Annotated in this window: 49 protein-coding genes, 1 rRNA gene and 1 riboswitch (1 of these 51 running past the window's edge); of the genes, 23 read left to right on the plus strand and 27 right to left on the minus strand. The window is 50.5% G+C overall.

Annotated features, from left to right (window positions below):
• From AB7038_RS14840 to btuB, 3 genes are all read right to left on the minus strand, one after another.
• A 16S ribosomal RNA gene (locus AB7038_RS14840) occupies positions 1-346 on the minus strand; the annotation flags it as partial.
• 377 nt (positions 347-723) lie between these two features.
• On the minus strand, positions 724-1,590 hold the full coding sequence (gene murI / locus AB7038_RS14845) for a glutamate racemase (RefSeq protein WP_368890237.1): 867 nt from the start codon (positions 1,588-1,590) through the stop codon (positions 724-726).
• The gene (btuB, locus tag AB7038_RS14850; protein WP_369453579.1) at positions 1,535-3,445 is read right to left on the minus strand and encodes a TonB-dependent vitamin B12 receptor BtuB; all 1,911 of its coding nucleotides are present in this window, start codon (positions 3,443-3,445) and stop codon (positions 1,535-1,537) included. The genes murI and btuB overlap by 56 nt, the downstream gene beginning before the upstream one ends.
• 65 nt (positions 3,446-3,510) lie before the next feature.
• Positions 3,511-3,696: riboswitch (cobalamin riboswitch) on the minus strand.
• Positions 3,697-3,803: 107 nt separating this feature from the next.
• Between btuB and trmA the strand changes: the two genes are divergently transcribed.
• The 6 genes from trmA to AB7038_RS14880 all read left to right on the plus strand — a co-directional run bounded on the left by trmA (position 3,804) and on the right by AB7038_RS14880 (position 8,461).
• Entirely contained in the window at positions 3,804-4,904 is a 1,101-nt protein-coding gene (gene trmA, locus AB7038_RS14855) for a tRNA (uridine(54)-C5)-methyltransferase TrmA (protein ID WP_369453580.1), read from the plus strand.
• Positions 4,905-5,338: 434 nt separating this feature from the next.
• Positions 5,339-6,028: a DUF4198 domain-containing protein gene (locus AB7038_RS14860; RefSeq protein ID WP_368890234.1), complete on the plus strand. Its 690-nt coding sequence runs from the start codon at positions 5,339-5,341 to the stop codon at positions 6,026-6,028.
• A 51-nt stretch (positions 6,029-6,079) separates the two neighbouring features.
• Entirely contained in the window at positions 6,080-6,550 is a 471-nt protein-coding gene (locus AB7038_RS14865) for an Additional component NikL of nickel ECF transporter (protein ID WP_369453609.1), read from the plus strand.
• A 13-nt stretch (positions 6,551-6,563) separates the two neighbouring features.
• Entirely contained in the window at positions 6,564-7,193 is a 630-nt protein-coding gene (gene cbiM / locus AB7038_RS14870; protein WP_274369890.1) for a cobalt transporter CbiM, read from the plus strand.
• Positions 7,186-7,902 carry an energy-coupling factor transporter transmembrane protein EcfT gene (locus tag AB7038_RS14875; RefSeq protein ID WP_368890232.1) on the plus strand — a complete coding sequence of 239 codons (717 nt, stop codon included), beginning with the start codon at positions 7,186-7,188 and terminating at the stop codon, positions 7,900-7,902. The genes cbiM and AB7038_RS14875 overlap by 8 nt, the downstream gene beginning before the upstream one ends.
• Positions 7,817-8,461, plus strand: coding sequence for an energy-coupling factor ABC transporter ATP-binding protein (locus AB7038_RS14880; RefSeq protein WP_368890231.1), 645 nt, complete (start codon positions 7,817-7,819; stop codon positions 8,459-8,461). The genes AB7038_RS14875 and AB7038_RS14880 overlap by 86 nt, the downstream gene beginning before the upstream one ends.
• A 66-nt stretch (positions 8,462-8,527) precedes the next feature.
• Here the strand turns inward: AB7038_RS14880 and AB7038_RS14885 are convergent, their stop codons facing one another.
• The 13 genes from AB7038_RS14885 to greB form a co-directional block, all read right to left on the minus strand.
• On the minus strand, positions 8,528-9,862 hold the full coding sequence (locus AB7038_RS14885; protein ID WP_368890230.1) for an NCS2 family permease: 1,335 nt from the start codon (positions 9,860-9,862) through the stop codon (positions 8,528-8,530).
• A gap of 129 nt (positions 9,863-9,991) precedes the next feature.
• A complete protein-coding gene (locus AB7038_RS14890; protein ID WP_349419300.1) occupies positions 9,992-10,765 on the minus strand; it encodes an amino acid ABC transporter permease in 774 nt (257 codons plus the stop codon).
• 1 nt (position 10,766) lies between these two features.
• On the minus strand, positions 10,767-11,504 hold the full coding sequence (locus AB7038_RS14895) for an amino acid ABC transporter permease (protein ID WP_072872422.1): 738 nt from the start codon (positions 11,502-11,504) through the stop codon (positions 10,767-10,769).
• 77 nt (positions 11,505-11,581) lie between these two features.
• On the minus strand, positions 11,582-12,415 hold the full coding sequence (locus AB7038_RS14900) for an ABC transporter substrate-binding protein (protein WP_368890229.1): 834 nt from the start codon (positions 12,413-12,415) through the stop codon (positions 11,582-11,584).
• 292 nt (positions 12,416-12,707) lie between these two features.
• Positions 12,708-12,953, minus strand: coding sequence for a zinc-ribbon domain-containing protein (locus AB7038_RS14905; RefSeq protein WP_368890228.1), 246 nt, complete (start codon positions 12,951-12,953; stop codon positions 12,708-12,710).
• 124 nt (positions 12,954-13,077) lie between these two features.
• Positions 13,078-13,848 (minus strand): phosphate signaling complex protein PhoU, encoded by a 771-nt coding sequence (gene phoU, locus AB7038_RS14910; RefSeq protein ID WP_004904690.1) that lies wholly within the window; start codon positions 13,846-13,848, stop codon positions 13,078-13,080.
• A gap of 13 nt (positions 13,849-13,861) precedes the next feature.
• Entirely contained in the window at positions 13,862-14,638 is a 777-nt protein-coding gene (pstB, locus tag AB7038_RS14915; protein ID WP_004237979.1) for a phosphate ABC transporter ATP-binding protein PstB, read from the minus strand.
• 31 nt (positions 14,639-14,669) lie between these two features.
• Entirely contained in the window at positions 14,670-15,557 is an 888-nt protein-coding gene (gene pstA / locus AB7038_RS14920; RefSeq protein WP_004237977.1) for a phosphate ABC transporter permease PstA, read from the minus strand.
• Between the two features lies 1 nt (position 15,558).
• Positions 15,559-16,515: a phosphate ABC transporter permease PstC gene (gene pstC / locus AB7038_RS14925; RefSeq protein WP_025151545.1), complete on the minus strand. Its 957-nt coding sequence runs from the start codon at positions 16,513-16,515 to the stop codon at positions 15,559-15,561.
• 80 nt (positions 16,516-16,595) lie between these two features.
• Positions 16,596-17,636, minus strand: a complete 1,041-nt coding sequence (pstS, locus tag AB7038_RS14930) for a phosphate ABC transporter substrate-binding protein PstS (protein ID WP_369453581.1) — start codon at positions 17,634-17,636, stop codon at positions 16,596-16,598.
• Between the two features lie 295 nt (positions 17,637-17,931).
• Positions 17,932-19,266, minus strand: coding sequence for a two-component system sensor histidine kinase EnvZ (gene envZ / locus AB7038_RS14935; protein WP_369453582.1), 1,335 nt, complete (start codon positions 19,264-19,266; stop codon positions 17,932-17,934).
• Positions 19,263-19,982, minus strand: a complete 720-nt coding sequence (ompR, locus tag AB7038_RS14940; protein WP_004237971.1) for an osmolarity response regulator transcription factor OmpR — start codon at positions 19,980-19,982, stop codon at positions 19,263-19,265. Before ompR ends, envZ begins: the two co-directional genes overlap by 4 nt.
• Positions 19,983-20,032: 50 nt before the next feature.
• Positions 20,033-20,518, minus strand: a complete 486-nt coding sequence (gene greB, locus AB7038_RS14945) for a transcription elongation factor GreB (RefSeq protein ID WP_004237970.1) — start codon at positions 20,516-20,518, stop codon at positions 20,033-20,035.
• A gap of 185 nt (positions 20,519-20,703) precedes the next feature.
• Between greB and AB7038_RS14950 the strand changes: the two genes are divergently transcribed.
• From AB7038_RS14950 to AB7038_RS14965, 4 genes are all read left to right on the plus strand, one after another.
• Positions 20,704-23,034: a Tex family protein gene (locus AB7038_RS14950; RefSeq protein WP_369453583.1), complete on the plus strand. Its 2,331-nt coding sequence runs from the start codon at positions 20,704-20,706 to the stop codon at positions 23,032-23,034.
• A gap of 326 nt (positions 23,035-23,360) precedes the next feature.
• Positions 23,361-23,588 (plus strand): ferrous iron transporter A, encoded by a 228-nt coding sequence (gene feoA, locus AB7038_RS14955; protein WP_025151551.1) that lies wholly within the window; start codon positions 23,361-23,363, stop codon positions 23,586-23,588.
• A gap of 84 nt (positions 23,589-23,672) precedes the next feature.
• Positions 23,673-25,991 carry a Fe(2+) transporter permease subunit FeoB gene (gene feoB / locus AB7038_RS14960; RefSeq protein WP_024474733.1) on the plus strand — a complete coding sequence of 773 codons (2,319 nt, stop codon included), beginning with the start codon at positions 23,673-23,675 and terminating at the stop codon, positions 25,989-25,991.
• A 15-nt stretch (positions 25,992-26,006) separates the two neighbouring features.
• Positions 26,007-26,240 (plus strand): FeoC-like transcriptional regulator, encoded by a 234-nt coding sequence (locus tag AB7038_RS14965; protein WP_108655872.1) that lies wholly within the window; start codon positions 26,007-26,009, stop codon positions 26,238-26,240.
• A gap of 29 nt (positions 26,241-26,269) precedes the next feature.
• Here the strand turns inward: AB7038_RS14965 and bioH are convergent, their stop codons facing one another.
• Entirely contained in the window at positions 26,270-27,040 is a 771-nt protein-coding gene (bioH, locus tag AB7038_RS14970) for a pimeloyl-ACP methyl ester esterase BioH (protein ID WP_072872411.1), read from the minus strand.
• A 36-nt stretch (positions 27,041-27,076) separates the two neighbouring features.
• Between bioH and AB7038_RS14975 the strand changes: the two genes are divergently transcribed.
• The 6 genes from AB7038_RS14975 (at position 27,077) to glpD (ending at position 32,237) form a co-directional block, all read left to right on the plus strand.
• Complete coding sequence (locus AB7038_RS14975) at positions 27,077-27,760, plus strand: double zinc ribbon domain-containing protein (RefSeq protein WP_369453584.1); 684 nt, start codon at positions 27,077-27,079, stop codon at positions 27,758-27,760.
• 61 nt (positions 27,761-27,821) lie between these two features.
• Positions 27,822-28,400 carry a Fe-S biogenesis protein NfuA gene (nfuA, locus tag AB7038_RS14980; protein WP_004237958.1) on the plus strand — a complete coding sequence of 193 codons (579 nt, stop codon included), beginning with the start codon at positions 27,822-27,824 and terminating at the stop codon, positions 28,398-28,400.
• Between the two features lie 119 nt (positions 28,401-28,519).
• Positions 28,520-28,846 carry a thiosulfate sulfurtransferase GlpE gene (gene glpE / locus AB7038_RS14985; RefSeq protein WP_368890222.1) on the plus strand — a complete coding sequence of 109 codons (327 nt, stop codon included), beginning with the start codon at positions 28,520-28,522 and terminating at the stop codon, positions 28,844-28,846.
• 14 nt (positions 28,847-28,860) lie between these two features.
• A complete protein-coding gene (gene glpG, locus AB7038_RS14990) occupies positions 28,861-29,694 on the plus strand; it encodes a rhomboid family intramembrane serine protease GlpG (protein ID WP_369453585.1) in 834 nt (277 codons plus the stop codon).
• Positions 29,695-29,777: 83 nt separating this feature from the next.
• On the plus strand, positions 29,778-30,536 hold the full coding sequence (locus AB7038_RS14995; RefSeq protein WP_004904672.1) for a DeoR/GlpR family transcriptional regulator: 759 nt from the start codon (positions 29,778-29,780) through the stop codon (positions 30,534-30,536).
• A 213-nt stretch (positions 30,537-30,749) separates the two neighbouring features.
• Positions 30,750-32,237 (plus strand): glycerol-3-phosphate dehydrogenase, encoded by a 1,488-nt coding sequence (gene glpD / locus AB7038_RS15000; protein WP_072872409.1) that lies wholly within the window; start codon positions 30,750-30,752, stop codon positions 32,235-32,237.
• A gap of 49 nt (positions 32,238-32,286) precedes the next feature.
• Here glpD and AB7038_RS15005 read toward each other — a convergent pair whose 3' ends face one another.
• Complete coding sequence (locus AB7038_RS15005) at positions 32,287-32,919, minus strand: LysE family translocator (RefSeq protein WP_368890219.1); 633 nt, start codon at positions 32,917-32,919, stop codon at positions 32,287-32,289.
• Between the two features lie 222 nt (positions 32,920-33,141).
• Positions 33,142-34,572 (minus strand): DUF4026 domain-containing protein, encoded by a 1,431-nt coding sequence (locus tag AB7038_RS15010; protein ID WP_368890218.1) that lies wholly within the window; start codon positions 34,570-34,572, stop codon positions 33,142-33,144.
• Positions 34,573-34,919: 347 nt separating this feature from the next.
• Between AB7038_RS15010 and AB7038_RS15015 the strand changes: the two genes are divergently transcribed.
• On the plus strand, positions 34,920-35,831 hold the full coding sequence (locus tag AB7038_RS15015) for a DNA-3-methyladenine glycosylase family protein (RefSeq protein WP_369453586.1): 912 nt from the start codon (positions 34,920-34,922) through the stop codon (positions 35,829-35,831).
• 41 nt (positions 35,832-35,872) lie between these two features.
• Here the strand turns inward: AB7038_RS15015 and poxB are convergent, their stop codons facing one another.
• Entirely contained in the window at positions 35,873-37,594 is a 1,722-nt protein-coding gene (gene poxB / locus AB7038_RS15020; protein WP_369453587.1) for a ubiquinone-dependent pyruvate dehydrogenase, read from the minus strand.
• 677 nt (positions 37,595-38,271) lie between these two features.
• On the opposite strand from poxB, the gene AB7038_RS15025 reads away from it, so the two are divergent.
• Positions 38,272-39,450, plus strand: a complete 1,179-nt coding sequence (locus tag AB7038_RS15025) for a M20 metallopeptidase family protein (RefSeq protein WP_024474722.1) — start codon at positions 38,272-38,274, stop codon at positions 39,448-39,450.
• A gap of 76 nt (positions 39,451-39,526) precedes the next feature.
• Here the strand turns inward: AB7038_RS15025 and AB7038_RS15030 are convergent, their stop codons facing one another.
• Both AB7038_RS15030 and AB7038_RS15035 read right to left on the minus strand, forming a co-directional pair.
• Positions 39,527-40,504, minus strand: coding sequence for a LysR substrate-binding domain-containing protein (locus tag AB7038_RS15030; RefSeq protein ID WP_025151566.1), 978 nt, complete (start codon positions 40,502-40,504; stop codon positions 39,527-39,529).
• Between the two features lie 210 nt (positions 40,505-40,714).
• Positions 40,715-41,026 carry a helix-turn-helix domain-containing protein gene (locus AB7038_RS15035; RefSeq protein ID WP_024474721.1) on the minus strand — a complete coding sequence of 104 codons (312 nt, stop codon included), beginning with the start codon at positions 41,024-41,026 and terminating at the stop codon, positions 40,715-40,717.
• A gap of 1,232 nt (positions 41,027-42,258) precedes the next feature.
• Here AB7038_RS15035 and proP point away from each other — a divergent pair.
• Together proP and phrB are read left to right on the plus strand one after the other, a co-directional pair.
• Positions 42,259-43,761, plus strand: a complete 1,503-nt coding sequence (gene proP / locus AB7038_RS15040; RefSeq protein ID WP_369453588.1) for a glycine betaine/L-proline transporter ProP — start codon at positions 42,259-42,261, stop codon at positions 43,759-43,761.
• Positions 43,762-43,825: 64 nt separating this feature from the next.
• Complete coding sequence (gene phrB, locus AB7038_RS15045; RefSeq protein WP_368890214.1) at positions 43,826-45,265, plus strand: deoxyribodipyrimidine photo-lyase; 1,440 nt, start codon at positions 43,826-43,828, stop codon at positions 45,263-45,265.
• On the opposite strand, the gene AB7038_RS15050 is transcribed toward phrB, so the two are convergent.
• Complete coding sequence (locus AB7038_RS15050) at positions 45,262-46,908, minus strand: sigma-54 interaction domain-containing protein (RefSeq protein ID WP_368890213.1); 1,647 nt, start codon at positions 46,906-46,908, stop codon at positions 45,262-45,264. The two genes, phrB and AB7038_RS15050, sit on opposite strands and share 4 nt — an antisense overlap.
• A 703-nt stretch (positions 46,909-47,611) precedes the next feature.
• Here AB7038_RS15050 and megL point away from each other — a divergent pair.
• The 3 genes from megL (at position 47,612) to AB7038_RS15065 (ending at position 53,890) form a co-directional block, all read left to right on the plus strand.
• Complete coding sequence (megL, locus tag AB7038_RS15055) at positions 47,612-48,808, plus strand: methionine gamma-lyase (RefSeq protein WP_004904656.1); 1,197 nt, start codon at positions 47,612-47,614, stop codon at positions 48,806-48,808.
• A gap of 243 nt (positions 48,809-49,051) precedes the next feature.
• Positions 49,052-50,335 carry a transporter gene (locus tag AB7038_RS15060; protein ID WP_369453589.1) on the plus strand — a complete coding sequence of 428 codons (1,284 nt, stop codon included), beginning with the start codon at positions 49,052-49,054 and terminating at the stop codon, positions 50,333-50,335.
• A 507-nt stretch (positions 50,336-50,842) separates the two neighbouring features.
• On the plus strand, positions 50,843-53,890 hold the full coding sequence (locus AB7038_RS15065) for an autotransporter outer membrane beta-barrel domain-containing protein (RefSeq protein WP_369453590.1): 3,048 nt from the start codon (positions 50,843-50,845) through the stop codon (positions 53,888-53,890).
• Positions 53,891-54,048: 158 nt separating this feature from the next.
• On the opposite strand, the gene AB7038_RS15070 is transcribed toward AB7038_RS15065, so the two are convergent.
• From AB7038_RS15070 to AB7038_RS15085, 4 genes are all read right to left on the minus strand, one after another.
• Positions 54,049-54,384 carry a helix-turn-helix domain-containing protein gene (locus AB7038_RS15070; RefSeq protein WP_108655858.1) on the minus strand — a complete coding sequence of 112 codons (336 nt, stop codon included), beginning with the start codon at positions 54,382-54,384 and terminating at the stop codon, positions 54,049-54,051.
• Between the two features lie 556 nt (positions 54,385-54,940).
• On the minus strand, positions 54,941-56,122 hold the full coding sequence (locus AB7038_RS15075) for an acetyl-CoA C-acetyltransferase (RefSeq protein WP_368890210.1): 1,182 nt from the start codon (positions 56,120-56,122) through the stop codon (positions 54,941-54,943).
• 23 nt (positions 56,123-56,145) lie between these two features.
• Entirely contained in the window at positions 56,146-57,468 is a 1,323-nt protein-coding gene (locus AB7038_RS15080; RefSeq protein ID WP_214271796.1) for a TIGR00366 family protein, read from the minus strand.
• Positions 57,465-57,671: the end of a 3-oxoacid CoA-transferase subunit B gene (locus AB7038_RS15085; RefSeq protein ID WP_214271795.1), read on the minus strand. The gene runs 459 nt beyond the window's last position; only the last 207 of its 666 coding nucleotides appear in the window; its start codon lies off the right edge, out of view; it ends in the stop codon at positions 57,465-57,467. Before AB7038_RS15085 ends, AB7038_RS15080 begins: the two co-directional genes overlap by 4 nt.

Genomic DNA, 57,671 nt, shown 5'->3' on the forward strand with positions numbered 1-57,671 from the left:
CGTAGGAGTCTGGGCCGTGTCTCAGTCCCAGTGTGGCTGATCATCCTCTCAGACCAGCTAGGGATCGTCGCCTAGGTGAGCCGTTACCTCACCTACAAGCTAATCCCATATGGGTTCATCTGATGGCGCGAGGCCCGGAGGTCCCCCGCTTTGGTCCGCAGACATTATGCGGTATTAGCTACCGTTTCCAGTAGTTATCCCCCTCCATCAGGCAGATCCCCATACATTACTCACCCGTCCGCCGCTCGTCAGCGGAGAAGCAAGCTTCTCCCTGTTACCGCCCGACTTGCATGTGTTAGGCCTGCCGCCAGCGTTCAATCTGAGCCATGATCAAACTCTTCAATTAAAAGTGTTTGATGCTCAAAGAATTAAACTGTTTACTGCTGCTTATTTCTAAGCTGCTGTATTGGTCACTCTTCAAGACTTCTCAAAAATATATTTTTTGTGATATGTCCTGCGAGTGCCCACACAGATTGTCTGATAAATTGTTAAAGAGCAGTTGCAACATTCGCTGCCGTTGCCGGTCTTCTGCGTTGTTGCGAGGCTGCGTATATTACGCTTTCCTCATTTGGTGTCAAGTATTTATTTTCAGACTTTTCACCTTGTTATCTCAGCGGACTTCGCGTCCTGTGCTGTGACAACGGATGCGCATTATAGGGAGTTTTCATCTGACCGCAAGGGGTAATTTATAAAAATGTGCTGACTGCTGATTAATGCAGCAAATCATCCTGTAATCGTCAGTTTTTTCAGCGATTCGAGTCCCAATTGCTGCAAAACAGGCTGTAATTTCTGTGTCGTTTCATCATCCCGCATGCAATACGCCACGTTTTTTTCAGCGGTTAAGTGATGAGGTTTCTCGCTGTTATTGATTAACCACTGCACGCGGCGGGCAATCGCCGCACCGGAATCCACCAGCCGGGTGCCGTCCGGTAATGCCGATTTCAGTTCTTCGGCAATCAGGGGGAAGTGTGTGCATCCCAGAACGACTGTGTCAGGCGGCTCTTTCATATTCCGCCATGGTGCAAGGATAGTTTCCAGGGCACCCGCCGGAATCGCCTCACCGTACAGCTTGCGCTCCGCAAGTTCGACCAGCTCCGCCGATCCCAGTAGTGATACCTGACACTCAGAAGCAAACCGGTCAATCAGCTCCCTGGTGTATGCCCGTTTTACCGTCGCCCGTGTTGCCAGCAGCCCGACCAGGCCGTTGCGCGTCAGTTTTGCCGCCGGTTTGATCGCCGGAACCACGCCAACCACCGGGATATCAGACATTGCACGCAGCGCAGGCAATGTAATGGTGCTTGCGGTATTACAGGCAATCACAATCACTGCCAGCGGATACTGCTGAGCAATCTGACGGACAATTTTAGTCACACGTTCGACAATAAAGGCTTCGGTTTTTTCACCGTAAGGAAACGCCTCATTATCGAATGCATATATATAGTGGAGATCAGGAAGTAATTGTCTTACTTCCTGATAAACAGATAAACCGCCCATGCCGGAGTCAAACAGCAGCACTGTCGGGCGGGTTTTCGGATCAGAAGTTGTAGCTTCCTGTGAGGAAGTATTCGCGGCCAGCGGTTCGATAGCCATACGCAGTCTCGTAGTCTTTATCAAACAGGTTAGCTACTTTACCACGAATTGTCAGATGGTCAGTGATCGGATATGCAGCTGTGATATCAAAAATACTTGTTCCACCCAACGATACACTTTCAGTTTTATAGGTTTTGTCGTTATAAAACTTATCTGTCCGCTGACTGATATACTGATATGTCACGCCCATATCAACATCTGCAATCACCCAGTCCAACTGGTATTTTACCTGCTGTCTTGCCCTGCGATCTAATCGTTCATTAGTATCTTTATTTCTTGCATCCAGATACTGATAAGTCAGCTGATGGTGAAAAATACCGGTATCCATCTCACCGACCCATTCCAAACCTTTGAACTCAGCCTTGCTGCGGTTACTGTATGTACTGACCATACCGATATCATATTCGATGAGATTCTTTATCTCATTACGATAACCGGACAATTTCCATGATAATGGTCCGGTATCGCCTTCCAGACCGAGTTCCCACTGTTCACTTTCTTCAGGCTTCAGCTTTGAATTTCCTTTCAATACTCCTCCGCCATCAAATACTGTATCCGCATAAAGCTGACCTAATGTCGGAGCTTTGAAACCTGTTGCATAAGAACCAATAACACGATATCCATCAATAAATTCCCAGCCTGCACTTGTCTGCCAGGTTGTATGCCATCCGAATTGAGAATGATGGTCAGAGCGTACTGCCCCTTCCAAAATAACATCATCAATCTGCTGTTGTGCTGTCAGATATAACCCAGTATCAGAGACTGATTTACTTTCTGCGGTAAGCGCCGTACCCGGTTCTGTTTCTTGTTTTTGATAATCAACTCCAGCGTTGATACTGCCATAACCCACACGGTAATTGTTACCCCACTGGACTGAGTATTGTTTTGAGTTGTCTAATGTTGCACTTTTTTCATAACGCCCGTAACGGTTATCATAGTTGTAATCTTTGACCCTACTGTAGCTCATGAGCAATTGGGAGGAGTAATCATCCTGATTAAAAGTTACACCTGCATCATACGTGCGATTTTCAAGCTCGCGGCGGTCATTCGCAGGATCTTCCGGTTGTGACCACTCTGCTGATTTCAATGCAAAATATTTGCTGCGATTATCATATCCATAAGCTCTGCCATATACTGAAAGCTGCTCATTCAGCTTATGATTGACGTCCAGCCAATAGGTTTTATTCATGAAACCATAATCACGACCACTAGGTGTGGAATAGCCATCATAGTCATTACGGATTTCAAAACCTTTGGAGTAGGTATATGCACCCGCAGCAGTGATTCGCGTATTTTCACCAATCTGCTGCTGAGTGGTTCCGGTATAATTCTGATAGCCGTGTGAACCAATACCCGCTGTGATATTTGAGCCGATATCATCGCGGATAGTAATTATATTCAGCACACCACCGATAGCATCAGAGCCATAAACGGCAGAACGCGGACCACGGATAAATTCCACCCGCTGAACCAGCGCCACCGGGAACTGATTTAAATCCGGCTCACCTGTAATACCAGCGTTATTCAACCGGACACCATCAATCAGGACAAGCAAATGCTTTGCCTCCGTACCACGGACGCGAACAGTACTCGCCTGCCCCAATCCGCCACTCTGAGTCACATCCACCCCCGGTAACCGGCGCAGAATATCGACGACAGAATTCGACTGCCACTTATCTATCTCTTCACGGGTCACAACGGTTACCGGCGCCAGCACGGACGAAACCGGCTGCTGGAAGCGGTTAGCAGAAACAATTATCTGATCATCATTAGTATTAGCAGAAGCGCTAAACGATAACGCGGAAAACACGGCCAGTCCGACAGCGGACAGCGCATAAGGCGAGGTCATTTTCATTTTTTCCTGAGCACCCACATATATATAAAGAGGATGCCACCCGTCTGCTTTGTAGCGTCAGCAGGACGGACGACAAATCTTCGGCAGGTCTTCGGACTCAGGAGGGTACTACATTATTCCCCGCAACGACTTCCCGTCATTTATAACAGTGTCATCGTGTTGCTTTTACCATTACCGCTGCGCGCCAGTTCCGGAATTTCACCGGATTCCCTTTTCATTCTTATGAAGAAACCGAATTATCATGCTACGATCCGGTTTTAAAACCTGTCCAGAATAAGATGTCTGAATTGTCGGGCGGAACACTTTAATCACCAGGACACGAACATTTTTTGTGATCAGCAAAACGGATCGACGCGCCATGCATAACACGTTACCTATTGAAAATTATGAAGAACAACTTGCAGAAAAGGTAAGAAGCCTGCAAATAATGATGCAGCCTTTTCAGCCGCCGGATGCTCACGTATTTGCGTCACCTGTTTCACACTACCGGATGCGGGCCGAATTCCGTATCTGGCATGAAGGGGATGACCTCTGGCATATCATGTTTGATCAGCAGACCAAACAGCGTATCCGGATTGATACCTTCCCGGCCGCGAGTCAGCTGATTAATGACATGATGCAGGCCATTTTGCCGTTGCTGAAACAGACTCATCTTCTGCGTCACAAACTTTTTCAGATTGATTATCTGTCGACACGCAGCAACAAAATTATTGTCTCCCTGCTCTATCATAAAAAACTCGATGATAACTGGACAGAAGCCGCCAGGACATTACGGGCACAATTACAGTCACAGGGTTTTGATTTACAGCTGATTGGCCGCGCCTCTAAAACAAAAATCATGCTGGATAATGATTATGTTGATGAAGTTTTGCCGGTCGCAGGTAAAGAGATGATCTACCGCCAGGTGGAAAACAGCTTCACGCAGCCGAATGCGGCGGTCAATATTCATATGCTGGAGTGGGCACTTGCCGCGACACAAGGATCACAGGGCGATTTGCTGGAGCTGTATTGCGGCAACGGCAATTTCTCACTGGCACTGGCGCGTAATTTCCGCCGTGTTCTGGCAACCGAAATCGCCAAACCGTCAGTGGCTGCCGCGCAATATAATATTGATGCTAACCATATCGATAATGTGCAGATTATCCGTATGTCCGCGGAAGATTTCACACAGGCAATGCAGGGCGCACGTGAATTTAACCGCCTGGCGGGGATTGATCTGTCCTCTTATGAATGCAATACCATATTTGTCGATCCGCCGCGCAGCGGGCTGGATGCAGAAACCGTCAAACTGGTTCAGGGCTACGAGCGGATTCTGTATATTTCCTGTAATCCGGAAACATTATGTGAAAATCTGGAAACACTGAATCAGACACATGATGTCGTGCGGCTGGCGCTGTTTGATCAGTTTCCGTACACGCCACACATGGAAAGCGGTGTTTTGTTGATCCGGCGCGGATAAGTTGTTACGTGTTTCCCCGGAAAGTTCTTGATCCCTGATCAAGAACTTTTTTACTTTATGAGTTTATATCAATTATTTCTTTATGATCTCCGGCTGACTTCCCGGTTTTCTTTATTCATCAGAATGATCCACTGAGGCCGCTGGCAAACGATGAAAAATACGTCATAAAGTGACATTTAAATCCTGTAAATATTCATTCAACGAATATTCATTACACTCATAACATTTCAGAGACAAAAAATAACCCTCACGCAATAGATTAACAACCAGCCCAAGGCCATTAAAAAAAACGTTTTCGGTAAATAAATATTTAACAATTTACTGTGAGCAGCTCCTGATATTAATTATTCTTCTGAATTTAAGGTCTTATTTTTATTTTTACTCCTCTATACTCGGCCATAAATAATCCCGCAACTTAATTGAAAGGTATTTTTATGTCTCTGAAGAAAATGACGTTAATTTCAGCCACCCTGTTATTTGGTAGTTTTCAGGCAAATGCACACAATGTTTGGATTGAACAAACTGACGGCTCAGATTATGTTGTCCGTTTTGGTCATAATCCGACAGAAAAATATCCGGAAAATAAATTAAAACCGGTTCAGGCTGTAATGCATGACGGTAAAGTGGAAACTGTCAGCACCACCTTTAAAGATGGTGAAGCTTACTTTGTTATGCCTGAGAATGCGTCAATTATATTATTAGGTTACGACAACGGCGTCTGGAGTAAATTAAAGAATGGCCGTACCGTTGAGAAAAATAAAATTGAAGTGCCGGATGCTGAGTTCAGCAAGAACCCGATTAAATTCAGCAAAAATATCGTTAAGTGGGATGACAACGCCACAAAAGTCTTTAACACCCCTTATGAACTGGTCCCGATGACCAAACCGGTGGCCGGTCAGGAGTTTGAGATCAAAGCCCTGAAAGATGGTCAGCCGCTGGAAGGCATGAAAATCGCCAAGAGCGAAGAAGATCCGGGTGTGTTAACCAACAAAGACGGCCTGGCAAAATTCAAAGCTGAAAAAGGCGCCAATAAAGTTTACGCCGAATACAAACTGGATACACCGGACAATAAAGAGTACGGGTTCCAGCAGCTGGAATATGTTTTATCTTTTGACGCTGAGTAATTAAACGTTATGAAATCTGTTTATTTATTTGCCATTTTACTGATTAACGGGGTGCTGTTGGCAACAACAGCACAAGCTCACTCCATGCATGTGGTTGCACAACTGGAAGGGAATGTGATCAGCGGGCAGTCTTATTATTCTGATATGTCTCCGGCAAAAGATACTTATGTCGGTACGTATCTGAAAGGCCATGAAAATGATGAAATATCCGGAAAAACTGATGAAAAAGGGTATTTCAAAATCGAAGTCCCGGCGACCGGTGATTATATTCTCTATGTTGAAGGTGATGAAGGGCACAAAGTGGAAACGGAAGTGCCGGTTATTTCCGCCACAGCCAATACCGGCAGCAGTGATTCCTCTTCCGGTTATATTCAGATCCGCCAGGATATTGACCAGCTGAAGAATAAAATCTATCTGCAGAATATTCTCGGTGGTGTGGGCTATATCGTGGGTATTTTCGGCGTGATTGCATTCTTCCGTGCCCGTGAATTAACAAAGCAGGCCGCTAAAAACGCCGCATAACAGGAGGAAGACCATGCATTTATCTGAAGGCGTATTACATCTTCCTGTTCTGGCCGGTGCCGGTGTGGTGGCTGCGGCCGGGGTTGCCATTGGCATCCGCCAGCTGGATACCTCGCGTCTGTCACTGGCAGCCCTGTTCGGGGCGGCATTCTTTGTTGCCGGTACCATCCATGTACCGATCGGGGTCAGCAGTGTGCATCTGATCTTAAACGGGCTTGCCGGATTGTTCCTCGGCTGGGCGGTTTTCCCGGCATTCCTGATTGCCCTCGCGCTGCAGGTGCTGTTTTTCTCCTTCGGCGGCTTCGCGGTTCTCGGGGTTAACCTGTGTAATATTTCCATTCCGGCGCTGCTGGTCTATTACCTGTTCCGGAACTCCCTGCGTCCGGGGCTGAGTCAGGGGCGTCTGGTGTATCTCGGTGTGATGGCCGGAGTTATTGGTACCCTGGGTACGGTGTGTCTGACCTCGCTGGCACTGGTGCTGGACAGCGGTAAATCTTATATCGATCTGGTCTGGCTGCTGTTTATCGGACACCTGCCGATTTTTGTCACCGACTCCCTGATCAGTGTGGGGATTCTGCTGGCACTGGCAAAAATGCGTCCGGCTTCCCTGATGGTCAATCAGCCCGGGCATACCTATGGATAAATGGCTGCCTCCTCACCGGCGCCTGCTTCTTGCGGTTATCTGGGCTTTTCTGCTCAGCGGTATCCGGCAGACCGACTGGCTTATCGCCGGTCTGTCGGGTGCTTTTCTGCTGTTTGTTGTCTGCCGCCGCCGTCAGTTGGGCTGTTCGCTGCTGACGGTGTTGAAACTGAATATTTTTATCCTGTTTGTCTGGCTGACACTGCCGTGGAAAATCGAAAGCCAGGGGATCGTGCAGTCACCGGCAGGCGTGTTTCTCGCCCTGCAAATCACGCTGAAAATGAATGCGATTCTGCTGTTTGTCTCTGCGATGCTGACAAACATGACAGATATCGATCTGGCGTGTGCCGTGAAGCGTTACCCTCTGCCCGACAAGCTGATAAAGCTGTTTATTCTGACTATCCGCTATATTGCGATTTTCAGTGAAACCAAACAACAGCTTGAAACGGCCATGAAAGCACGGGGATTCCGCAAAGGGATGAATAAACGGACATTTACCATGTTGTCCCAATTAGTCGCCCTGCTGCTGATCAAAGCCATGCACAAAGCGGAAACCACTGAAATGGCGCTGAAAGCCCGGGGTTTTTACGCGCGCCCGTCTTCTGTTAATACAAAAAGGTCTGTTAATGACGTCCCCAAATCCCCTGATTCAGGTCAGCAATCTGGTTGTCAGCCGCAACAATGCGCCGATAATTCAGGATCTGAGCTTTGAACTGAACGCCGGAGAACGGCTTTTTCTGTGCGGTGATATCGGCAGCGGGAAATCGACCCTGCTGCACACATTGTTAGGTTTTATCCCGTTTACCGGGGAGATTTCAGTTTTCGGTAAATCCCGTTATTCCGAAGATGATTTCACCGAGGTGCGCGGCCCGCTGGGATTGCTGTTTCAGCATCCGGATGATCAGCTGTTTGGCCCGGGCGTGCTGGATGATGTGATGTTTGGTCCGCTGAATATGGGGATGACACAGGATGCGGCGCGGGAACGCGCTTTACAGTGCCTGGAAATGCTGGATATTGTCCGCCTGAAAGACCGCGCTGTGACTGAGATTTCCGGCGGTGAGAAGAACTTTACCGCACTGGCCGGTGTGCTGGCAATGTCGCCGTCTGTTCTGCTGCTGGATGAGCCGACCAACGGTCTGAATGAGAAAAATATTCAGCGTCTGGAAGACATTCTTACACAGCTGGATCTGCCGATGATTGTGGCCTCACATAATCAGCAGTTTACACAGCGGATGGCGCACCGGGTGATCCCGTTCCCCTGCCGCCCCTGAGCCGGATATAAAAAACCCCCGGCAGCGGTTATCCGGCTGCCGGGGGTCTGTTCTGACGGATCTGAATCAGGCGTCCACAAATACCATTTTAAGAATAAACAGCAGTGATACCACCACCACGCACAGGTTCAGCTCACGCCAGCGGCCGGTACCCATCTTCATTGCGCAGTAAGCGATAAACCCTAATGCAATCCCTTCGGTGATAGAGAAACTGAACGGCATCATCACGGCAGTCACAAACGCCGGAACGGATTCGGTCAGATCATTCCAGTTTACCCGCACCAGGCTGGAGGTCATCAGCACACCGACATAAATCAGCGCCCCGGCAGTCGCATAAGCCGGTACCATGGCTGCCAGCGGTGAAATAAAGATCGCTGCAAGGAACAGCAGACCGACCACAATGGCAGTCAGGCCGGTACGTCCGCCGACGGAAACCCCGGAGGTACTTTCAATAAATGCGGTAACAGAGGATGTCCCCATCGCAGAACCGGCGACGGAGCTGATACTGTCCACATACAGCGCTTTTTTCATGTTCGGGAAACGGCCTTTTTCATCCGCCAGCCCGGCCTTATCAGTCACGCCGATCAGGGTGCCGGAGGAGTCAAACAGGTTCACCAGCATAAACGAGAAGATAATCCCGGCGAGGGATAAATCCAGCGCGCCCATAATATCGACATGGCCGACAACCGAGGTAATTCCCGGCGGCACATCAAATACGCCCTTGTAAGTGACATCCCCGAGGAAAAGCCCGATGGAGGTTGTCACCACAATCGACACCAGCACCGCCGCGTGAATATTACGCGCCGCCAGAATGGCGATAATAAAGAAGCCCAGAGCCCCCAGCACCACACTGTGATCGGTAAACTTACCGATAGTCACCAGGGTATCCGGATTCGGCACAATAATACCGGCGTTTTTCAGACCCATCATGGCGATAAACAGCCCGATACCGCTGGTGATCCCGACCCGCAGACTCAGCGGGATATGAGCAATCAGCCAGTAACGGATGCGCAGTAAGGTCAGAATAAACAGGCCGACCGCGCCCCAGAAAATCGCGCCCATCGCCACTTCCCAGGAGTAGTGCATCGCACCCACCACCACAAAGGCGAAAAAGGCATTCAGCCCCATTGCCGGCGCAACCGCCACCGGCAGGTTAGCAAATAATCCCATTCCGATACTGCCGATGGCAGCGATCAGACAGGTGGTGACAAACACCGCTTTGATATCCATCCCGGCGAACGAGAGGATCTGCGGGTTTACAAAGATGATATACACCATGGTGAGGAAGGTGGTCAGCCCGGCAATAATTTCTGTGCGGACAGTGGTACCGTGTTCCTGTAATTTGAACACGCGCTGGAGCAGGCCCTGATGAGGATCAGTGCCGGAAGTCGGAGTAGTCATGAATAAGGAGTCCCAGAAATTTGTTTTTTTCGGCTTATCCTACCGCATCGTTTTCAAAAAGAAAACGTTTGCGTTTCATTGCTGGAAAATCCCGGTCATTTACCGTACCGGGATTGTTACTGATCAAACTTATGATGAACAGGATGCCGGTTTTTCTGATAACAGCACTGTTTTCTTCCTGCCGTAACCAAACAGGCGGGCAAGCCATGACTGACGGGGCTGCCGCTGTAATGAATAACGGCGCATCAGGGCATTTGCCCCCAATTCCAGCCCGGAACACATCACAAAATAGATAAAAGCGACAAACAGGAAAATCTCTGTCGGGTAGACCATGCTGCGGTTATTGACCTGAGACGCGAGGAATGACAGCTCCCCCACACCGACGATATAGGCCAGGGAGGTGTCTTTAATCAGCGCAATCCACTGATTAATAAAGGATGGGATCATCATCCGCAGCGCCTGCGGCAACACAATATGCCACAGCACTTCCCAGCGGCTGAAACCGAGGGACATCCCTGCCTGCCACTGCCCTTTGCCGATCGCCAGAATACCGGCCTTCACGCCGTGGGCAATATAAGCAGAGGTGACCAGTGCCAGAGCGCAGACTACCGTGGTAATTTCCGGCACATCCACACCAAAGGCGATCGGCAGCAGGAAATAGACCCAAAATATCAGCATAATGATGGGAATAGCGCGGAAAAACCCGAGAAATGCGGCAAACAGGTTTACCCACCAGCCACGCAGCATCGCCAGCATTACTCCGCCGATAGTCCCGAGCACGACAGAAATAGCCCCGGCAATCAGGCTGATCACCAGTGTCAGTGCCGCACCCTCAAGCGGACCGTCCGGGAAAGTGCCGAACAGCAGGTATTCCCAGTTATCACGAATTACGGAAAAATCCATCTTAATGCCCCTGTGCCAGTGCCCGTTGTGTCCGCCACTGCCCGAAGGCTTCCATTACGGCAATAATGGCGATATAGAGGATCGTCGCGACCCCGAAGGCTTCAAAGGTTTGCAAGGACTGACTTTCCACCTGACGCGATGCATAAGAGAGTTCAGCCACACCGATCGCCATAGTCAGGGATGAGTTTTTCACCACATTCATATACTGCCCGAGCAATGGCGGCATGGCGATCCTGACCGCCTGCGGCAGCACCACATAACGCATGGACTGCCACGGTGTCAGCCCGAGCGCCAGCGCGGCTGATTTCTGCTGCCGCCCGATCCCGGCAATCCCCGCCCGTAATTCTTCCGCAATAAACGGTGCGGAATAGAGTGTCAGCCCAAACCACCCGGCGATAAATTCAAATGACGGCCATGCGAGCGTCAGCCCGGCCAGTTCAATTTCATGCGGCGTATTCAGCCAGATTTTCAGCGCCTGCGGCAGGATTTCCCCGGAGGCGAAATACCAGAAAAACAACTGCACCAGCAGCGGCGTATTACGGAATACACTGGTGTAAGCACTGACTGACCAGCGGAGCGGCGCGAGCTGACTGTCCCGCCCGGCCACCAGCAAAAAACCCAGCAGTGTCGCCGCGAGAATCGTCCAGAATGAGATAAGCAGGGTGATCACAAACCCCTGCCCCAGCCACCCCAGATATTCCGGCGCAAGTAAGTGCGCACTTATAAATTGCTCAAACATCCGCTAATCCCGTCTGTTACCGCAGAAATGCAGGAAGCCTCACCGGAGTGAGGCCTGATTCAGAAAATACACTCACGTTACTTCGGCTGATCAGACAGCGGAGCGAACTTAAATTCACCGCGTGGTTGTTCAGCTTTGGTGCCCGGACCAAACCACTGGTTATAAATCTGCTGTGATTTGCCCTCACTTTCGAGTTTCAGCAGGGTTTTGTTCACCGCTTCCACCAGACGGGTTTCCCCTTTCGGTGCCGCCAGCGCCTGGTATTCACGGGTCAGACTGAACGGAGAGAGTTCAAACTCCGCTTTTACTGACTCCGGCAGGTTACCGAGCAACCCGACCAGTTTGGCATCATCCTGCGTGATGGCATCGACGTTACCATTACGCAGTGCCGCGAAGGCCAGCGGGGTATCATCATAAGAAATCACTTTGGTGCCCGGATATTTCTCGCGCAGCGTTACTTCCTGAACCGTGCCTTTATCCGCGCCGATGCGCAGTTTTGCCACATCTTCCGGGGTTTTCAGCACGCCTTTACGGGCAATAAATTTTTGTCCGGTCTGAAAATCAGGAATGGAAAAATCCACCTGTTTCGCCCGCTCGTCAGTAATGGTGAAGTTCGCCCCGATTAAATCCACTTTGCCGGAAACCAGCAGCGGAATACGGTTTGCCGGGTTGGTCGGACGCAGCTCCAGCTTCACACCGAGGTCATCAGCAACGGCCTGTGCAATATCCACGTCATAACCGGCCAGTTTTTTGGTCTGCGGATCGATAAATCCGAACGGTGGGTTGCTGTCAAAAACCGAAATACGGATCACACCGGCCTTCTGAATATCATCAAGCTTATCAGCCTGTGCTGTACCACTTACTAATGCTAAACCGGCAAGCAGAGCCGGAACAAATAATGTCGGTTTCATACACACCCCTGGAATCAGTCACGGAAAACGTCAATTTGTGTAAATCACCATCTCACGCTATCAACTCCTGCTTAGTTCCTGAAATACTAAGAAGGTATAATTCCATAACAAATGATTCTAAGACCTGTTTAACTGCTCTTTTTTGCCTGTATAAACATCACTTATAACGAAACGAAATAACTAAATGATATTTTAATCAATTAATTCGGTACTATTTTTATCCGCCAGTCCGGCACTCTATAAAAAAACACCGGCTGCCAATACGCCGGTGTTCAGACACACAGAACAGAAATCACGACACTAATGCATTACCGCACCGGCCGCAGAAGCGGCTGTCCGGCGGATAACCGGTACCGCATTTCTGACAATATCCGGTGATAGTCTGCGGAGCGTTATTGCTTAACTGCTCCGGGTAACCATTATTGTCACGACCATGCTTATTGTAACCCGTATTACCATGTTTGCTGCCGTGGCCGCTGTTGCGGTTCCCGTGACCGGATCCGCCTCCGCTGTTAAAAAACCGGCTGAATAAACCCATCGCACACCTCCGGAAACACTGTTTTGTCTGTTTCAGAAAGTATAAACCCCGGAGTTAACTCCAGGGTCAAATCAAAACGGGTACTTTTACAAAAACAGACAATATCGCCGGAGAAGCAATCCTGTTATGCCGGATCATTCCCTTTTTCGCCGTTATTACTGTGTGCGGAAACTTCAATCACATGCTCACCGAGCAGGATACGTTCCACATCATCCCCTTTCACATGACGGAAATCCTGCCCCTTCACGTAATAGAAGATAAATTCACAGATATTCTGACAGCGGTCACCGATACGCTCGATAGAGCGGGCACAGAACAGCGCGGTCAGAACGCTCGGGATAGTGCGCGGATCTTCCATCATGTAGGTCATCAGCTGACGGACAATCCCTTCATATTCCTGATCCACTTTCTGATCTTCGCGGTAGATACGGATAGCTTCCTGAATATCCATCCGCGCAAAAGCATCCAGCACATCATGCAGCATCTGAATGGCATGGCGGCCGAGGGATTCCAGACTGACCAGCAGCGGCTGATGCTGTTGTGAAAATTTCTCCAGCGCGGTTTTGGCAATTTTGTCCGCCACATCCCCGATGCGTTCCAGCTCGGCGATGGTTTTGGAGATCGCCATAATCAGGCGCAGGTCACTCGCAGTCGGCTGCCGTTTGGCAATAATACGGACACAGGCTTCATCAATCATCACTTCCATGATGTTGACCTGCTTGTCACCGGCGATAACCTCACGCGCCAGGTCTTCATCCTGGTTATGCATAGCGGTGATCGCTTTACTGAGCTGCTCTTCCACCAGCCCGCCCATCGTCATCATTTCTGTGCGGATATGCTCTAATTCAGCATTAAACTGCCCGGAAATATGTTTATTGTGATTCAGATTTTCCATGATTGTCTCCGCATCAGCCATAACGACCGGTGATGTAATCTTCAGTTTGTTTCTTGCCCGGGGTGGTAAACAGGGTATCAGTATCACTGAATTCAATCAGTTCGCCCAGATACATAAATGCAGTATGATCAGAACAGCGCGCCGCCTGCTGCATATTATGGGTGACGATCACCACGGTGTATTCCGATTTCAGCTCGCTGATAAGCTCTTCAATACGCCCGGTGGAGATTGGATCCAGCGCCGAGCACGGCTCATCCAGCAGCAGAACTTCAGGGCGGATAGCAATACCGCGGGCAATACACAGACGCTGCTGCTGACCGCCGGAGAGGCTGTAGCCGCTCTGATGCAGTTTATCTTTGGTTTCGTTCCACAATGCCGCTTTGGTCAGCGCCCACTGCACCCGCTCATCCATCTCGGCGCGCGGCAGTTTTTCAAACAGACGGACACCAAAGGCAATGTTGTCATAAATAGACATCGGGAACGGCGTCGGCTTCTGGAATACCATCCCGACTTTGGCGCGTAATAACGCGATATCCTGGGTATCGGTCAGAATATTGGTGCCATCCAGCAGGATCTCCCCTTCCGCCCGCTGTTCATTATACAGCGCGTACATTTTGTTGAAGGTACGCAGCAGGGTCGATTTCCCGCAACCGGACGGGCCGATAAAGGCCGTAACTTTATTTTTGGCGATATCCAGCGAAATGTTTTTCAGCGCGTGGAACTGGCCGTAATAGAAGTTCAGATCACGAACCTGAATTTTGCTTTCGGTTACGTTTTGAATTTTACTCATGACTCTCTCTCATTCATCCGCAGTCATTTAATCAGTGCTTTTTCTTCGCAAACAGCACACGCGCCACGATATTAATTAACAGCACACACAGTGTGATCAGCAGGACACCCGCCCAGGCCAGACTCTGCCACTCCGCAAACGGACTCATGGCAAATTTGAAGATGGTGACCGGCAGATTGGCAATCGGCTGCATCAGATCCGTACTCCAGAACTGGTTGGAGAGGGAGGTAAAGAGCAGCGGCGCCGTTTCCCCGGCAATACGGGCAATCGCCAGCAGCACCCCGGTGATAATCCCGGAGACCGAGGCTTTCAGGGTAATCGCTGAGATCATTTTCCATTTTGGTGTGCCGAGGGCATACGCTGCTTCGCGCAGGCTGTCCGGCACCAGACGCAGCATGTTTTCCGTGGTACGGATAACAATCGGGATCTGTAACAGTGCCAGGGCAATCACCCCCGCCCAGCCGGAGAAGTGCTGCATCTGCATCACCACGATGGTGTAAACAAACAGCCCGACCACAATCGACGGTGCGGATAACAAAATGTCATTAATAAACCGGGTAACTTCCGCCAGCCAGGATTTACGGCCATATTCCGCCAGATAAATTCCGGCAAGAATACCGAGCGGTGTCCCGATAACGGTCGCCCATAAGATCAGCAGGCCGGAACCGACAATGGCGTTCGCCAGACCCCCGCCTTCGGTATTCGGCGGCGGTGTCATTTCGGTGAACAGCGCCAGTGACATGCCGTCCATCCCTTTGGTGACGGTCGAAAACAGGATCCAGATTAACCAGAACAGCCCGAATGCCATGGTGGACATGGATAAAAAAAGGGCAACGCGGTTTTTCTGACGACGCCAGAACTGGCGTTTCTGCCGTGCGCTGATATCCACTTTCGGTTGTTGAATATTCATTTCAGCCATCTCAGCGCCCCTCTTTCTTATTCAGACGCATCACCATAAATTTGGAGATAGCAAGGACGATAAAGGTGATGACAAACAGAATCAGCCCCAGCTCCATCAGTGCCGCAGTGTGCAGCCCGGATTCCGCTTCCGCGAACTCATTCGCCAGTGCCGAGGTGATACTGTTGCCCGGCATATACAGCGAGAAGCTGTCCAGCTGATAGGTGTTACCGATGATAAAGGTCACCGCCATGGTCTCCCCCAGGGCGCGGCCCAGACCCAGCATCACGCCGCCGATCACCCCGTTCTTGGTGTACGGCAGCACAATCCGCCAGATCACCTCCCAGGTGGTACAGCCGATGCCGTAAGCGGATTCTTTCATCATCACCGGCGTCTGCTCAAATACATCACGCATCACCGAGGCAATATACGGAATAATCATAATGGCGAGGATAACACCCGCCGCCAGAATCCCGATCCCGAAGGCCGGGCCGGAGAACAGCTCGCCGACAATCGGGATGCTCGACATCACCTCGCCGACCGGCTGCTGGAAATAGGTGGCAAACAGCGGGGCAAAGACAAACAGTCCCCACATGCCGTAAACGATACTCGGAATAGCGGCTAACAGCTCGATCGCGATACCCAGCGGACGGCGCAGCCAGTTCGGTGCCAGTTCGGTCAGGAACAGCGCAATCCCGAAACTCACCGGGACCGCAATCAGCAGGGCGATCACCGAGGTCACGATGGTGCCGTAAATCGGAACCAGTGCCCCGTACTCTTCCGCCGGCGGGTTCCACTCTTTATTCCATAAGAAACCTAAGCCGAATTTTTCAATGCTCGGCCATGACGCAATAATCAGTGAAATAATAATTCCGCCAAGCAACAATAGCGTAATCAGCGCCGCCAGTTTTACCAGGGCACTGAAAAGTTGGTCGCCGCGTTTGCTTGGTGGTTTCATTGCCGTTTTCAGTTCGGCCATAGTCGCTTCCGTTTTTACACAGATCCCCCCGGTACGGGGGGATCAATTACTGATAAATCGTTACTTCATCATCTGCCGTATCAGTACAGCGGCTTACCGCTGCTGTCTTTGACACTGGTTTTCCATGATGCGCGGATTTGTTCAATCACTTCCTGCGGCAGTACAGCGTAATCCAGTTTCTCTGCCTGCTCACCGCCGTTCTTGTATGCCCAGTCAAAGAATTTCAGGACTTCCTGCCCTTTGGCGGCATCTTTCTGGTTAGTGTGAACCAGGATAAAGGTGGTGGAGGTAATCGGCCATGCATTCGGACCCGGCTGGTTAGTCAGATCCTGAGCGAAGCTTTTTGACCACTCGGCTTTACGTGCTGCGTTACTGAAGCTTTCCCCGGTCGGGGAAACCGCATCACCATCCGCAGAAATCAGCCTGGTGTAAGCCAGTTTATTCTGTTTGGCGTAGGCGTATTCCACGTAACCGATAGAGCCCGGCAGACGCTGAACGAATGCTGCGATACCGTCGTTACCTTTACCGCCCAGACCGACAGGCCAGTTAACGGTAGAGCCTGCACCGACCTGCTCTTTCCAGTCAGGGCTGACTTTTGACAGGTAGCTGGTGAAGACGAAAGAGGTACCGGAACCATCCGCACGGCGGACAACAGCGATATCCTGATCCGGCAGTTTCACTGACGGGTTCAGTTTGGTGATAGCCGGGTCATTCCATTTTTTGATTTTACCCAGGTAGATATCCCCCAGGGTTTTGCCGTCGAGTACCAGTTCACCGGACTTCAGGCCCGGCAGGTTGACGGCCAGTACCACACCGCCGATCACGGTCGGGAACTGGAATAAATTATCTGCGGCCAGTTTATCTTCGGACAGCGGTGCATCTGACGCCCCGAAATCAACGGTATTGGCCACAATCTGCTTCACACCGCCGGAGGAACCAATCCCCTGGTAGTTAACTTTGTTACCGGTTTCTTTCTGGTAAGTATCAGCCCACTGCGCATACACCGGCGCAGGGAATGTTGCACCCGCCCCGGTCAGACTGGTCGCGGCAAATGCAGAAAATGCAGAGAGAGAAAGTGTCGCTGCCATAACAGTGGCTACTGCGGTACGCATCGGTTTCATGATCCCTCCTGACGGGATTTATAGATAATGACGATAAACGTTGTATCTGGTTAATGTCGGAACATGAGGGAAAATAGGACAATCTGGTGACAATAATATGTAGGTTATATGACAGTTTTATGACATTGCAGGTGCGCGGGAACACAAAACCGGGAAAATGACGTAAAAACCCAAAAACAAAAAAAGACTGTAATTTTATGATTTTATTGATATTAAAATTAAAACCCCTGAGATAATCGCTTACCGCAGGGGTTTGTGACAGTCATATGACGATGACATGCTGCTGTCATAATAATTAATCATCTCTGTCATCCGGCAGCGGCAGCATCACGCGGATACGGAATCCGCCGCGCTGACTGCGGCCGACATCGATTTTACCGTCATGCGCATCCACAATCCGGCGCAGAATCGCCAGCCCCAGCCCGGTACCTTTATTACTGCGCGCTTTTTCACCCTGCACAAACGGCTGGAACAGGTCCGGAATATCCGCCTCATCAATACCGTTGCCGTCATCTTCCACCTGGAACCAGGCGAAATGTTCATCACTGCCGCTGCTGACACGGATCCAGCCGTTGCCGTAGCGGGTGGCATTGACCAGCATATTGCCCAGTGCGCGTTTAATCGCAATCGGGTTACCGATGAGATAAACCGGTGCCTGAATAACATCATTCTGAAGTGTGACATCCGAGTGAATGTGCGCTTCAATCACCTCATTAAGGACGGATGTCAGTTCCAGATGCACCATCTCCATCTCACGGCCGGTGCGCAGATACGCCATAAACTGCTCAATGATGCCGTCACACTCTTCAATATCATTGTTGATGGATTCTGCCAGATAGTCGTCATCCGGGTTCATCATTTCCGTTGCCAGGCGGATGCGGGTCAGCGGCGTGCGCAGATCATGGCTGACACCGGCCATCAGCACAGTGCGATCCTGCTCCAGCGTTTTGATATCTCTGGACATCTGGTTAAACGAGCGGATAACCGAGCGCACTTCTGCCGCCCCGGCTTCCCGTACCGGGACCAGCGGGCCGCCGGTGCCGATTTGCCGGGCTGCGGATTCCAGCTCGGTCAGCGGACGGTTCTGATAGCGGATAAATACCCAGACGCCTGCAAAGACAATCAGCAGAAAGGCAAAAATATAACGGAAGACCGGCGAGAACTGATCCTGACCGATTTCGGTCAGCGGTACTCTCACCCAGACATCCGGTGCCATATAGGAGTTCAGCCACAGCACGGGATAATCACGGCTGACTTCCAGCCGGACATCCGCATAGCCGTCCAGATAATGGCTCATCTGTTTACTGAGGGATTCAAAATGGCGTGCCCAGCGCCGTCCGCCCTCATCGGCTGTCTTTTCGGTAAAAAAGGTAATGCCCAGCTCTTCATAAATTTTCTTACGCAGCGCCGGAGAAACACGTACCGCGGTTCCGTCCTTCAGCACCATCTCTTCGCTCATCAGTGTGCGTACTTCATAGGCCAGCACCCGGTTAAACTGCTGCAGGCTGGGCATCACAATGAAGTTCACAACGGCCAGATAACTTGTTGTTATAGTTGCAAACAACAGGAAAATGACCAGAAATAACGAGCGCGAAAAGGTGCTCCTCGGCGAGAACCGCAGCCGCTTCATGCCTTGTTGCCGTCCGGAACGAACACGTAACCCAGTCCCCAGACGGTCTGGATATAACGCGGATGTGTCGGATCTTCCTCAATCATGCGGCGCAGACGGGAAATCTGCACATCGATTGAACGTTCCATCGCACTGTACTCACGGCCGCGCGCCAGGCTCATCAGCTTATCGCGGGACAGCGGTTCACGCGGGTGTGACACCAGCACTTTCAGCACGGCGAACTCACCGCTGGTCAGCGGCATGTTTTCATCTTCGTGGAACATCTCACGGGTGCCGAGGTTCAGTTTGAACTTACCGAACTGAATCACCGCATCATCCTGAGATGGCGCACCCGGCAGTTCATTCGCCTGACGGCGCAGCACCGCACGGATACGCGCCAGCAGTTCACGCGGGTTAAACGGCTTCGGAATATAATCATCCGCACCGATTTCCAGCCCGACGATGCGATCCACCTCTTCCCCTTTCGCCGTGACCATAATGATCGGAATCGGGTTATTCTGGCTTCTCAGACGGCGGCAGATAGACAGCCCGTCTTCGCCCGGCAACATCAGATCCAGGACAATAAGATGGATAGATTCACGCGTCAGCAGGCGATCCATCTGTTCCGCATTCGCGGCGGTACGGACCTGGAAACCCTGCTCACTCAGATAGCGCTCAAGCAGCGCACGCAGACGCATGTCATCATCAACGACAAGGACCTTATAACTTTCCTGCATGTTTGACTCCCGGGTTCATTTTTTCATGCAACTCTTCAGATTAATTGTGCCTATTCAGCAATCGGCTGATAGCGGATAGACAAAATGACATAATTCACTTCACCGTTAGGTGTTATTACCGTTACTTCATCATCCGCCTGTTTTCCGATTAATGCCCGGGCCACAGGGGAATCAACAGAAATCCATTTCTTTGCCGGGGAAAATTCATCGGGTCCGACGATGCGAAAAGTCTGAATTTCTTCATCATCATTTTCCAGTTCCACCCACGCCCCGAAAAATACTTTTCCTTCCTGGCGGGGATCCGGCTCGACTATCTTTAAGTTATCCAGACGTTTTGAAAGAAACCGGACGCGTCTGTCTATTTCACGCAGACGTTTCTTTCCGTATATATACTCGGCATTTTCCGAGCGATCCCCCTGTGCAGCGGCTTCTGACACTGCCTGAGTGACCTGCGGACGTTCTGTTTTCCAGAGATATTTTAACTCCTGATCCAGCGCATCCCATCCTTCACGGGTAATCAGGTTACTTTTTGCCATATGTTACCTAAACAAAAAATAAATTATTTAAATAAATTGTAATACTAAATGCATTTTCTGAAAGATAACAGCTATGCATAATTCATTTATATTACTTTATATCGGCTGGTAATTCCCGTTTTGAACACGTATAACTGTCCCCTGAAATTTTTTTACGTCAATTTATCGCAGCCGGAAAGAATATCATGATGAATGAATCTCTGAGCCAGATTATTGCCGGTGAACTGAATGCGCAAACCCGCCAGGTCACCGCCGCGATTACTCTGCTGGATGAGGGAAATACCGTCCCTTTTATCGCCCGCTACCGGAAAGAAGTCACCGGCGGCCTGGATGATACTCAGCTGCGTCAGCTGGAAACCCGTCTCAGCTACCTGCGCGAACTGAACGACCGCCGCCAGACCATTCTCAAATCCATTGAGGAACAGGGCAAACTGACCCCTGAGCTGGCGGGGGCGATTAACGGCACGCTCAGCAAAACGGAGCTGGAAGACCTCTACCTGCCTTACAAACCCAAGCGCCGCACACGCGGACAGATTGCGGCGGAAGCGGGTCTGGAGCCACTGGCAGACACCCTGTGGCAGGATCCGTCACAGGATCCGGAAACCCTCGCCGCCACCTATGCGGACAGCGAAAAAGGGGTTGCCGACACCAAAGCCGCTCTCGACGGCGCCCGCTACATCCTGATGGAACGTTTTGCGGAAGATGCCGGTCTGCTGGGGAAAGTCCGTGATTATCTGTGGCGTAATGCGCACCTGGTTTCCGTTGTGATCAGCGGCAAAGAAGCCGAAGGCGCAAAATTCAGTGATTATTTCGATCACCATGAACCGATTGCCAATGTCCCGTCACACCGCGCTCTGGCGATGTTCCGCGGTCGCAATGAAGGGATTCTGCAACTCTCCCTCAATGCTGACCCGCAGTGTGAGGAGCCGCCGAAAGAGAGCTATTGCGAAGAGTTAATCCGCGATTACCTCGGTATCCGCTTTAACAATGCTCCGGCGGACAGCTGGCGCAAAGCGGTGGTGAGCTGGACATGGCGGGTTAAGGTGCTGCTGCACCTGGAAACCGAGTTAATGGCCGCGCTGCGTGAAAAAGCGGAAGATGAAGCTATCAATGTCTTCGCCCGCAACCTCAGTGATTTGCTGATGGCAGCACCGGCCGGCATGCGCGCCACCATGGGGCTGGATCCGGGTCTGCGTACCGGAGTGAAAGTCGCGGTGGTGGATGCCACCGGTAAAGTACTGGCCACCGACACTATTTATCCGCACACCGGCCAGACGGCCAAAGCAGCGGCATCCGTCGCGGCGCTCTGCCTGAAATACCATGTGGAACTGGTGGCGATCGGTAACGGGACCGCCTCCCGTGAAACTGAACGTTTCTTTGCCGATGTGCAGAAGCAGTTCCCGGATATCAAAGCCCAGAAAGTGATTGTCAGTGAAGCCGGAGCCTCCGTTTACTCCGCGTCAGAACTGGCAGCGGCAGAATTCCCGGATCTGGATGTTTCACTGCGCGGTGCCGTTTCTATCGCCCGCCGGTTGCAGGATCCGCTGGCCGAACTGGTGAAAATCGACCCGAAATCCATCGGCGTCGGCCAGTATCAGCATGATGTCAGCCAGACACAACTTGCCCGTAAACTGGATGCGGTGGTGGAAGACTGCGTAAACGCCGTTGGTGTTGACCTCAACACTGCGTCTGTCGCCCTGCTGACCCGTGTTGCCGGACTGAGCAAAGTGATCGCACAGAATATTGTTGACTGGCGTGATGAGAACGGGCGTTTTGCTGACCGCAAACAACTGCTGAAAGTCGCGCGTCTCGGCCCGAAAGCCTTTGAACAGTGTGCCGGGTTCCTGCGTATTGCAGGCGGTAAAAATGCGCTGGATGCCTCCACCGTTCACCCGGAAGCCTATCCGGTGGTGGAAAAAATCCTGCAGGCCACACAAAAAACCCTCAGTGATCTGATGGGTAACGGTGATGTGCTGCGCAATCTGAAAGCACAGGATTTTGTCACTGAACAGTTCGGTGTGCCGACGGTTTCCGACATCCTCAAAGAGCTGCAAAAACCCGGCCGTGACCCGCGTCCGGAGTTTAAAACCGCCACCTTTGCTGATGGCATTGAGACCATGAATGATTTGCGTCCGGGCATGGTTCTGGAAGGCGCGGTCACCAACGTCACCAATTTCGGTGCTTTTGTCGATATTGGTGTTCATCAGGACGGACTGGTGCATATCTCCTCGCTGGCCAACCGCTATGTGGAAGACCCGCATACTGTGGTCAAAGCCGGGGATATCGTCAGCGTCAAAGTGCTGGATGTGGATATCGCCCGTAAGCGTATCGCGCTGACCATGCGGATGGACGAAGAGCCGGAAACAGCAGCCCGCCGTGGTAGTGGCGGCAGCGATAAACCACGGGCGGAAAAACGTCAGAACAACCGCCCTGCCCGTAACGGTAAAAGTGACAGCTCTGCCGGTAACAGTGCGATGGGTGATGCCCTCGCCGCGGCCTTCGGCAAACGTAAGTAATTCCCCCTGTTATCATGTACGCGGCAGCCCCGGCTGCCCGTACATTTCCCTCCTGTCAGTCGCATATTGCGTTAACCAGTCGTAAAAATTGTTATTAACGTAAATCAATACGTGAAATATCTGCTCTCAATTGTTTTATACGCCGGATATCTTGATGCACATCAAACTTTGCTGGTTAATTTTCGGGCTAAATAGGTAAAATATTGTTGGTTATGATTTGCATTTACAGTATCAATTAAATTTGTAAGGGATATTTTTCTGCCAAACTGTTCGTGCGATAATCATTTGCAATATCATTCCTGTTTGCATGGTTAACCGGAGCCTTTATGACACTTCAGCCACAACACAGTTATAAAATTCTGGGCTTTTCCGGGGAAATCAGCCCGGCATACCGTCAGAAATTATTGTCTCTGGGCATGCTGCCCGGCTCTGTTTTCCGGGTGATCCGCAGCGCACCGCTGGGCGATCCGATCCAAATCGAAACCCGGCACGTCAACCTGATGCTCAGAAAAAAAGACCTGGCGCTGCTGATGCTTGATGACGTGCAGGCGTAATCTGCCGCACATCCCGCGCTGACTCACTCTTTTTCCTCTGCCGCCGGCAGAGGGGTTTGTATTTATTGATTGGCATACGACACTATGAAAGCACTCACCCTGGGACTCATCGGTAATCCCAATTCAGGGAAGACCACGCTGTTTAACCAGTTAACCGGATCCAAACAACGCGTCGGCAACTGGGCCGGTGTAACCGTGGAACGGAAAATCGGTTATTTCACCACGCCGGAACACAAAATTGAGCTGGTGGATTTGCCCGGCACCTATTCACTGACCACCATCTCTGAACAGACATCCTTAGACGAACAGATTGCCTGCCACTTTATCCTCAGCGGTGAAGCGGACATGCTGATTAACGTTGTCGACGCATCCAATCTTGAGCGTAACCTGTATCTGACGCTGCAGCTGCTGGAACTGGGTGTTCCCTGCATTATTGCTCTCAATATGCTGGATATCGCCGATAAAGCGAATATCAATATTGATGTCAAAGCGCTGTCAGAGCGCCTCGGCTGCCCGGTTATCCCGCTGGTTTCCACCCGCGCGTCCGGTATTTGTGAGCTGAAAGCCGCGATCGACAAACACACAATGACACCGCATGAAGTGCTGGTGAACTATCCGGCGGCTCTGCTCGACAGCATGAATACTCTCGCGCAGTCGATTCCTGCGGAAGAATTCAGTGCCACACAACGCCGCTGGCTGGCACTGCAAAGCCTGGAAGGGGATATCTACAGCCAGGCGCGCGCCGGTTTCACCCCGGAGCATGTGCAGTCTGTCCGTGACGCGATGCAGGCACAGCAGCAGGAAGAGCCGGAACTGGTGATTGCGGATGCCCGTTACCAGACCATCGCGGATATCTGCGAAACAACCATTGATAACAGCCATTCCGAGCCGAATAAACTGACCGCCGCGATGGACAGAATTGTCCTTAACCGCTGGCTGGGCGTACCGGTATTCCTGTTTGTGATGTATCTGATGTTCGTACTCGCCATCAATATCGGCGGGGCATTGCAGCCGCTGTTTGAAGGCGGTTCGGAAGCTATTTTCATTAACGGGACACAATGGCTGGGGATGACGCTCGGCTTCCCGGACTGGCTGACCATTTTCCTCGCCCAGGGGGTCGGCGGCGGTATCAACACCGTGCTGCCGCTGGTGCCGCAAATCGGGATGATGTACCTGTTCCTCTCCTTCCTGGAAGACTCCGGTTATATGGCCCGCGCTGCGTTCGTGATGGACAGACTGATGCAGGCACTCGGACTGCCGGGCAAATCCTTCGTGCCGCTGATTGTCGGTTTCGGCTGTAACGTGCCGTCCATTATGGGTGCCAGAACCCTGGATGCACCGCGTGAACGCCTGATCACCGTCCTGATGGCGCCGTTTATGTCCTGCGGGGCGCGGCTGGCTATCTTCGCGGTTTTCGCTGCCGCCTTCTTCGGTAAAAACGGCGCGAGCATTGTATTCTCCCTGTATATCCTCGGGATTGTGGTCGCTATTCTCACCGGTCTGCTGCTCAAGCACACCATCATGCGCGGCGAAGCATCACCGTTTGTGATGGAACTGCCGGTGTATCACGTGCCACATATGAAAACCCTGTTTATGCAGACCTGGCAGCGCCTGAAAGGCTTTGTGGTGCGTGCGGGTAAAGTCATTATTGTCGCCAGTATGGTAATCGGCGCACTGAACAGCTTCAGCTTCTCCGGCAAACCGGCGGACAGCATTAATGACTCTGCGCTGGCCTCAGTCAGTAAAGTGGTCACTCCGCTGCTCAGCCCGATTGGTGTCACCAATGATAACTGGCAGGCGACAGTCGGCCTGATCACCGGTGCGATGGCGAAAGAAGTGGTGGTCGGGACACTGAACACCCTCTACACCGCCGAAAGTATCACCAACGAACCGTTTGATCCGGAATCCTTTGATTTATGGGGTGAACTGGGTGATGCGGTAAATGAAACCCTGGATTCCCTGGCGGAGACCTTCACGTTTGCGGCATTATCCAACCCGATTGAAGCCAGCAAAGGTGACGGCGAGATGGACGGCGGTACTATGGGCACTATGGCCGCGAAATTCGGCTCTGATGTTGCTGCTTACAGCTATCTGATCTTTGTGCTGCTGTATGTACCGTGTGTCTCCGTGATGGGGGCTATCGCCCGTGAAACCAGCCGCGGCTGGATGACCTTTTCCATCCTGTGGGGTCTGAACGTGGCTTACTCACTGGCCGCCCTGTTCTACCAGGCAGCCACATTCAGTGCCCATCCGGGCAGCAGTTCAGTGATTATCGCTGTAGTGGTGATTTTCAACCTGATCCTGTTTGCACTGCTGCGCCGCACACGCAGCCGGGTGAATCTCAGCTTCCGCCGTGATGCACACAGCCGCTGTGGCGGCTGCTCCGGCAACGAGTGTCACTGATAAAAGGACACGGACATGGTCAGCCTGATCGCAGTACGTGACGCCATTGCACTGAACGGCCGGGCTGACGCCCGGCTGCTCAGCCACCAGTTGAATGCCCCGGAAGCCCTGGTACAGGCCATCATGGAAAAACTGGCGGCCATGGGTAAAATCGAAGCGGTGGATGTCAGCAGCTGCCTGAGCAGCAGTTGCAAACAGTGCCCGGAAAGTCAGGGCTGTGACACAAAGGTGTATCAGATCCGTTCATAAAACATACCCGCTGTTATGCGGGTATTTTTTTATTTAACAAACCCCGTCAGTACCTCACAAAACTCATCCGGATGTGAAATAAACGGTGCATGGGCGCTGTTGCGCATAATAACGGACGGAGAGGACGGCAGTTGCTCATCCAGCAGTGATGCCACTTTACGCGGCACCAGGCCGTCGAGATAACCGTAGATCCGCAGGAACGGCATTGTCAGGGACGGCAGCCCGCTGCGCAGATCGGCGGTTCTCAGAATCTCCAGCCCGGCATTCAGTACCGCCACATCCGGCATCGGCTGCTCCAGCACCACTGATTTCAGTGTGCGGGCATCCTGACGGGCACTTGCGGTTCCCAGTGTCTGCAATGCCAGAAAACGCTCGACAGTACGCTGAAAATCGGTCGCCAGCTGATGCTGAAAGCCGCTCAGCACCGTCGGTTTGATCCCCGGCCAGCCTTCCTCTTCCTGTGCACCAAAGCAGGGCGAAGAACAGATTGTCACCAGATGACTCACTGCCTGCGGGTAACGCAGCGCAATATCCGCAGCCACCAGCCCGCCCAGTGACCAGCCCGCCAGCACCGCATTTTCCGGCATCTGCGCGAAAACGGTATCCGACATCTCCGTCAGTGACATTTCACCAAATTCCTGACTGCGCCCGTAACCCGGTAAGTCAACCTTGTGAATACGGAAATGCGGTGCGAGCCGCAATTCAATGCTGTTCCATACTTCGCTGTTCAGTCCCCAGCCGTGTAACAGCACAAGATCACGCGAACCCTGTCCGCTCTGCTGCCAAAAAAGCGTTGCCATCGTTATTGTTTCCTTATTTATCCGGAGGGAAGACGGATGGTTATTATTGAGAATTACTGCCTGCTGTGCAATCAGCCGCTGGCAATTGCCACACACGGTATCTGCGGGTTCTGCGAACGGGGGCTGCCCGGGATGCCGCCGGTCTGCCGTCGCTGCGGCCTGCCGCTGATAACACCGGAGCCCGAATGCGGCCACTGTCTGCAATCCCCGCCGCCGTGGCAGAGCCTGCTGGCCGTGACCGGTTATCAGCCGCCGCTGGCCGCCCTGGTTCACCGCCTCAAATACAGCGGACAGACCCACATTGCCCGGGCACTGGCACGACTGCTGCTGCGCCGGGTGCTGGCGGCTTACCGCGCGGGGGAGTGTCCGAAGCCGGATCTGCTGCTAAGTGTGCCGCTTTACCGTTACCGCCAGTGGCGGCGCGGGTTTAATCAGAGTGACCTTATCACCCGCCCGCTGGCAAAATGGCTGCGCTGCCCTTATGACAGTTCCGGCCTTATCCGCACCCGTGCTACACTGAGCCAGCGGATGCTGTCCCGCACGCAGCGCCTGACAAACCTGTCCTCTGCATTTGCCGTCACCCGTGATGTCCGCGGACTGCACATTGCGCTGACCGATGATGTCATCACAACAGGGGCAACCATGACAGCGCTGTCTGAATTGCTCATTCGTGCGGGTGCGGCGGCAGTCCGGGTGTGGTGCCTTTGCCGCACCTTGTAGTGAACCCGCAAATGGGCGTATTATAACCAACCGGAACAGTCAACTATTTTTGGGCAATGTTATGATTACTATTACTGACGCTGCGCAGGCACATTTTTCCAAACTGCTTGCCAACCAGGAACCCGGCACACAAATCCGTGTTTTTGTTATTAACCCGGGCACTCCCAATGCGGAATGCGGAGTCTCTTATTGTCCGCCTGATGCAGTGGAAGCGACCGATACTGCGCTGCCGTTTGAGCAGCTGACCGCCTATGTTGATGAACTGAGCGCGCCGTTCCTTGACGAAGCCGTGATCGACTTCGTGACCGATCAGCTCGGCTCTCAGCTCACCTTAAAAGCCCCGAACGCCAAAATGCGTAAAGTGGCAGATGATGCCCCGCTGATCGAGCGTGTCGAGTATGTTCTGCAATCTCAGATCAACCCGCAGCTGGCCGGGCACGGCGGCCGTGTTTCCCTGATGGAAATCACGGACGAAGGCTATGCCATCCTCCAGTTCGGCGGCGGCTGTAACGGCTGCTCCATGGTGGATGTCACCCTGAAAGAAGGGATCGAAAAAGAGTTACTGAATATGTTTGCCGGTGAACTGAAAGGCGTTAAAGACCTGACTGAACATCAGCGCGGCGAACACTCTTATTACTGATAGTGCTGTACCGGCCGGATATCGCACGGCCATGATAATACACTGCCCGGTTATCCGCCGGGCAGGTTTCCGGCGGTGCTCTGTCACCGCTGATATTCACCTGCATACGAAAAATCATTATGGAACAAATCCGCTTAATCACACCGGATACGGCGTATGAACTCTGGCAGCAGAACGGGGCTGTCCTGGTTGATATCCGTGATCCGCAAAGCTTCCGGGCCGGTCACACTGACGGCGCATTCCACCTGACAAACGACACCGTGAATGCCTTCATGGATCAGACAGATTATGAGCAGCCGGTTATGGTCATGTGTTACCATGGGCACAGCAGTCAGGGCGCGGCTCAGTATCTGCTTAATGTCGGCTATGAAACGGTATACAGCATCAACGGCGGCTTTGAGGCCTGGTTGCGCAATTACCCGGACACAGTCAGGTCTCTTGCTTAACAACGGACAGCTATATGGTTTATCTGATCACCATCGCCAACCCGCGGATTGCCCAGTCATTTATTGATTATATGGCCGCCCGGGATATTGAGCTCACCATGCGTGCCACCCGCGAAGGGCGCGGCGCGGAATTGTGGCTTGATGACGAAAGCAAACTGGCACAGACACAGGCTGAGCTGGAAACCTTTATGCGTGATCCGATGAACAAACGCTATCTCGCCGCCAGCTGGGAGTCCGGTGAAACCGATTCCCCGTTCCGCTATCCGGCCTCCCATACCTTCAGTAACCTGGTGACCCCGGCCGGGCCGCTGACCATCACCATCACCGTACTGTGCGCACTGGTTTTTCTGTGGATGCAGATAAGCGGCACTGACGTGGTGATGGACTCTCTGGCGTGGCCGCAGCCTGACCAGCAGGGTGAACTGTGGCGGTGGGTAAGCCCGGTGTTCCTGCATTTCGGCCTGACCCATATTCTGATGAACCTGGCGCTGTGGTGGTATCTCGGCGGTCAGGTGGAAAAACAGCTCGGCAGCGGACGGCTGCTGGTGATCACCCTGATTTCTGCCCTGGTCAGTTGCTGGTCGCAATCCTTTTTCAGCGGCTCATCTTTCGGCGGCCTGTCCGGCGTGGTATTCGCGCTGATCGCTTATGTCTGGTACACCGGCGCGCGCAATCCGTCCGCCGGTATTTATCTGCCTGCCGCCATGATGGTGTTTTCGGTATTATGGCTGGTTATCGGTTACTTTGATTTATTTGGTACAATGCCGATTGCAAACATGGCCCATGCATCCGGTCTCGCGACCGGGCTGCTGATGGCGGTATGGGATAACCGCCGCCGGACGGCCTGAATAATAATGAAAATATGACATCACCGCCGCATATCACGGCACAGTCCCGGATATGCGCGGTACTGATCTGACCGGGGGATTTTGTGAAACAAACACAGCGTCATGATGCTATCGTTGAGTTAGTCAGTAAACAGGGCTATGTCAGCACAGAAGAGCTGGTCGAGCACTTTAAGGTCAGTCCGCAGACCATCCGCCGTGATCTCAATGAGCTGGCGGAGCAGAATAAAATCCACCGTCACCACGGCGGAGCGGCACAGCCATCCAGCTCGGTGAATGCCGCCTATCATGAGCGTAAAAGCATGTGGTCGGATGAAAAACGCCGGATTGCCCGCCGTGTCGCGGCGCTGATCCCGGACGGTGCCACACTGTTTATCGATATCGGCACCACACCGGAAGCGGTCGCGCATGAACTGCTGGAACATAAAAATCTGCGCATCGTCACCAATAACCTCAATGTCGCCACCCTGCTGATGGCAAAAGATGATTTCCGGCTGATCCTGGCCGGTGGTGAAGTCCGTTCCCGTGACGGCGGAATTGTCGGTGAGGCCACACTCGATTTTATCTCTCAGTTCCGTCTGGATTTCGGAATTCTCGGGATCAGCGGCATTGATACTGACGGCTCTCTGCTGGAATTTGATTATCACGAAGTCCGTACCAAACGGGCGATTATTGAAAACTCCCGCTGTGTGATGCTCGTTACCGACCACTCCAAATTCGGCCGTAACGCCATGGTCAACCTCGGTAATATGGGGCTGATTGATTGCCTGTTTACCGACAAACGCCCGCCGGAAAGCATTATCAAAATCCTGGACGAACAACAGGTGCAGCTCGAAGTCTGCTGATTATCTTTGCCCGTGCCACCGCCCGGTGGCGCGGTTCTTCTCCTTTTTCCCTCTGCCGTAATCCATCATTCTTTGTGTGGATATGCTAACGAATTGTTATCCATGTCACGGAGAACGTTTTTTTATGTCCTGAATGTTGGAATATCGTTCACATTGCACTATTATGAGCGATAACGAACATTAAAGAACAAATATGGTCATGCGGGAGTGAGGATGGAAACGAAAGATTTGATCGTTATCGGGGGCGGAATCAACGGTGCAGGTATTGCCGCTGATGCAGCCGGACGCGGGCTGTCTGTGCTGATGCTGGAAGCACGGGATCTCGCCTGTGCCACCTCATCGGCCAGCTCAAAACTGATCCACGGCGGATTGCGCTATCTCGAACATTATGAGTTTCGTTTGGTGAGCGAAGCGCTGGCGGAACGCGAAGTATTATTAAAAATGGCTCCGCATATCGCTTTCCCGATGCGTTTCCGTCTGCCGCATCAGCCGCACCTGCGCCCGGCGTGGATGATCCGCGCGGGGCTGTTTCTGTATGACCATCTCGGTAAACGCACCACACTGCCGGGCAGCCGCGGCCTGACCTTCAGCAGCGCCTCTCCGCTGAAAGCAGAGTTTAAAAAAGGTTTTGAATATTCCGACTGCTGGGTGGACGATGCCCGCCTGGTGGTGCTGAATGCACAGGAAGTTGTGCGGCAGGGCGGCGAAGTCCGCACACGGACAAAAGTCACCCGCGCATGGCGCGAAAACGGCTTATGGCAGGTGGAAGCCGAGAATGCCCTGACCGGCGAAACCCTGCGCTGGCAGGCAAAAGGATTGGTTAACGCCGCCGGGCCGTGGGTGAAAACCTTCTTTGATGACGGCTTACAGCTCAAATCCCCTTATGGCATCCGCCTTATCAAAGGCAGCCATATTGTGGTGCCGCGCGCTCACGACGAGCCGCAGGCCTATATCCTGCAAAATGAAGATCACCGCATTGTGTTTGTCATCCCGTGGATGGATGAGTTTTCAATTATCGGCACGACGGATGTGGAATATCACGGCGATCCGGCTGACGTTAAAATCGATGATAACGAAATTAATTATCTGCTCGATGTGTATAACGACCACTTCCGCAAAACCCTGACCCGCGACGATATCCGCTGGACATACTCCGGCGTGCGTCCGCTGTGTGATGATGAATCGGACTCGCCGCAGGCGATCACCCGCGATTACACACTTGATTTACATGATGACAACGGGCAGGCACCGCTGTTATCGGTCTTCGGCGGCAAACTCACCACTTACCGCAAACTGGGTGAACACGCGCTGGATAAACTGGCGGCCTACTATCCGCACGCCGGGAAAGCATGGACAAAACAGGCGGTACTGACCGGCGGTGAACTGAACGGCCGGAGCCGTGACAACTATGCCCGTGTGCTGACAGAACGCTGGTCATGGCTGCCTCACGGACTGGCGCTGCGCCTGGCCCGCACCTACGGCAGTCAGACAGAAAAAATTATCGGTGATGCGCAATCCCTCAGCGACCTCGGGCAGTTATTCGGCCATAACCTCTATGAGGCCGAGCTGCGCTATCTGGTACAGCACGAGTGGGTGATCACCGCAGAAGATGCGCTCTGGCGCAGAACCAAGCTGGGAATGTGGCTCACACAGGAAGAACAACTGCAGGTGGAGCAGTGGCTCCGCCGGGAAGAGCAATAGCGGAAACGAAACAGACCGGCTCACAAGGCCGGTCTGTTTTTTTATCACCTCAGCGCCGGGATTCCAGCGCCATCCGGACAGCCAGCCCGGCCAGCACAGTCCCCATCAGCCAGCGCTGTACCACCTGCCAGAACGGACGGCCCGTCATAAAGACAGACACCGAGCCCGCCATCAGAATAATCAGTCCGTTAACTGTCAGACTGATCATAATTTGTATTGTTCCGAGCGCCAGAGACTGCACCAGCATACTGCCATGCCCCGGCACAATAAACTGCGGCAGCAGCGATAAATACATCACCGCCACTTTCGGGTTTGCCAGGCTGGTCAGAAACCCCATGGTGAACAGTTTTTTCGGCTTATCTTCCGGTAAATCCCGCACCGAAAATGCAGAGCGTCCGCCCGGTTTGACCGACTGCCACGCCAGCCAGAGCAAATATAATGCTCCCGCGATACGCAGAGCGTCATAGGCGTAAGGAACAGCAAAAAAGAGTGCTGTGATACCAAATGCCGCACTGAGCATATAAAAAATAAATGCCAGTCCGACACCGGCAAGAGAAATATATCCTGCCCGCTTTCCCTGACAGAGGGAACGGGAGATCAGATAAATCATATTAGGGCCGGGTGTTAATACCATTCCCAGTGCAACCAGGGCAAATCCGAGCAATGACGTCAAATCAGGCATAATGCACTCCATGACAGATAATGCATAACAGATAATAAGATATATTATTGTTTTTACAGGATATATAACCACCCGGAACAGGCGATCATTGATTATAGCCGGAACAAAAAAAAAGCAGCAACGATATAATTCAGTATGTATTAATAACGTGGGTTACTGCACAAAATCGCAGGCACAAAAAAAGCGCCTTCATTTCAGCGCTTTTTCCGGGACAAACTGTTCTCAGTGAACCTGTGACGGGCTGAGCAGCTGATAAATGGTATCCGGGGTATATTTCTCTCCGGAAAAATAGATATTCCAGTCAGTCAGCATCTCGGTATTCAGCGGATATACACCGCCTTCCTGCATCTCTTCAACATAAAACGGCTGGTTAATGAGTTTGCCGGTAAATACGTCATTATCCAGCGTTTCCGGGATAAACCACATGTGCTCCAGATCATCCTCATCCCCGTACGGAATGCCGCATTTGACCATAAACGCCCACGGATGTTCATCTTCTTCATCACGGGCTTTTTTACCGAATAACCCGCCGAGCAGACCTTTTTTCGTTTTAACTACCGGCTGACCGTATTCCGCAAACATCTGGGCAAAATAGTGCCAGCGCAGGCGGGCTTTTACCGCCATTTCATGGGTTTCACTGTTCGGGCGGTAAAACATAATGGCGGCATCGTCGTCGAAACCACGGAAAAATGTCTGTAACACCGGCGAACTTTCATTGACACGGAACAGCATACAGGACGGATGGTCATGCTGATCGTCGCGATCCCCGCGATCGCCGAGAAATTCATTTTCCGGCATATTATCGTGAGAGTAATCGATCTCTTCGAGAGGCTTCAGCTGGTCGATCGGGGTATTTTTGTTGATCTGGCGGATCCCTTCCTGATACGGCAGCGCCACAATATATTCCAGCTGTTTTTCCGTCTGGCCGCACAGCATCGGCTCATTAAACAGCACTTTGCCTTCATTAAGACTCTGCCCGATAAAACTGCGCAGCAGATCAGGAATGCCGTAGTACGCATTAATGGTATGCGGCAGCAGCAGCTCCACTTCCGGGATCCCGCAGCGCAGCAGGCCGTGTGTGTGGAACCAGTACATGGTCGGCGGGGAATTTTCCGTGTCATAGATTGCATGAATGGTATACAGAGATTCAATGTTCAGCTGCACGTCGTTTTCCAGCTGAAAATTGAGCCACTCACGGGTAAAACCGCGACCGGCTGCCGAGATATCGATGCCCAGTAATAAATCCGGCACCAGAATCTGTACCATCTTCAGCTGATACCGGTAACTTCGCAGCACGTCATTCTGTAAAAGGCATTCAACATAAATATCCTGTTCGGTCTGGTTGACCCCGGCCAGCAGTCCGGCGGAAAGAGGATCGGTTGAATAGTAAGGATTGATTTCCAGTTCCGGAGCCCGCGGTGCCAGTGACACCAGAAACAGCAGTTCTTCATCACCGTAATGACAGGTGTAATAAAAGCTGTTCTCATCATGTTCCGCGTATTCAATATCACCCTGTGTGAAAAAGGTTTGTGATGCCAGACGCTCTTCTAACTCTGCCAGGTTGAGCCGCGAGGGAGAGAATGCCACTACTTCTGACGTCATCCTCTTACCCTTACCTTCCGCAACCTCAAGGTAATATTGTTTTATATCCATCGGTAATGCCTTTATCCGCTCTGAGTTGTGCTGCTGTACTGTAATAATCTCCGGCTTAACGCTCCTTCCGGGGAACATGAGAACTTCGGGCGTCAATTATATTCATTGTGGCAACAATAACCTCTGCTTTTGTCCCGGTTATGCCACACAGACAACGGCAAAGAATGAATATGCTGAAATTAAACTCATTTGTTCATACGTATAAGTACCACATTTTGTATGCGGAGTTCATTCAGAATAATCCACCTATTATTCTGTAAATATACATTTTGACCAAAATCGTACGTCCGGGAGCAAAAACGGCTATAATCCGGTCAATTGCCCGCCCTGTTCTGAGGTATGAAAAGTTGAATAATAACAAAAATTTAACGACTGCCGTTCTGTTACCTGAGCCCTATCATACAGCGGATTTTCTCGCGTTTCATTTACGTGATAATCACCATGTCGCCGAAGAGGTCACGGAAAACCGGGTGATGAAAGGGATTTGCCTGCATGGCCATCCCGCGTTACTGACGCTGGAAATCAGTTCAGGAGAAGCGCGTGTCACCCTCAGCACTGACGGCCCGGGCCCCCTGCCGGAAGACGAAGCCCGTATGCAGCATCTCGCCCGGCATATGCTCGGTCTGATCCAGCCGGTGGAGGAATTCGAGACACAATATCAGGATCACCCGCTGGCCGGTCCCCTGATACGTCAGCAGAAAGGGCTGCGGATCTACCAGTCCGCCACGCCGTTTGAAGCCATTAACTGGGCGATTATCGGGCAGCAGATCAGTGTTCAGGCCGCGATTTCCATCCGCCGCCGCCTGATTCAGCATATCGGCCTGCGCCACTCCTCCGGGCTGTGGTGCTACCCGGATGCGGCACATATTTTACAGACCGATTTTGACGGGCTGCGCAGCTGCGGTTTTTCTGTCGGTAAAGCCAATGCCCTGCTGGCACTGAGCGGACAGCTGGAAAGCGGAGCGCTGGTGCTGCCGGATGTGGTCACACCGGAGAATGCAGATGCGGTTTCTGCCTCACTGACGGCGATTAAAGGTATCGGCACCTGGACGGTCAGCTATGCCCTGTTGCGCGGCTTTAACTATCTGAACGGCTCACTGCACGGTGATGTTGCGGTGCGGCGTAATCTGCAGCGCCTGCTGGCGCGGGATGAAAAAATAACGGCGGATGAAACGCAGGAATGGCTGGCGGATTTCGCCCCGTGGCGGGCCCTGATGGCCGCCCACCTGTGGCGGCTGGAGTCCGCAGCCGGGTACTGAACAAAAAAATGCCGCATTCGCGGCATTTTTTCTCGGCTGACTCAGCGCAGCCAGTTGGTTTTCGCCAGCTCCACAATCTCATCACCACGCCCGTTAATAATCGCGCGCAGCATATACAGACTGAAGCCTTTGGCCTGCTCAAACTTAATTTCCGGCGGCATGGCCAGTTCCTGTTTGGCGGTCACCACATCAACCAGCACCGGCCCGTCATGGGCAAACGCGGTTTTCAGTGCATCATCCAGTGATTCGCTGTCTTCGACACGGATACCTTTAATTCCCATGGCATTGGCCATTGCGGCAAAGTCCGGATTATGAAGATCCGTTCCGTCAGTCAGATAACCGCCCGCTTTCATCTCCATCGCCACAAAACCCAGCACGCTATTGTTAAAGATGACGATTTTCACCGGCAGCTGCATCTGCGCCAGGGAAATGAAATCCCCCATCAGCATACTGAACCCGCCGTCACCGCACATCGCCACCACCTGGCGTTTGCGGTCGAGCGCCTGAGCACCGATAGCCTGCGCCATGGCGTTTGCCATCGAGCCGTGGTTAAAGGAGCCAACCAGCCGCCGTTTGCCGTTCATGGTGAGATAACGCGCCGCCCAGACAGTCGGGGTGCCCACATCACAGGTGAACACGGTATCATCATCCGCCAGCTCACTGATTTTCTTCGCCAGATACTGCGGGTGGATCAGTTCCCGTTTGCTGGCGGTTGCCAGTGCGTCGAGGTCACTGCGGGCGGTCTGATAATGTTTCAGAGCAGCATCAAGGTGGGTATGATCCTCTTTGGCCTGCAGGCGCGGCTGAATAGCGTTGAGTGTGGCTTTGATATCCCCGATAATCGCCATGTCCACCGCGCAGTGCGCGCCGAGGCTGCCCGGGTTGATATCCACCTGAATAATTTTTGCTTTGGCCGGATAAAACGCACGGTACGGGAAGTGCGTGCCGAGCAGCACCAGGGTATCTGCATTTTCCATTGCATAATACCCGGAGGAGAAGCCGATAAGCCCGGTCATCCCGACACTGTACGGGTTATCATACTCAATATGCTCTTTTCCGCGCAGTGCATGCACCACCGGTGCTTTCAGGGTTTCCGCCAGTTTGATAACTTCATCATGTGCCCCTGCACACCCGGCTCCGCACATCAGTGTGATATTTTTCGCGCCGTTAAGAGCATCCGCCAGTTTCACCAGCTCATCCCGCTGCGGCATCACCAGCGGCAGAGACGGCTCATACCAGACATTACGGGCCGATTCAGGTGCCGGTCTCAATGCCACATCCCCCGGAATGACCACCACGGCCACACCGCGCTCCAGAATCGCCTTGCGCATGGCAATGCCCAGCACCTGCTGGATCTGCTCCGGATTGGAAACCAGCTCACAATAGACGCTGCACTCACGGAACAACTCCTGCGGATGAGTTTCCTGGAAGTAATGGCTGCCGATTTCGCCGGAAGGAATATGTGCGGCAATTGCCAGCACCGGCACACGGTTGCGCTGACAATCAAATAGTCCGTTGATTAAGTGGAGGTTACCCGGCCCGCAGGAACCGGCGCACACCGCCAGTTTACCGGTCAGATGGGCTTCCGATCCGGCGGCAAACGCGGCCACTTCCTCATGCCGGGTGCCCATCCATTCAATACTGCCCAGTTTACGTAAGCTGTCACTTAACCCGTTCAGTGAGTCTCCGGTGACACCCCAGATACGGTTGATTCCTGCATCCGCCAACATTTTTGCGATATAACCCGCTACAGTCTGCTTCATCGTAAATCTTCCCTCATACTGGTGATAAATCTGATTCGCAATAAGATGCTGCACAGAACAATACCAGCCTGCTCTGTGTGTTTATCCTGTCGTTTCAGTGTAGCCCGGGCTCGCCGCAGATAAAACCACCAGTAATAAGGTAAATTTTCAGCACTAATTCAGGATATTACCGGAGATCCGGCGGAATAATACAAAAATGGCTGTGATGATATATAAATACACTTTTCTTAATTTCTGTTTAATAATATTAATATTATTGTTATTCCGGGTGACGAATTTATATTTCACACAGAATCAACATAAAAAACCAGGAAATTAGTTTCTATATAAACGATTGATATAAAAGAATAATATAATATATATTTATCAGGAAGATATTATTTATGACAGATATCATCCTTATTATTCATGCACCATGAAATACTGATATGATATAAACACGATCTCCGTCACGCTCACTTTTTTAATACTGACGTTAAAATCCCTCCTGCAAATAATAACGAAAACGACTGCTGACAGAAACCCGCCGGTTCCGGAAGGCAGACTTTTTTTCGTAAAAATAAAATGTACTTATGTTGCGCCGGCGCTGTGGTATGACCGGTTTCCGGTCATACCCGCGCTTACATCAGGGATTCTTTATCAGCACACAAACCGGTTTCAGTTACGGGGTAAATGTAATGACCAATAAATACAATGTCAGTGAAAAACTCTTTGCGCTTGAGGCGTTCAGCAAGAAAACGCGCCAGGATTTACATAAAATCCCTGAGCTGTCCGGTGAAGAATATAAAACCTCAAAATACTGCCGCGAACTGATGGAAAGCTTCGGCTACACCATCCGTCAGTTTGAGGGATATACCGGCTTTACCGCTGAACTGACCGTCAATCCGGCATACCGCCTGATTGCTTACCGCACCGACATCGACGGCCTGGAAATGCCGGACATGACCTGCAACGAGCACAGCTCCGTACACGAAGGCTGTGCCCACAACTGTGGTCACGATACCCATATGACCATCGCGCTGACCGCGGCAAAATACCTCAGCGAACACCGTGATGAACTGACGCACAACGTCCGTTTTGTCTTCCAGATGGCGGAAGAAGATATGCGTGTGCCGGGTGCGGACAAAATGGTCGAAATGGGCTGCATGGACGGCGTGGATGAAGTCTACGGACTGCATAACGATGCCGCGATTGAAACCGGCTGCATCCGTTTTAACGCGGGAGTGATGTCCTCTTACGGCTCAGCCTGGACGCTGGACGTACACGGTGTTTCCGCGCACGGTTCCACGCCGCACAAAGGGCTGGATGCTATCCGCGAAGCCACCCGTATTATTGATTACATGGATTATATCGTCGCCAAGAAAACCGATCCTTTCAGCCCGGCCGTTTTCGGCTGCGGTATGATCAACGGCGGTACGATCCCGAATGCGCTGGCTGATTATGTGCAGGCTCGCGGCACCATCCGTTCTATGGATGAAGAGACCGATAAAATCTTAAAAGCCAGCTTTAAAGAGATTGTTGCCCGCAGTGAAGCCGGTGGGTTTAAAACCACACTGGAAGCCTGCGGTTACCCGGCCGTAATTAACCATCCGCAGGCAGCGGAAGTCATTAAAAACGCGGCGGCGGCCTTCTTACCGGCTGAAAATATTGATTCAAACGGTAAGCCGATGACCGGCAGTGAAGATTTCAGCTATATGATTAATGCCACCAAAGATAAATTAGGTGCCATGTATTTCCTCGGCAGCGGTAACAAAGCCAAAGGAATTAATAACTATCTGCATGCCAATCCGTATTTTGTTGATGACGATTGCCTGCTGATCGGTGCGCAAATCTTTATTAATATTGCCACCCGATAAAAAAGATTACACACAGCAAATACAAAGCCCGGTAACTGATGTTACCGGGCTTTTTTTATCGGAAATACCGTACAAATCAGAGTTCCGGCAATGCGCGGTAAAGCCGGTCACGGGCTTTAGGATCAACCGGCAGCCACTGTTCCGGCTGGTGAATATAATTCAGGTCAAGATGCGGTGCATAACAGGAAATAAAGTCATACATATAATCCTTCAGATGTGTATGACGGCTGATACAAATATGGGTATAGCTCGGTTTCACCAGGTTACCGATATTAATACAGCGCAGAGAATCACTGTCTTCTGCAGGATCAAACGCCACGGAGGAAATAACACCGACACCCGCTCCGCGCTTCACATAGAATTTAATAATTTCCGTATCGACCGCGGTTAATACCACATTCGGTGTCAGGTGGTTCTGATAAAATACCTGATCCAGCTTGGAACGGCCGGTGAATCCGAATACATAGGTGATCAGCGGATAATGAGCCAGCTCCTGAATCGTCAGCTGCTCATTTTGTGCCAGCGGGTGATCGTGCGGCACAATCGCACTGCGGGACCACTGATAGCACGGCAGCGTCAGTAAATCGTCATACAGATGCAGGGATTCGGTGGCGATTGCAAAATCCACATCCCCGTTTTTCACCATTTCTGCCAGCTGTGCCGGGGCACCCTGATGGAAATGCAGCGAAATATTCGGGTAACGCGCATTAAAGCGTTCAATCACTTTCGGTAATTTATAACGGATTTGCGTGTGGGTGGTGGCAATACGGAGATTCTGTTTTGTCGTGGTATCTTCATGAGACACCAGACTTTTAATTTTATCAAACTGCGCAAGAATATCGCAGGCAACACGATGAACTTCTTCACCAATCGGACTGAGCGATAATAAGTTATTATTTTTCCGGTTGAATAAAGAAACGTTCAATTCATCTTCAAGAATTTTAAGCTGCTTACTCACTGTCGGCTGCGAGGTATACAGCTTCTCGGCGGCATTCGTGATATTAAAGTCACTCCTGACCACCTCAACAAAACTTTTGAGCTGATTAATGTTCATTGCTTATTTATCCAGTTATAAAACGGATTCAAAATATTAAAATTATTAATAAACAGGGTTATAAGAGTAATACAACATGCTGTGTGTCAGGATGATAGCACAAGGCGGGTGATGAAGAAATAAACACGCCCCGCAAAAAGCGGTATCCGTTATTAGCAGGCTAATAACGGATTTTTGAGATGAGATTCAGTATCACTCAATATCACGAAATTACATCAGTTCAGATTCGACCGGCAAAATAACGGTTTCTGCTTTCCAGGATTCCCGTTCATTTCCGCTGTCGCGTTTACTCCGGCCTTCAATCTCGGTGAAGAACCAGCCAACCGGCACTTCAAAGATATCCGCAATACGGACTAAACAATCCACATCAACACGGTTTACACCACGTTCATAACGTGACATCTGCTGCTGACTGATTTCAATCATTTCAGCCAGTCTTGCTGCAGTAATGCCGTGATCTTTCCGTAACACCTGAATTTTTTGCCCGACAGCGCGTGCTATCGAGTTTTTTGCTTTGGTCATGTCGCTATCCCTCACATATGGCTGTGATAACCATCAGATTCCTCTCTGATGACTAACAAAAATATGCGTTTATTAAAGAAAGTGGACCAATTGATATTCACAAAGTTTTACTCTTTGTTGTTGTTTTAACTGCCGCATGTATGTACTTATGCAAACCAGCCTCGTACACATGTTGAAACACATATTACATATTCATTTACCAAATTGAAACCTGTCGTTCCGGCACCTAACGAATTGTAAAAAAAAGAATTATTCGGTGTCCGAAAGAGTGATAACCCTATGTATTATAGTATATTTACCTTTTCTTTCACCCTTGGACTAGGTATAAACCACTAAAAATAAAATGACTCATTAGTGGTATAAAATAGTGATTATTTAGCTTTAATAGAGTAACAAACCACAATTAAATGGAAAAAAAACGATATATCTTGAAACATTTATGTCTTTCTTAAATTGCCGTTGGCAGATATCACTGCATGGTTTGCATATTCAGCAGATAACACCAAAGTTTATCTTATTATTACGTAAAGAAATCATTGAGGACTGTGATTATGCGTTAATTACATCAGATGTAATTATCAGAAAAATGCATACAGAAAATTGAGAAATCAGGTGAAACATACTGATAACATTATTTGTTTTCTGAAACCACCCGATATATTGCCTATATTTAAGCCATGCGTATCATAATCATGCTGATAATTTAAAATGCATCGGATTATGATGCCAACCACAAACCTTTTCATGCAATAAAATATGCTGAAAAGAATCCATTTAAGATGCCTTATTTCCCTGGTAATCTGTATTTCCGTTGATTTTTCAGAAAAAAAACAGCATTGAACAGTTTACGATACAGAGAAGTTAAATGCCAAATACACGATATTAATCAGTACAAAAACCCACTAATTTTACAAAAAATATGATTTATGCTAAATTAGGTGACCTCGTTTCAAAACAAAGGTACTTTTTTTGGTTATTACAACACAATACTTTCCTATTCTTCCTGTCCTGTCTGCGGTTTCCTGTACCGTCTGCCGTTAGCGTCATATATTCAACAATCAATCTATTTAACGGGAAACATGAATACGGGAAAAAATACGTATTTATACTTACCAACTTAGTATTAAACATCTCCTGCTACCGATGAATTCACTATCACATAAAAAGTCGTTGCGGGTTTGAGTGAAATCTCAGTTACGTGAATCCCCGTCATAAAACAAAAGGATACAACGATGAGACGCAAGAAAACAAAACAAAAACCTTTAAATATCAATGATATTACTATCATTGATGATGGCAAATTAAAGAAAGCCATCACCGCTGCCTCACTGGGTAATGCCATGGAGTGGTTTGATTTCGGGGTCTACGGCTTCCTGGCGTATGTGCTGGGTCAGGTCTTCTTCCCTTCCGCCTCCCCGGGTATACAGATGATCGCGGCATTAGCCACATTCTCCGTACCGTTTCTGGTACGTCCGCTGGGCGGGGTCTTTTTCGGCATTATGGGCGACAAATTCGGCCGCCAGAAAGTGCTTTCCGTTACCATCATTATCATGGCTGTCAGTACCTTCTGTATCGGTCTTATCCCGTCTTATGAAAGTATCGGGATCTGGGCACCGGTTCTGTTACTGCTGGCAAAACTGGCTCAGGGTTTCTCCGTGGGCGGTGAGTATTCCGGTGCAGCTATCTTTGTAGCGGAATATTCACCGGATCGTAAACGCGGATTTATGGGCAGCTGGCTGGATTTCGGCTCAATTGCCGGTTTCGTCTGCGGTGCCGGTGTGGTGGTTCTGATCTCCAGTATTCTCGGTGAGGAAACCTTCCGTGAATGGGGCTGGCGTATCCCGTTCTTCCTGGCGCTGCCGCTGGGTGTTATCGGTCTGTATCTGCGTCATGCCCTGGAGGAAACACCGGCTTTCCAGCAGCATGTTGAGGATATGAAAAATGCCAACCCTGAAACCGGCGAAGATAAGCCCCGCGTTTCACTGCGCAGCATTGCCTCACAATACGGTAAGGGTCTGATGATTTGTGTCGGGCTGGTGATTGCCACCAACGTCACTTATTACATGCTGCTGACCTATATGCCGAGTTATCTGTCGCATAACCTGAATTACAGTGCGGATCACGGTGTGCTGATTATTATCGCGATTATGATTGGTATGCTGTTTGTACAGCCGCTGATCGGGATGATGAGTGACCGCATCGGCCGTAAACCGTTTGTTCTCGCGGGCAGTATCGGGTTATTTGTACTGGCGATTCCGGCATTTATGCTGATTAACAGTGGTGTCATCGGACTGATTTTCTTAGGCTTACTGATCCTGGCGGTACTGCTGAACTGCTTTACCGGTGTGATGGCCTCTATTTTACCGGCCATTTTCCCGACAAAAATCCGTTACAGTGCGCTGGCTATCTCGTTCAATATCTCCGTGCTGATTGCCGGTGCCACCCCGACTGCCGCCGCCTGGCTGGTCGAAGTGACCAATAACCTGTATATGCCGGCCTATTATCTGATGGTCATTGCCGTTATCGGGGCAATTACCGCGATTATGATGAAAGAAACCGCCAATAAGCCGTTACGCGGTGCCACACCGGCGGCATCTGACCGCGCGGAAGCCAAAGAGATTTTGCTTGAGCATTACGATAATATCGAACACAAGATTGAGGCGATTGATGAGGAGATTGCCGCGTTGCAGAAACGCCGTCAGTCACTGATTGATCAGCACCCTAAACTGGACTGATGTCCTGCTCAGGCCCGCCTCTCCGGACGCGGGCCTTTTTATTGTTTATGCGGGAGGTAAAATTATGACGGATTCAGCACCGGCCGTTGTCTGGCTGCGGCACGATCTGCGGCTGACAGATAACACAGCGCTTTACGCCGCCTGTCAGGCACACCGGCAGGTAAAACTGATTTTTACCCTCACGCCGGGACAGTGGGAGCAGCACGCTATGTCCCCGTCACAGCAGGCGCTGATTTTCTGTCAGCTGCACACACTGAACACATCCGCAGCCGCACTCGGGATCACCCTGCATGTTCAGCCGTGCAATACCTTTGAGGATGCCGCTGACTGGCTGGCAGCGTGGTGCCGGGAACATCGTATCCCCGCTGTCTATGTCAATAAACAGTACGGACTGAATGAACAGCGCCGTGATTCCCGCTTTGCCGCCCGTCTGCCGGATACCTGCCGTTTTTATGCCTTTGATGACTGTGTCCTGCTGCCGCCGGGCAGTGTGAGCACACAGCAGGGCGGACTCTACAAAGTGTTCACCCCGTTCCGGCGGGCATTTCTCACCGCACTGATGCAGACCACCGTCCGCGTGCTGCCGGTACCGGAGGCCAAAGGCCCGCCGGTCTCCCCGCCACCGCTTAGTCTGCCGCAGCAGGAGCATGCCCTTTTCCCTTCCGGAGAGGAGGCCGCACTGCAGCGGCTGGCAGATTTTTGTCTGAAACATGCCGCAGATTACAAAACAGAGCGGGATTTTCCGGCGATTGACGGCACCAGCCGCATCTCCGCGTATCTCGCCACCGGAATTTTGTCCCCGCGCCAGTGCCTGAGCCGCCTGCGCCTGCATTTCCCGATGGTCACCGATGAGCCGGAAAGCGGCGCTTATACCTGGCTCAGTGAGCTTATCTGGCGTGAGTTTTATCTGCATCAGCTGGCACAGCACCCGGATATCAGCCGGCACCGCCCGATGCAGCGCTGGACAGAGTCCATTATCTGGTCACCGGATAACAGCGGTCTGCTTGCCTGGCAGCAGGGCAAAACCGGATTCCCGCTGGTCGATGCGGCCATGCGTCAGCTGAATGAAACCGGCTGGATGCATAACCGCCTGCGGATGATCACGGCAAGTTTTCTGGTCAAGGATTTACTGACTGACTGGCGGCGCGGCGAGCACTATTTTATGTCACGACTGATTGACGGTGAATTTGCCGCCAACAACGGCGGCTGGCAGTGGGCGGCCTCCACCGGCCATGATTCGGTACCGTATTTCCGGATTTTCAACCCGGTCACACAGGGAAAACGGTTTGATCCGGACGGCAGTTTTATCCGCCGCTGGTTGCCGGAACTGGCAGAAGTGCCGGCGAAATACATTCATACACCCCATGAATGGGCGGAGAAAAATCAGCGGGAGATTGATTATCCGAAACCGGTGGTTGATCACCGGATGGCGAGGATCAGGGCTATCGATGCTTACGAAACTGCCCGCCGGACCGCTGCCGGCGGGGGTGATAATCCGTATTAATCTGTTTTGTCTGCTGACCGGCGCACCGTGCTGTAGGTCAGCAAATGCTCCAGATTATAATAACGGGCTTTATTCAGTACGGTGGTGTGAGACATCCCGATTTCGCGGGACACTTTGCGGGCCGAACCGTAGCGGCGCAGATAATCTTCCAGCAGGCTTTTTTCCTGCCGTGCAAGGGACTCTTTCAGGTTGATGTCTTCCTGCGCCGGCAATACCGCAGGGGGTATTTCCGTTTTCGGTGCCGCCTGCGGCCGGAGTGCCGGAGAGGCCATCACTTCCTCATGGGGCAGCCACAGATCCCCGACGGTAATTTCCCGGCCGGAAGCCAGATGGATGGCCCGCAGAATCACGTTTTGCAGTTCCCGCACGTTACCCGGCCAGGAATAAGCCATTAACTGGTGATATGCATCCTGGGACAAACTGAGCTGTTTATTCAGTTCTGTCGTGTATTTGCTGATAAAGCGCTGCAGTAACAGCGGGATATCCGTTTTCCGCTCTTTCAGTGGCGGGATATTAATCGGGATCACGTTGATCCGGTAATAGAGATCTTCACGGAATGATTTGTTCTCGATCATCTCTTCCAGATTCCGGTTGGTGGCAACAATGATCCGCACATCCACCGGGATCTCCTTGTGCCCGCCGACCCGGCGGATCACGCCTTCCTGTAATACACGCAGTAATTTACTTTGCAGGATAAGGGAAAGCTCACCGAATTCATCCAGAAACACGGTGCCGTGGTTGGCGGATTCAAATAACCCCATCTTTCCGCCCTTGCTGGCGCCGCTGAACGCGCCGCCCTCATAACCGAACAGCTCACTTTCAATCAGGTTTTCCGGCAGCGCTGCACAGTTAATCGGCGCAAACGGGTGAGCGCTGCGGTCGCTGGCGTTATGAATAGCGCGGGCAAACAGCTCTTTACCGGTACCGGTTTCACCACGGATCAGTACCGTATACGGGCTTATTGAGATTTTTTTAGCAAAATCAATCAGGTTCATCATGATTTCGCTTTCACAGATAATGTCATCAAAGCTGAACGGCAGGCTTTTATTCACCGAAGACGCCATTTGCTGCACTGAGCGCAGGCTTTTGAAGGTGATAACCGCCCCCATCACCTGAGACTCTTCACTCAGAATCGGACGGCCGGAACAGATATAGTACAACTCCCCTTTCGGCGTACTGGTAACCATCTGATAGTGATCGAAACTGTTACCGCCGAGCAGTTTGGTGAGTACCGCCTGGTTTTTGCCGCTGAGAATCTTGCTGATATTGACGCCGACAATATTTTCCCGCGAGATCGAGAAAAAGTCTTCCGCCACTTTATTGAAGTAGTTGATATTACCCTGATTATTGATACCGATAATGCCGTCCGTGGTGGATTCCAGAATCGCCTGTAATTCTTTTTCTTTACGCTCGTAGGGCTGTAATTTGGAACGGGTGACACTGATAACATCAGGATTAAGCAGGAGTTTGCTCAGCAGCAGCTTAACATCCCGCTCGCACTCCGTATTGAATTTGACATAAATTTTGCACGGAAAGACTTCCATGGAATTAATGCTGATTTCGGAGGCCGAAAACTCATTGATGACTTCTTCCACCATGGCGACGCGGTCAATGGTATTAATTAACCATCTATATGCAGACATGTGATTAGTCACTCCCGGTTAGTGTATGTAGTGCTCATTTTTCACCCACCCTACCAAGGTTAACCCATCTTAGGTAATCACTGAGAGGTGAACAAAGGGCGAAATACAACAAAATAGTGCGCAATAAAAAAACCATATGATAAGTAGCCTTATCATACAGAGTGTAATTGTTATTTTGGGTTTTGTTACGTTACTTACTATAAACAAGTTCAGTCGGCTTGTACCCGCCAGATATCTCAATTCTATGAAAAAAAGTCCGCAAACTGTTAGGTTTACACCTGCATTTATTGGAGTGGCAAATCATTAAAAGTGCGGTAATTAATGGAATTGATTATTCATGACTTTGATCATTATCAACCGCCGGACGTATCGATTCAGGAAAAAATTTAAAAAGAGATCTGGATCACCCTTCCCTTTTGGGGCTATAATGTGACGTAAGTCCGGTTTTATCCCTCAATGTGATTAACCTCACTATCAGAAAGTGGCAACCTACTGTCAATTTTCTTTCCACTTTGTCATTTTTACTTACAGTCCGCTTTCCACTTCCTCCGCACTGACTTTGTCTAATCTATACCTTAAAATTATTTATCTCTTTTAATTCAATGTGTTATAAAAATAACTCCTGAGTTGGCACGGCTATTGCTTTTATTACTGCAACAACAACACATGTTGGCATAATAAAAAATTATTCTTTGGAGGATTTATGCACGATTATACGAATAAAGGTTATGACACTAAGATTGTTCACGCTGGCCAGCAGGCTGATCCACTGACTGGTGCGTTATCAACCCCAATCTATCAGACCTCTACATTCGTCTTCGACAGCGCAGCACAAGGGGCAGCACGTTTCGCATTAGAAGAAGAAGGTTATATCTACTCACGTTTAGGTAACCCTACTAACGCAGCATTAGAAGAAAAAATGCGTGTACTGGAAAACGGCGAAGCAGCTCTGGCGACTTCTTCCGGTATCGCAGCTATCTCTACCACCATCCTGACTATGTGCGGCCAGGGCGACCATATCGTTGCTTCTGACACTCTGTACGGCTGTACTTATGCTCTGCTGTCTCACACCCTGCCTAAATTCGGTATCGAAGTCACTTTCGTTCGCGCAAATGACCCTGCGAATATCAAAGCGGCGATGAAACCAAACACCAAGATGGTTTACGTCGAAACTCCGGCTAACCCGACTCTGGCAATGATCGACCTCGAAGCAGCGGCAAATGTTGCTCACGAAGGCGGCGCAATGCTGGTTGTGGATAACACCTTCATGTCTCCGTACTGCCAGCGTCCTCTGGAATTAGGTGCAGACATCGTGGTTCACAGTGTGACCAAATACATCAACGGCCACGGCGACGTTATCGGTGGTGTGATTGTCGGTCCTGCTGACTTCCTGGTTCCTGCCCGTCTGGTTGGTGTTAAAGATATCACCGGTGGTGTAATGAGCCCGTTCAACGCATGGTTAACCCTGCGCGGTCTGAAAACACTGCACGTCCGTATGGAACGTCACTGCTCTAACGCAATGAAAGTGGCTAAATATCTGGAATCTAACCCGAACGTAGAAGCAGTATTCTACCCTGGTCTGCCGTCTCACCCGCAGCACGAGTTAGCGAAAAAACAGATGAGCAACTTCGGCGGTATGATCAGCTTTGAAATCAAAGGCGGTATCGAAGCAGGCCGTAAAGTGATGGACTCTGTTGAGTTATGCATGCTGGCAGTAAGCCTGGGCGATACTGAAACTCTGATTCAGCACCCTGCATCAATGACTCACTCTCCGGTTCCGGCTGAAGAGCGTCTGAAAGCAGGTATCACCGATGGTCTGATTCGTATCTCTGTCGGTCTGGAAACACCTGAAGACATCATTGCTGACCTGGAACAGGCTATTGCGAAAGCAGTTGCTTAAGATCAGAGCGGAAAATTAAGTCTTGCAGTATGTACTCACCTCATTTGCCATTAACACACAGACGGGGTGAGTACACGAAGCACGCGGAAAAATTCATTGAGAGCCACTCTGAATTCTCTCCGGCGTGCTTTTTAAGTATTTAACAGGTTATTTTTAGCGGTAATAAAAAGAACAACGCAGTGCTGAAATTTTTTAGAAACCAATAATCACAATAAATTATTATGAAAACCAAGGGGGCTTAGTATGGCGGACATGACCTCAACCGATAATTCCGCGAAAGCGCTGGGCAAAATACCATTTACAATGTATGACGCCGGCTGGGTAGTACTTTGTATTGGTATGGCGATCGGTGCCGGTACCGTTGTAATGCCGATTCAGATCGGTCTGAAAGGTATTTGGGTATTTATTTTAGCTTTCATGATTGCGTATCCGGCAACCTATATGTTGCAGAAGCTGTACATGAATACGCTGTCTGAAAGTGAAGAATGTGAAGACTACACAAACATAATCACACAGTATCTGGGCAGTAACTGGGGTGTGGCGCTGGGGGTTATTTACTTCCTGATGCTTATCCACGGTATCTTTATTTACTCTCTCTCTGTTATTTTCGACAGTGCCTCTTATCTCCATACTTTCGGTGTGACAGAGGGTGTGCTTTCAAGCTCACTGATCTATCGTGTGGCTGTCTTTGCCGCGCTGATTTTCATTGCCTCCAAGGGCGAGAAACTGCTGTTTAAAATCTCCGGTCCGATGGTTATCGTGAAAGTGGGTATCATTGTATCGCTGGGTCTGGTGATGATCCCTCACTGGGATTTCAATAACATCACTGCATTCCCGCCGATTGCTGACTTTACCCGTGACGTGCTGCTGACTGTACCATTTGCGTTCTTCTCTGCGGTTTTCGTTCAGATCCTGAACCCGATGAACATCGCATACCGTAAACTGGAATCAGACAAACGTGTTGCCACCTACCGTGCTATCCGCGCCCACCGCGTGGCTTATATCACCCTGGTGACTATCATCCTGTTCTTCTCATTCTCCTTTACGTTCTCCATCAGTCATGAGCAGGCCGTATCCGCGTTTGAACAGAACATCTCTGCACTGGCTATTGCCGCTCAGGTTATTCCGGGCGCGGTCGTGAGTGTGATGACCACCGTTCTGAACATCTTTGCGGTTCTGACAGCATTCTTCGGTATCTATCTGGGCTTCCAGGAATCAGTGAAAGGCCTTGCGGTTAACATCCTTTCCCGCTTCATGGATAAAGAGAAAATCAACCACACCGTATTAAACATCTGTATCTCTGTCTTCATCGTTGCATTACTGACTGCATGGGTGTCAACAGGGTTCTCTGTGGTTGTCTTCTTCCAGATTGGTAGTCCGTTATACGCTATCGTTTCCTGCTTAATTCCTGTTTATCTGGTATTCCGTGTCGCGAAACTGAAAAAATTCAAAGACTGGAAAGCCTGGTGTGTTATGGGCTTCGGTATCCTGCTGCTCATCGCACCGTTCTTCAAATACCTTGAGTGACGGGTAAGAGAAAACAGGCCATCCGTCGGTGCCCCGCACTGACTGAAATAAAGTAAAACCCGGAACCGGTCACAGCACCGGTTCCGGAAAGTTAAAAAACTCAGCACCGCAGTCTGAATAAAAAAACCTCTGTCCTTCTGACCAATATATTATTAAGTTCCTTGATTGGTTAGCATATTGCGGGAGATATCATCTCCCGCTTTTTTTCGTCTCCGCCTCACCGGCAGTATTCCCTCCTGTAAAACTTCACGTCATTGTAATTGATTCTCTTTTCTGTCTTTATTCCGTATCCCGGAAATGAATTAAACAGCTGCTGACAGAAGAAAATGAAAACATCATAAAAAGCACAGAGAAATAAAATAAGTATGCTTATAACGCATTATTTCGCTATTAAACACTTGGCTAATAAAAATTATTTTTACTATAGTTTTTCCGTATAAAAATAAACATGATTTTTACCCGGGCTGACCTTCAGTCCGGGAACATTTAATTTCAGGGGTTTTTTACATGGAAAAGAAACAGAATCACCGTACCATTTATTGTTTTTTTTTACTTTTAGTCGCGTCAGGCGGTCATGCCATAACGATAAACAAAGGTGTAGTCAAAGAGCTGGATGACAAATCCGCAATAGTGGATTTCGGCAATCTGTCTGTTCAGAACGGCGGTATCATTATTAAGAACGGCACGCTCGAAACGCAGGGTGCAACCATTACAGAAAAAGCCGGAGAAACCGGGTATGTCACGCTTTCAGGCAGTGATTCACGGTGGAATAACACCGGAATGCTCAGGTTAGGTATCATCGACAGACCTCTCGATTTTGATCACATAGTATCACAGGCCAGCCTGAAAATTACTGATGGCGCTAATGTGATAACTGATGATTTCGTGATGGGAAATTATAACGAGGCCCGGGTAAATGAAAGCGGATTTTATGAATTAACGGTCAGCGGAAAGGGATCAAAATTAAAAGTAAATAATAATATCCTGGCATCAACCTATAATTCCAACAGACTTCCGAATGGCACGGTCATCATAAATATTGATGACGGCGGCGTAATTGAAGCTGAAAACATGTCTGTACATGAGATGAACCGTATTAGCCGGGATACGGCGGTTAACACAACGTTAAATATAAAAAATAACGGTCTTCTGAATGTACATAAAGACTTTTACTTTGCAAAATATACTCAAACCGGACACGCTGATATACCGTCAGAGCTGAATGTATTATCCGGCGGAAAAATCAGCGCTGAGAATTTTTATGCCGGTATACATGATGCCGGTAAACATAATTACGAAAATCATACATTCCCCGTTTCTGTATTAATATCAGGCAAAGGATCATCGGTTGAGGTGACAGATAATTTTGTTACCGGTGGTAATCCCCGCAGTTTTTTAAAAGTGGCGGACGGTGCTGAAATCAACGCTGCAAATATCATTATGGCCAGCGGAGGAACCTCTTATATCACTGATAACGGGAAAAAAGCATCCCCGGAGGTTCTCGTCACCGGTGCACAATCAAAAATAACCGCACAGAACACGATGGTGCTGGGCGATGAAGTGGACAACGTCATCACTGTTGAACAGGGCGGCGCATTATCTGCCCGGGACATTATCATCGGCAATAAACACGCAGTCACAACGAATACCGGCAGCTTCGTCAATCTGCTTGCCGGAGGTGAAATCATCACTGACAGTATCAGCCTGAATAAAGACCGTTATTTCGATAATACGGTTATTTTTTATGGTAACGGCGGCAATGCCGGTACGTTGAAAACGGATTATATTGCAGGCTTCACTGGTAATAACAACTACATCCCTGACGCCGGAAACACGAATCTGACGTCCGGGTTAGTATTTAACTATCAGGACAATAATAACTTTTCACCCGACCTGATAAACACCATCAATGTCATCAAAGAAAATACCAACACCATCACGCTGACCGGCAATAACAGCCGCCACAGCGGAATTATTGTGATTGATGACGGAACATTAAAAGCAGGCAATCTGAATTCATTCGGCAACGGGGTTAATGTTCACAACAGAGGTAATTTTGACCTTAACGGATTTGATCAAACCATTTCCTCACTGGATAACCGTGGTGTTGTCAGGCTGTCAAAAAACAACCAGACACAGACAACCTTAAATATCATCAATGACTTAAATTCCGGTAACGGAACGATTATTTTTAATAGCGAACTGGGTGGTGATAACTCAGTGACTGATAAATTAGTCATTAATAAAAACAGTGCCGGTAATACCACCGTTCAGGTGAATAACATTAATGGCCGGGGTGCAAAAACAAAAAAAGGTATTGAGCTGATTACCGTATCCGGCGATTCATCCGGGGAGTTTAAACAAAGCGGACGTATTGTGTCCGGAGCATATGAATATACATTGCAGCGTGGCGGCTATACCGCAGGAACAGACAATAAAAACTGGTATCTGACCAACCTGTATGTGGCACCGCCGGTCAAGCCGGAACCGGTTGATCCCTCCGTTCCTGTTGACCCCTCCGTTCCTGTTGACCCCGTAGTTCTTCCTGAGCCTTCCGATCCGGAAGTACATATTTTTGCCCCTGCAGTCGGCAGTTACGCTGCGAACACACTGGCGGCAAATAACCTGTTTGACCTGCGGCTTCACGACCGCCTCGGGGAAACCCGGTATACGGATGCCCTGACAGGGGAAACAAACGTCACATCGCTGTGGCTGCGCCAGGTCGGCGGGCATAACCGCTTCCGTCAGTTACAGGGGCAGTTAACAACGCAGGACAACCGTTATGTCGCGCAGATTGGCGGCGATCTGGCTCAGTGGTCAACCGATGGTCTGAACCGCTACCATGCCGGTATCATGGCCGGATTTGCAGATCAAAGCAGCAAAACCAGGAACCACCTTAACGGCTATTATTCAAAAGGAAAAACAACCGGTTACAGCGCGGGTCTGTACGGAACCTGGTATGCGGATGACGCGGATAAATCAGGGCTATATACCGATGTCTGGGTGTTATATAACTGGTTTGATCACGAAGTTCACAGTGAGCAGTTTTCTGCGGAAAAATATAAATCACGCGGTGTGACGGCCTCGGTTGAGTCCGGTTATACCTTTAAAGCCGGGGAATTTATGACTGCCAGTGACACCGTAAATACCTTCTTCCTTCAGCCAAAAGCGCAAATCACCTTTCAGGGTGTGAAAGCGAAAAATCACACGGCAGCCGGCAATACAGATGTCCGCAGCAGCGGGGATAATAATATCCGTACCCGTCTCGGCCTGCGGGCTTATCTGCACGGCCATAATGTCATTGATGACGGTAAAGGGCGTAATTTTGAACCTTTCGCAGAAATAAACTGGATTTATAACAGCCAAAAATACGGTGTCAGAATAAACGGAGAACAATTTGATATCGCCGGTACCCGGAATATCGGGGAAATAAAAGCCGGTGTTGAGGGTCAGATTAATACCAACCTGAATCTCTGGGGTAACGTCGCTCAGCAGATCGGCGATGCCGGATACAGTGATACTCAGGCTATGCTGGGTGTTAAATACCTGTTTTAAACCGTTACCGTCTCCGGCAGGCTCATCCCGGATAATATATCCGGGACTGAGCAGCACAGCCTGTTCAGCCATGTACCGGGCACGGCAAACCCGTACAGTAATCCGCAAATCAGCTGTACTGGTCTGTCTTTTTTATTTAAAAGCGGAAATTATGATAATTAAAAATCGCGCGGGGAAATAATACTGTCCGCAATAAGGCTCATCCGGATTTCCTGAATATCCCCTTCTTCATTATTTTCATAAAGAATGTCATCCAGCCCGGTTCCGGTCATATTCATTTCCTCAAAGAAACGACCCGGCGTGAGTTTAAAAGCCAGACTGACACGCAATAACGTATCCACATCAATACGGTTTACCCCCCGCTCATAACGCGAAAGCTGCTGCTGACTAATCCCTATTCTGTGTGCCAGCTGCTTTGTGGTTAAACCTGCATTGGTCCGGTATTGTCTGATAACCTGTCCGATAGCTTCGGAGATCGCATATTTCTTCATCATTAATCAATAACCCTATAAAGACCATCACTAAAATTCCTTATTTAGCTCACTGATCATAGAAAAAACACTTAAAACTATAAGTAGTTTATCGTACATAGGGCCATTTTTGAAAAACCAAAGGTTATGCTGTTTGTGAGTACATGAGGGGGTAAATGAGACTGAATGTTTCGATATATTTCGCCTTTAAAATCATAGTGTAACGAGATAATATTACAAAATATTAATCGATTGAAAGTACAATGAATTAGTAGAATAAGTGTTATATACCAAATAATTAGAAAAAAAATATGTTTTCACTCCATTCAAATACAAATTCCGAGTTTTTACAGGATGTGAAAAAGTGTGTTTGATCCCACACATCGGATTTCAGCATAATAGGTTGATGACTCATCCTAATATGAGCAGCAAACCGCACTTAATAAATTAAATTAATGTAAATATTTTACACGAAAAATTAACTTAATTCGAATTTTGTCAGAAACACAGAAACCGGCACAAAAAAGCCGGTGACAGTCATCCTGCCACCGGCTGAATATCTGCCTGTTATTTCACCGGATTACAGACGTTCAATCACCATCGCAATCCCCTGCCCGCCACCGATACACAGAGTCGCCAGCCCGGTGGTTTTGTTCTGAGCCTGTAATGCATGCAGCAGTGTCACCAGGATACGGGCACCACTCGCACCAATCGGGTGACCCAGGGCAATCGCCCCGCCGTTGATGTTTACTTTTTCAGGATCAAAACCCAGGTCACGGCCGACCGCAAGAAACTGGGAGGCAAATGCTTCGTTGGCTTCGATAAGATCGATATCCTTCAGTGACAGCCCCGTTTTCTCCAGCACTTTCCGCGTGGCCGGAACCGGCCCCAGCCCCATCATCGACGGTGAAACCCCGCCGGAGGCATAACCCCGGATGCGGGCAAGCGGTGTCAGTCCCAGTGATTTGGCACGGGTTTCCGTCATCAGCATCAGCGCTGCCGCACCGTCATTGATACCGGAGGCATTGCCGGCAGTCACCGTTCCCGCTTTATCAAAGGCCGGACGCAGTTTCGCCAGTCCTTCTGCCGTTGATCCGGCTTTCGGGAATTCATCGGTATCCACCACGATATCCCCTTTACGGCTTTTTACCGTCACCGGCACGATTTCCGCCTTAAAGGCGCCGCGCTCAATCGCGCTGACGGCTTTCTGCTGTGATGACAGTGCCAGTGCATCCTGCTCTTCGCGGGTCAGGTTATAGGCTTTGGCGATGTTCTCCGCTGTGATCCCCATGTGATAACCATGAATGGCACACATCAGGCCATCCCTGAGCAGAGAATCAGTCACCACACCGTCACCGAGACGTAACCCGCGGCGGGCCCGGCTATCCAGTAAATAAGGGGCGTTACTCATACTTTCAGTTCCCCCGGCAATAATGATATCGGCATCACCGTAACCTATTGCCTGAGCGGCCAGCGCCACACTTTTTAATCCTGAGCCGCACAATTTATTGACAGTAAAAGAGCCCGAACTCTCCGGAATACCGCTGTTTAGCTGAATCTGACGCGCCGGATTTTGTCCCAGACCGGCCTGAAGCACATTACCCATGATGACTTCATCAACCAGCTCCGGTGCCAGACCGGTTTTTCTCAGCAATTCACGGGTAACGATTGTACCCAGTTCGTTGGCGCTGACATCCGCCAGAGCTCCGCTGAAATTACCGATAGCCGTACGTACCGCGCTGACAATAACAATACTGTTCATATTATTTCCTTATTCTTTTGTGGTTAAAGAAAAACGAGACCAATAATGAAAATCGGGCAGGAAAAGAGCAGAGCCGTGATGCAGTAGCCCATGATGTCCCTGACACCCAGCCCGGCAATCGCCAGCGCCGGTAATGCCCAGAAAGGCTGTACCATGTTCATCCACTGCTCGCCGTAGGCGATGGCCATAACCGATTTGCCCGGATCCGCACCCAGTGCGGCTGCCGCAGGCATCACAAATGGCCCCTGTATAACCCAGTGTCCGCCGCCTGACGGAACAGCAAAGTTAATCAGTGCAGAACTGAAGAAAGTCATCAGCGGGAAGGTGTCTTTGTCCGCGACATTGATAAAGAACTCAGTGATGAGGCCGCCGAGGCCTGAACCTTCCATCATGAGCTGGATACCCGCATAGAACGGGAACTGCACGAGGATTCCGGCGGTACTTCGTGTTGCCGAACTGACTGCCCGCATATACGCCATCGGCGTTTTGTGTAACAGCAGTCCGGTCAGAAGAAATATCATGTTGACGGTGTTAATGGTGATATTGAAACCGTTTTTGATGAAATATAACGCGAGAAAACTGAAGCCGAGCAAACAGATGATCCATGTGATAATCCGGCTTTCTTCCATACGTTCAGATACCGGAGCATCTTCCGGTAATTTTTTCTGGAAGTCCGGTTCTTCTTCCAGTAATGCCGGATCCACCATGACAACATCCCCTTTCGGCGGCATCATCAGACGGGTGACAAACGGCAGTACAGCAATCAGGGAAAGTGTGATAAAAATGTTGTAGCGGGTGAAAATCGTTTCACTGACCGGAATAAGTCCCGCAATATGCTCAACCGGGTTACCCGGGGTTGCCGCCAGCAGCGGCATTGAGCCGGAAAAACCACCTCCCCAGGTCATAAAGCCGATGTAAGCACAGGCGATCAGCAGCGGATAATCGGAGCCTTTCACACGCCGGGCGACTTCCCGTGCGAACATCGCCCCGACCACCAGCCCGAATCCCCAGTTAATAACGCTGGCTATCGCACCGAAAAAAGTGACCAGCATGACTCCCTGAACCGGCGTTTTTGCCAGTGAGGCAGTCAGCCGTAAGATACGTTTAACCGGTGGTGAACTGGCCAGCGCGTGACCGGTCACGATGATCAGCGCCATCTGCATACCGAATGCCAGCAGATTCCAGAATCCATTCCCCCACATATTCACCAGATCCATCGGCGTACTTGGTGTCAGTGACAGCGCGATGATGAATGTCAGCATAGTGAGCAGCATGGCGAAAATCAGCGGATCCGGCAGATAGCGGCTCACCACACGGGTCATGACTCGTGAGATGTTCCGGATCATATGACGACCTCCGCAATACCTGACGGCATTTCACACAAATCCGGTGAAACAATAAAATGCGCACCGGTTTTTTCGCGGATGGTATCGATATCCGTACCCGGCGCATATTCACACAGAATCATCTGATCGTTTTCAAAGCGGAATAACGCCAGTTCCGTCACCAGCACATCCACCGCTTTCACGGCGGTCAGCGGCATAGTGCA

The organism is Morganella morganii, assembly GCF_041099235.1.
Lineage (GTDB): Bacteria > Pseudomonadota > Gammaproteobacteria > Enterobacterales > Enterobacteriaceae > Morganella > Morganella morganii_E.

Bases quoted from the DNA above. Each gene is read 5' to 3' on its own strand.
- AB7038_RS14900 (WP_368890229.1), bottom strand. From the start codon at position 12,415: ATGAAACCGACATTATTTGTTCCGGCTCTGCTTGCCGGTTTAGCATTA.
- cbiM (WP_274369890.1), top strand. From the start codon at position 6,564: ATGCATTTATCTGAAGGCGTATTACATCTTCCTGTTCTGGCCGGTGCC.
- AB7038_RS15075 (WP_368890210.1), bottom strand. From the start codon at position 56,122: ATGAACAGTATTGTTATTGTCAGCGCGGTACGTACGGCTATCGGTAAT.
- AB7038_RS14880 (WP_368890231.1), top strand. From the start codon at position 7,817: ATGACGTCCCCAAATCCCCTGATTCAGGTCAGCAATCTGGTTGTCAGC.
- AB7038_RS15035 (WP_024474721.1), bottom strand. From the start codon at position 41,026: ATGACCAAAGCAAAAAACTCGATAGCACGCGCTGTCGGGCAAAAAATT.
- proP (WP_369453588.1), top strand. From the start codon at position 42,259: ATGAGACGCAAGAAAACAAAACAAAAACCTTTAAATATCAATGATATT.
- AB7038_RS15005 (WP_368890219.1), bottom strand. From the start codon at position 32,919: ATGCCTGATTTGACGTCATTGCTCGGATTTGCCCTGGTTGCACTGGGA.
- AB7038_RS14950 (WP_369453583.1), top strand. From the start codon at position 20,704: ATGATGAATGAATCTCTGAGCCAGATTATTGCCGGTGAACTGAATGCG.
- AB7038_RS15060 (WP_369453589.1), top strand. From the start codon at position 49,052: ATGGCGGACATGACCTCAACCGATAATTCCGCGAAAGCGCTGGGCAAA.
- bioH (WP_072872411.1), bottom strand. From the start codon at position 27,040: ATGGCAACGCTTTTTTGGCAGCAGAGCGGACAGGGTTCGCGTGATCTT.
- AB7038_RS14875 (WP_368890232.1), top strand. From the start codon at position 7,186: ATGGATAAATGGCTGCCTCCTCACCGGCGCCTGCTTCTTGCGGTTATC.
- glpE (WP_368890222.1), top strand. From the start codon at position 28,520: ATGGAACAAATCCGCTTAATCACACCGGATACGGCGTATGAACTCTGG.
- AB7038_RS15070 (WP_108655858.1), bottom strand. From the start codon at position 54,384: ATGATGAAGAAATATGCGATCTCCGAAGCTATCGGACAGGTTATCAGA.
- AB7038_RS15030 (WP_025151566.1), bottom strand. From the start codon at position 40,504: ATGAACATTAATCAGCTCAAAAGTTTTGTTGAGGTGGTCAGGAGTGAC.
- pstC (WP_025151545.1), bottom strand. From the start codon at position 16,515: ATGGCCGAACTGAAAACGGCAATGAAACCACCAAGCAAACGCGGCGAC.
- murI (WP_368890237.1), bottom strand. From the start codon at position 1,590: ATGGCTATCGAACCGCTGGCCGCGAATACTTCCTCACAGGAAGCTACA.
- ompR (WP_004237971.1), bottom strand. From the start codon at position 19,982: ATGCAGGAAAGTTATAAGGTCCTTGTCGTTGATGATGACATGCGTCTG.
- AB7038_RS15010 (WP_368890218.1), bottom strand. From the start codon at position 34,572: ATGGATATAAAACAATATTACCTTGAGGTTGCGGAAGGTAAGGGTAAG.
- feoA (WP_025151551.1), top strand. From the start codon at position 23,361: ATGACACTTCAGCCACAACACAGTTATAAAATTCTGGGCTTTTCCGGG.
- phrB (WP_368890214.1), top strand. From the start codon at position 43,826: ATGACGGATTCAGCACCGGCCGTTGTCTGGCTGCGGCACGATCTGCGG.
- nfuA (WP_004237958.1), top strand. From the start codon at position 27,822: ATGATTACTATTACTGACGCTGCGCAGGCACATTTTTCCAAACTGCTT.
- AB7038_RS15065 (WP_369453590.1), top strand. From the start codon at position 50,843: ATGGAAAAGAAACAGAATCACCGTACCATTTATTGTTTTTTTTTACTT.
- trmA (WP_369453580.1), top strand. From the start codon at position 3,804: ATGCATAACACGTTACCTATTGAAAATTATGAAGAACAACTTGCAGAA.
- feoB (WP_024474733.1), top strand. From the start codon at position 23,673: ATGAAAGCACTCACCCTGGGACTCATCGGTAATCCCAATTCAGGGAAG.
- AB7038_RS15080 (WP_214271796.1), bottom strand. From the start codon at position 57,468: ATGATCCGGAACATCTCACGAGTCATGACCCGTGTGGTGAGCCGCTAT.
- glpG (WP_369453585.1), top strand. From the start codon at position 28,861: ATGGTTTATCTGATCACCATCGCCAACCCGCGGATTGCCCAGTCATTT.
- poxB (WP_369453587.1), bottom strand. From the start codon at position 37,594: ATGAAGCAGACTGTAGCGGGTTATATCGCAAAAATGTTGGCGGATGCA.
- AB7038_RS14860 (WP_368890234.1), top strand. From the start codon at position 5,339: ATGTCTCTGAAGAAAATGACGTTAATTTCAGCCACCCTGTTATTTGGT.
- envZ (WP_369453582.1), bottom strand. From the start codon at position 19,266: ATGAAGCGGCTGCGGTTCTCGCCGAGGAGCACCTTTTCGCGCTCGTTA.
- pstA (WP_004237977.1), bottom strand. From the start codon at position 15,557: ATGGCTGAAATGAATATTCAACAACCGAAAGTGGATATCAGCGCACGG.
- AB7038_RS15050 (WP_368890213.1), bottom strand. From the start codon at position 46,908: ATGTCTGCATATAGATGGTTAATTAATACCATTGACCGCGTCGCCATG.
- AB7038_RS14890 (WP_349419300.1), bottom strand. From the start codon at position 10,765: ATGGATTTTTCCGTAATTCGTGATAACTGGGAATACCTGCTGTTCGGC.
- AB7038_RS14885 (WP_368890230.1), bottom strand. From the start codon at position 9,862: ATGACTACTCCGACTTCCGGCACTGATCCTCATCAGGGCCTGCTCCAG.
- AB7038_RS14965 (WP_108655872.1), top strand. From the start codon at position 26,007: ATGGTCAGCCTGATCGCAGTACGTGACGCCATTGCACTGAACGGCCGG.
- AB7038_RS15025 (WP_024474722.1), top strand. From the start codon at position 38,272: ATGACCAATAAATACAATGTCAGTGAAAAACTCTTTGCGCTTGAGGCG.
- AB7038_RS14905 (WP_368890228.1), bottom strand. From the start codon at position 12,953: ATGGGTTTATTCAGCCGGTTTTTTAACAGCGGAGGCGGATCCGGTCAC.
- pstB (WP_004237979.1), bottom strand. From the start codon at position 14,638: ATGAGTAAAATTCAAAACGTAACCGAAAGCAAAATTCAGGTTCGTGAT.
- btuB (WP_369453579.1), bottom strand. From the start codon at position 3,445: ATGAAAATGACCTCGCCTTATGCGCTGTCCGCTGTCGGACTGGCCGTG.
- megL (WP_004904656.1), top strand. From the start codon at position 47,612: ATGCACGATTATACGAATAAAGGTTATGACACTAAGATTGTTCACGCT.
- glpD (WP_072872409.1), top strand. From the start codon at position 30,750: ATGGAAACGAAAGATTTGATCGTTATCGGGGGCGGAATCAACGGTGCA.
- pstS (WP_369453581.1), bottom strand. From the start codon at position 17,636: ATGAAACCGATGCGTACCGCAGTAGCCACTGTTATGGCAGCGACACTT.
- greB (WP_004237970.1), bottom strand. From the start codon at position 20,518: ATGGCAAAAAGTAACCTGATTACCCGTGAAGGATGGGATGCGCTGGAT.
- AB7038_RS14975 (WP_369453584.1), top strand. From the start codon at position 27,077: ATGGTTATTATTGAGAATTACTGCCTGCTGTGCAATCAGCCGCTGGCA.
- phoU (WP_004904690.1), bottom strand. From the start codon at position 13,848: ATGGAAAATCTGAATCACAATAAACATATTTCCGGGCAGTTTAATGCT.
- AB7038_RS14895 (WP_072872422.1), bottom strand. From the start codon at position 11,504: ATGTTTGAGCAATTTATAAGTGCGCACTTACTTGCGCCGGAATATCTG.